Genomic DNA, 56,967 nt, shown 5'->3' on the forward strand with positions numbered 1-56,967 from the left:
GCGGTTTGGTCCCACTCCTTCCCATCCCGAACAGGACAGTGAAACGAACCAGCGCCGATGATAGTACGGTCTCCCGTGTGAAAGTAGGTCACCGCCAAACCCTTATTCATACCCCCTGCCTAATAAACCATAGGCAGGGGGTTTCCGTTTGCGGGGGAGGAAGGACGTGTGGATTCACTAAAAACAGCATGAAAAACTTTTCAGGCTGCTTTTTGATGTTGATCTAAAGTGCCGCTTCACAGCTTATAGGTGTGGCTCGCAGCAGTTAATCAATGGTATGGGCTGCTAAATAGATACCCGGTTTGTCGGTATTCTGCGTTATATAGGGGAGTAACAGTAAAGCAGCCTGAAACCTGGAAGACATCAATAATTATGGCCGGTTCCTAGATCCTTACCGTAAAATTTTACTCGGGCTTCCGTTTGGCGACGGAAGCCCGAGTTTGTTTTATCTTCAAGCGATGAGGATGCTGCGTTTGTGATAGGCAGCGAGTGTGCAGCGGTGGCCGATGCTGACTAAGGTGCTGTCGGGCAGGCGCTTGAGTAACAGCTGGTAGAGCGTTTCTTCGGTCGGCTCATCGAGGGCGGCGGTGGATTCATCCAGCAAAACCAGGCGGGGGCGGGCGAGCAGGATGCGGATAAAGGCGATGCGCTGCAGTTCGCCCGGGGAGAGACGGTGCTGCCAGTCGTCGGTAATATCCAAATACGGCAGCCATTTTTCCATGCAGCAGTCCCGCATGGCATTTTCCAAATCAGGGTGTTGCGGATCAATATCGGGATAGCACACCGCTTCGCGCAGGCTGCCTTGCGGAACATAGGACCGCTGCGGGACAAACATAATGTCTTCTTGCGGCGGGGCGCTGATTTCGCCGCTGACGCCGAACGGCCACAAACCGGCTAGGGCGCGCAGCAGGGAAGTTTTGCCGCAGCCTGAAGCGCCTTGTATCAGCAGGCTGTCGCCGGGGGCGGCTTGTAGGTTGATGTTTTCGATTAGGGCATCGCCATTGCTGCGGTACAGAGAGAGTTTATCGACTTTCAGGCTGCCTTCGCTTACCTGCCGGCGGACTTCAGCCGGGCTGCTTTCAGGCTGCATGCTGTCGAAAAAGCCGCTCAAGCGCTCCAAGCGGGCGCGGTAGGCGGTGAATTTGCCGTAGAAATTGCGAAAGAAAGACAGGCTGCGCTGCAGGCGGGTAAAGGCCTGCACGGTTTGGTGCATATCGCCGATTTTGATTTGGCCAGCGAAAAAACGCGGCGCCTGCAGCATCAGAGGCAGCAGCTGCACGCCCTGGGTAAGCATGGTGTTGTAGCCGCCCAGTGCCACGCTTTGGCGGGCGATACGCCAGCGGTTGCGGATTACGGCACGGAAGCTGTCGCTGAGTTTGGCTTCTTCGCCGGCTTCGCCGTGGTAGAAGGCGATGCTTTCGGCATGGTCGCGCACGCGGATGAGGGCGTAACGGTAATCGCCGTTGAGTTTTTCGTTTTCAAAATTGTGGCGGATCAGCGGCCGGCCGACCCACATCGCGCCAACGGTGGAAAGCAGGGCGAAGATAAAGACGAAAAAGACGATGCCGCGCGGAATTTCGTAGCCCAAGATGCTGAGAATGCCGGAAAGCCCCCACAGCACGATGGTAAATTCGATGGCGGTTACCACCGATTCGATCATGCCGCGCACAAATTCGATGGATGAAGCGATAAAGTCCTGCGCATCCTGCTGGATACGCTGGTCGATATTGTCGGGCGCGGCGCGGCGCATATGCAGGCGGTAGTAGTTTTTATCGGCCATCCAGCGCGAAACCAGCACTTGGTTGAGCCGCTGCGACCATTTGATTGCCAGCGCCTGATCGAGAAAATCGTTGATGATGCCGTTGAGCGTGCGCAGGGTTACCACCGCGGCGTTAATCAGGGCGAAAAACCAAAAAGCCTGCGCTTTGGCATCCTGCAAAGCGCTGTAAAGGCCGTTGTAGAAAAACGTATTGAGCACGTTCAGGCGGATTTCGGTCAGCAGCAGCACCAGGATAAACAGCATAAGCAGCACGATTTTCAGGCTGCCGCTGCGGCTAAGACAGGGGCGGGTGATCTGCCAGAATTCGCGGCCGAAGCGGGTACGCGACACCAGCAGGACAACCACCGCCAGCGCAGCAATCACGCCGATCAGGCTTTGCAGCAGCCACATCGGGCTGGCATTCAGTTCGATTTGCCATTTCTGCATGGGGAAAACCAGTATAAAAAGGGGAAAAACGGTTTTCAGGCTGCCTATGGCGGATAGGCAGCCTGAAAAGGGAAAGCGGCAGGCGGCAGCGGACGGCTGCGGCCTGCCGACGCTTTAAAACGCGTATTCGGCTTTCAGCCAGAAGGTGCGCGGCATACCGACTACGGCGAAGCTGCGGTCAAAGCGACCACGCTGAATTTGCCAGTAGTGTTTGTTGAACAGATTTTCTACTGCAGTGCCGATAGTAAGAGTATTGCCACCCAGTGTGGTTTTGTAGCGTGCGCCAATATCAACTAATGTGTAGGATGGCAGTTTGTATTTCTGTTCGGCGTCCTGATAGGACTTGCCGTAGTGCTGGACGTTGGCGTTCAGTGTCAGACCTTTGGCAAACGGAGTGTCCCATTCCACGCCGACTTTGGCGATGAATTTCGGGCTGGTGACCTGATGGCCTTTGCGGACGATGTTGTCGTCCCATTTTGGGAAGTTAATCAGGTCGGAGCGGATGAAACTCATGCCGACGCTGGGACGCAGGGTTTTACCTAGCAGATTGGCGTAAGCGTTGAGTTCCAGGCCGCGATAACGCTCTTTGCCGCGCTCTTCACCGGCCATTGCCAAACCGTCTTTCTTGAGATCCGCATAATGAGTGCCGTTGGTGCTGTTACCATGCCAATAGCCGGGTCGGGTGATTTGGTAAATGTTGGCGGAGGTAACGATATCACCCCAGTTTTTACGCACACCCAATTCAATCTGTTTGCTCACGCGCGGCTTGGAAGCATTGCCGTCTTCGTCCACTTCTCCCGGTTCGAGGTCTTCCATGTAGTTGCTGTAGATGACGAAATCCGGCGAGGGCACCCACGAGGCGGCCAGCATCGGGCCGAAGCGTTTTTTGCTGTTTTTGTCGCCTGTGCGGTAGTCGTCCTGTTTCACCCACTGGTAGCGTCCGCCCAAAGTCAGACGGATGGTGTTGTTGTTGAAACCCAAAGTGTCGGATACGGCGATGCTCGGGGTGGTCTGTTTCATGTCAACGGTTTGGCGGGTAGCAGACACGATGTTAGGCGTGATGCCGGAGAAATCGGGTGCGTAAATGGTTTGGTTGCGTAATGGGTCGCCGTAGTTAAGCGGGCCGCTTTTGTGGTCGCGCGAACGGGAAACATAGTCAAACGAGGCTGCCCAGTTATGTACGACGGGGCCGGTGTCGAATTCGCCGCGTGCTTTGAGCGTGCCGCTGGTGGTGCGCGAGCGGATGTCCCACGGTGTGGCGGCGGCTGCGGAGTATTGGCCTGTGGCCGGGTTGACCATCCGAAGCTGGGTGAAGCCGCCTTCGTATTTCGATTCCATATAGCCGATACCGCCGGAGAGCTGCATGTTCCAGTCGGTGTCGTACTCGAAGGTGGCCATGTTGGTAACGGTGCGGGTGGTCTGCTCCTGCCAGCTCGGCACCAGATTGATTTTGCCGTCGGGTGCTGCGGGGAATGCAAACTTATAATTTTGCATATCTTGGAAACGTGCCCGGCTGCCTTCGGTATTGCGGTGGTTGTACATGAAATCATAGGACACGCGCAGTTTCTCGCCGCGATAATCGGCGTTCAGGCCGAATTCCTGGTTGTCTTCCTTATAGCCGTGGCGCGGTGTGTTGCCGTGGCGGTATTTGCCGGTTGCGCGCACGCCCCATTCTTTGTTCGTGCCGAAACGCTGTCCGAAATCAAACGAAGCCTGCGGACGGCTTTTGCCAAACCAGCCCAAGCCGATTTTGCGGTTGCCTTCGTCGGACGCTTTTTTGGTTTCGATATTGACGGAAGAGCCGGTTGCTCCTTCGGGATCCATGCCGGTGGTCGAACTGGATGCGCCTTTAATCAGCTGTGCGGAAGCCACGTTGGCGGTAGGCGTATGCCAGTAGGAATACAGACCGGGCAGACCGTTGATACTGAACTGCTTGGCGTCCAATTGCAGACCGCGCACATACAGCCCCTGCAAGGTATTGCTTTCACCGCCAAACTGCATAACTGACGCATCAGTTTTGGCAATGGTATCCACCAGTGTGCGAGACGCATTGTTCTCCAAAACTTTTTCATCATAGTTCACCACGGTAATCGGTGCGGTGAACGCATTGGCACGGCCGAGAAGCCCCAGATTCACGCGGTCGCGCAAGTCGCCGTCGCTGGCGATGGAATAAGACTTGGCGGCGCGCACGCGCTTGGGATCGGCTTTGATTTTGACTGTTTGCAGCTCTTGGCCGTCGCCGTTTGGCGCGGCATCGTCGGCAAAGGCGGCGGGCACCATGCCCAGCGCCATCATCACGGCAAGTGTGGGTGTTTTCAATTTCATAATAAATAAAAGGCATTTGCAAAAATAAAGGGACGCGGATTGTAGCGTATTTTTCAAAATACTCAAATGGATGGCATGGAGATCATGCAGGGTTTTCAGGCAGCCTGAAAAGGGCGGCAAACGCGCGCAAAAGCGGCATTGATATTGCTGTTCTTTTTACAAAACGGCGGTTTCAGGCTGCTTGGAATTTACGTAAAACCAACACAACCACTGATATTTTTAACAAAAATTTGTGAAGATTCAGGCAGCCTGAAAACATGATCCTGCGTTTTCAGGCTGCTTTTCGGGAGAAGGCAGCCTGAAAAAAGCCGGCGGACAGGTTTTTCAGGCTGCCCAAGCCGTTTTGGCGATTAAATAAATTCATGGCTGCGGCAGGCGAAAGGCGTATAATTCCGAGCGCTTTGACACTACAGATAACAGCTCTTTACAAAGAGCGGCATTTCAGGAAACAACCATGTCAGAAACACAGCATACACCTCAGGAAAACCAAGAAATCCCTGCGGCAAAAGCCGCTTCTGCCGCCGCAGAAGGCGCCGCCGCGCCCGAAGCGGCGTCTGTACCGGCGCCAACTGCCGAAGCCACCGAAACTGCGGTTCAGGCTGCCCCTGCCGCCGAAAAAAACACCGGCACCGAAGCTGCCGCCCCCGCCGCCAAAAAAGCCGCCCCCAAACCCAAGCCGAAAATGAAAGAGCAGGTGATCCAGGTGCACCAGGGCGCCAAACGGATCCACCCCAAGCTGGCCAAAGGGCGCTTTGCCAACCTGCGCATTGTGATGATCGTGCTCACCCAGCTGGTGTTCTACGGCATTCCGTGGCTGATGTGGAGCGGCCGGCAGGCGGTGCTGTTTGATATTCCCAGCCGTCATTTCTACATTTTCGGCGCCGTGCTGGTGCCAACCGATTTGCTGTATCTCACCGGTTTGCTGATGGTGTCGGCATTCGGCCTGTTTTGGTGGACGACCATCGCCGGCCGCCTGTGGTGCGGCTATGCCTGCCCGCAAACGGTTTACACCGAAATCATGCTGTGGATCGACCATTTTGTCGAAGGCGACCGCAACAAGCGGCTCAAGCTCGACAAAGAGCCGTGGAACTTCCGCAAAATCCGCATCAAAGCGCTCAAATACCTGCTGATATTTTTCGTTGCCGCCTGGACGGGCATTTCCTTTTCAGGCTGGTTTGTCCCCATCCGCCAATTCGTGCCCGCCATCTTTAACGGCACCGCCGGCGGCGCGGCAGTAGGCGCGGCGGTTTTCTACGGCTTTATGACCTGGCTGTTCGGCCATGTGATGCGGGAAAAAGTCTGCCAGCACATGTGCCCCTACGCCCGCTTCCAAAGCGCGATGTTTGACCACGACACGCTGGTGATTTCCTACGACACCGAACGCGGCGAACCGCGCGGCGCGCGCAAGAAAACCGCCGCCAAAGAAGAAACCAGCCTGGGCGACTGCATCAACTGCACCATGTGCGTGCAGGTGTGTCCGGTGGGCATCGACATCCGCGACGGCCTGCAGTACGAATGCATCGGCTGCGCCGCCTGCATCGACGCCTGCGACGACATCATGGACAAAATGGGCTACGAGCGCGGCCTGATCCGCTACACCACCGAAGCCGTCCTGAACCACGACTACACCGACAAAGACATCAAAAAACGCCTGTTGCGGCCAAAAGTCGTCGGCTACGGCAGCATACTGCTGGCCGCCGCCATCGGCCTGATTATCGGCGTTGCCACCCGTCAGACGCTGAACGTCGATATCGTCAAAGACCGCGGCGTGATGGTGCGCGAAAACAAACAGGGGCTGCTGGAAAACACCTACAGCCTGAAAATCACCAACGCCAGCGAAGAAACCCAAATCGTTACCGCCAGCGTCAGCGGTTTCCCCGAAATCTACCTGACCGGCCTGCCGGAAAAAGGCGTTGCCGTGAAAGGCGGCGACACCCTGTCGGTGCCGATCCGCGTATCCACCCAGCCCGAATACGCCGACAAAGGCAGCCACCCCATCCAGTTCACCTTCCGCTACCGCAACGAAAAAGCCCCCGCCGACCAGGCGCGCAACATCGTTGAAAACGCCAGCTTTATCGGAGAATAAGCATGCCAGCGCCGCAGCCGGACAAAAAACCGTGGTATCGCCATCCCATCCCGTGGCTGCTGTTTGCCGGTCCGCTGATTGTGGTGGCCGCCAGCTTCATCACCCTGAAAATTGCCCTGAACAACAACAGCGACGTTGTTAGCGACGACTACTACAAAGACGGCAAGCACATCAATCTGCAGCTTGACCGCGACCGCGAAGCCGCCCGCCGCGGCATCAGCGCCCATGTGCTGTTCGACAGCGAAGGCAGCGGCGCCAAAGTGTTTGTCGGCGGCCGCTTCGAGCGCAAAGTCCCGCTCAAGCTGCTGCTGCTGCACCCTGCACGCAAAGCAGACGACCAAAGCATCGAGCTTAAAATCAAGCCCGATGCCGGCCAAGACGGAATGACCGAATACAGCGCCCAGTTCAAACAAGCCCTGCCGTCTGCCGTGCACTGGTATGTGCGCATCGAAGATGGCGCCGGCCAATGGCGGGTGGAAAACAAATGGCTGCCCAATAAGGGGCCCAGCCTGAGCCTGAGCGCCGATATGTCGCTTTTGGACGACGAAGCATCCGCCGCATCGGCCGCTGCTGTTTCCGCTTCCGCGCCGGCTGAGTAGTCTGCCTGTTCAAATTTTCAGGCTGCTTTGCTGGGAACAAAAGCAAAGCAGCCTGAAAGCCTTTTTTCGCCGTCCCAAGCAGCCTGAAAGCAAAAAACGCCTTTCAGGTTGCTTTGCCGTATCGGCGCCGCCAAAGGCAGCCTGAAAAGCGGAGCCGGTTTTTCAGGCTGCCTTCATCGCTCAGCGTGGCGGGCGGCAAGCCGGAAGATACAAACGGCTGCGGTTGGGCATTGCGGCAAGCGGCGAGCTAAGGGCAGCCTGAAAAAAACCGCCTGCGAATGGATAACAAACCAAGCAAAAGGCAGCCTGAAAAGCACCAATCTGCTTTTCAGGCTGCCTTTTGCTGCGGCGGGCGGCGGGTTCAGGCTGCTGCCGCCTGCGCCGCGCCGCGGTTGGCCAATTCGTCGGCGCGCTCGTTTTCGGGATGGCCGGTATGGCCGCGCACCCACTGCCATTCGATTTGGTGTTGCGCGGCCAGCTCATCGAGCCGCTGCCACAGCTCGGCGTTTTTCACCGGCTGTTTGGCGGCGGTTTTCCAGCCGTTGCGCTTCCAGCCGTGTATCCATTTTTCCATGCCGTTTTTCACATATTGCGAGTCGGTACAGATCACCACGCGGCAGGGGCGCGTGAGCGCGGCCAGCCCTTCGATTACCGCCGAGAGTTCCATGCGATTGTTGGTGGTTTGCGCTTCGCCGCCGAACAGTTCTTTTTCGTGGCGGCCGTAGCGCATCAGCACCCCCCAGCCGCCGGGGCCGGGATTGCCTTTGCAGGCGCCGTCGGTGTAAAGGTAAACGCTGGGTGCGGACATGGCCGGCCTTTCGTTGCAATGCTGCCGCAGCAGGCGTTTCAGGCAGCCTGAAAACGCTGCGGGCAGATGTTAAAAAACGGCAAATTCGGGTAAACTGCCGCCCGTTTCAGCCTTTCTCGCGGAAGAACGCGTAAGCCGCATCTTGGAACAGCTCGGCGTGTAGGCTGTTGCCGTAGGAAAGCTCGGCCACTTCGTCTTCAAAAGCAGCCTGAATCGACTCGGCCGCATCCTGCGCGGTTTCGGGCGGCAGCACCCGCAGCAGCCCTTTGAATGCCGCCGCCAGCACGCGGTTTTGCATATTCAGCGCGTCTATCGACTGCTCGAGATAGTCTAAACGCTGTTCCAACTGTTCCACGGTATCGCCTTTCAAAAAAACGCGCATTGTAAAACCGCCCAGCCGAACCATCAAACGGAATCCGATTTATGACCATGCCCACCAACGACAACAAGGACAATATGATTTTCACTCTGGAAGACGGCCAGAGCAGCGGCAGCGCCGAGCATTACAGCGATTGGGAACACTCGCTCGACCAGCTGCGCCACATCCGCGGCAGCGATGCCGGCGCCGATTCCGCGCTGACCCGTCCGGTGGCGCGCACCGCCGAAGAGCTGCAGCGCGACGAAGTGAAGCTTTTCGGCGATGCCGAACTGGAAAGCGCCTACCGCGAATTTCTGCGCCAGAACGAAGCCGAGCACAATGCGCGGGTAGAGCAGCAGGGCGCCGAAGAAGACGTCGGCATCCTGATTCAGGAAGACTGGCTCAACGCCCAAAGCGCGCTGCAGAGCGAATACAACCGCCGCCATCAGGAACATATCCAAACGCTGGTGCTCAATCCCGATTATGTCGGCCGCGAAAACGACGCCCTGCCCGAAGCCGATGCCGACAATCTGCCCAACCGCTTTGTTCCCGCCCGCAGCGGCGAAGCGCTGCCCGCTGCTGCGGTTTATGTTTACGCCCTGCCGGAGCTGCCGTCCACCCGCCGCATCCGCGTGCTGTCCGAGCAGGAATTGGTTGCGTCGCTGGAAGAGCGGCTGAAAGTGCATCTGAGCAACGCCGTCGCCGGCATGGTGCGCCATGTGCTGCAGAAAAAACTCGCCACCCTGGCCTACGATCTGCAGATGGTGCTCAACGCCGAAACCCCGCAGCTGGTGGAAGAAGTGCTGTCGCACAATATGGCGTCGATTATGCGCGCGGTGAAAGACAGTCTGCCCAAAGAATAGGGCGCCACGGCGATACGGCAAAAAGCAGCCTGAAAACCGGATAACCGGTTTTCAGGCTGCTTTTTTTGTGCTTTCAGGCTGCCTGCAAGATGCCGGCAGCGGTTTACGGCCTGCCCAGCATCAGGCCGGCGGCGACGGCGGTCAGGCCGAGTATCAGGCTGGCGGCCAAGTAGAGCGCCAGCGTGGCAAACTGCTGCGCCTGCCACAGCTGCACGCATTCGAGTGACAGGGTGGAAAAGGTGGTGAAGCCGCCGCAGAAGCCGGCAATCAGCAGCCAGCGCCAGGCGCTGTCGTGGGCAAGGCTGTGGGCAAGCAGGCCGATCAGCAGGCAGCCGGCGAGATTGGCGAACAGGGTAGCCCACGGAAAGCCCGGCTGCACTTGCGGCAGCATCCGGCTTAAGGCGTAGCGGCACACGCTGCCCAGCCCGCCGCCGAGAAACACCAGCAGCCAGTTCATGCGAACAGGTCTCCGGTGGGTGCGGTGTGGCGGCGCTCGTGCGCCAGCAGCCAGGCTTTGCGCTCCAGCCCGCCGGCGTAGCCGGTCAGGGTGCCGCTGCTGCCGATGACGCGGTGGCAGGGAATGATGACGGAGATTTTGTTCTGGCCGTTGGCCGCGGCCACGGCACGCACGGCTTTGGCGTTCCCCAGTGATTCGGCCTGCTGCAGGTAGCTGTGGGTTTCGCCGTAGGGAATGCGCTGCAGCGCCACCCACACCTGCTGCTGGAACGGGGTGCCGACGGGATCGAGCGGCAGCGAAAAGTCTTTCAGGCTGCCTGAAAAATAGGCTGCAAGCTGCTGCAGGGTGTCGCGCACCAGCGGGCTGTCGCCGGCCTGCAGACGCCCCGGCCGCGCGGCCAGCACCGCCAGCAGTTCGCGCTCGGTGCCGGCGCTTTCGGGAAATTCGAGCAGGCACAGGCCGCGTTCGGAAAACACCGCCAGCATGGAGCCGAGCGGGCTGTCGGCCGCCGTCCACAGCAGTTTGCCGCTGCCGCCGGCGGGCGGGTGCCGCAGCAGGTGGGACAGCCGTTTGAGCCGCACATAGTCGGCAATACTGGTGCCGGTGCAGCGGGCAAAATCGGCAGCCAGCGCCGCCTGCTGCGCGGTGCCCTGCAGCGGGTGGCCGTCAGGGAAGGGCGGCGGGTTTTCCTGCGCATCCAGCCAGCTGGCGTAGTTTTGCCAGCGCTCGGGCAGCAGGCCGGATACTGGCGGCGGGGTAAAGGGATTCATGGCGGTTTGGGCTTGGAATGGGAAAAGGGGAACAGGGTTTCAGGCTGCCTGAAAGGTCGGGCGGGCTTGGTTTGGCTGCTTGGGCTGCGGTTAGTATCCGGTGGGAGTCGGTTGGCGGTTGGTGCGCGGTGCGCGGTGCGCAACCCTACGCGGCTTGTAATCGGCGGCGCGGTGTTTGCTTTACGCGCTTTTGCAGGCGCCGGTGCGTCCGGTTCAGGCAGCCTGAAACAAAAAAAGGCAGCCTGAAACGGGTTTTCAGGCTGCCTGACGGGCTTATTTCGCGTCTTCGCTGTCCAAGAAGCTTTTGAGCTTGTCGCTGCGGGTGGGGTGGCGCAGCTTGCGCAGGGCTTTGGCTTCGATTTGGCGGATGCGCTCGCGGGTTACGTCGAACTGCTTGCCGACTTCTTCCAGCGTGTGGTCGGTGTTCATGTCGATGCCAAAACGCATGCGCAGCACTTTGGCTTCGCGCGGGGTCAGGCTCTCGAGCACGTCGGCGGTGACTTCGCGCAGGCTGGAATACATGGCGGCATCGGCCGGCGCGATGTTGTTCGCGTCTTCGATAAAGTCGCCCAAGTGGCTGTCGTCGTCGTCGCCGATGGGGGTTTCCATGGAAATCGGCTCTTTGGCGATTTTCATGATTTTGCGGATTTTGTCTTCCGGCATTTCCATCAGCTCGGCGAGTTTGGCCGGATCCGGCTCTTCGCCGGTTTCCTGCAGGTGTTGGCGCGAGATGCGGTTCATTTTGTTGATGGTTTCGATCATGTGCACCGGAATGCGGATGGTGCGTGCCTGGTCGGCAATCGAGCGGGTGATGGCCTGGCGGATCCACCAGGTGGCATAGGTGGAGAATTTGTAGCCGCGGCGGTATTCGAATTTGTCCACCGCCTTCATCAGGCCGATATTGCCTTCCTGAATCAGATCAAGGAACTGCAGGCCGCGATTGGTGTATTTCTTGGCGATGGAAATCACCAGACGCAGGTTGGCCTGAATCATTTTCTGCTTGGCGGCCGCGGTTTCTTTCTCGCTGGCGACCATGTTTTTGCTGATTTCTTTCAGTTCGGCAATGGAAATGCGGGCGTGCTGTTCGAGTTCGGACATCACGGTCTGCTTTTCCAAAATGGCGTGGCGGAAGCGGTCGAGCGCGTCGCCCCACACGCGGTTTTTGCCGATTTCGTCTTCCAGCCATTCGAGATTGGTCATATTGGGCAGGAAGTTTTGCAGGAAGTAGTCGCGGTCCATGCGCACGCGGTCGAGACAGATGTCGCGGATTTCGCGCTCGAGCTTGCGGATTTGGTCGACGCGGTTGCGCATGCTCTGGCTCAGGCTTTCGATCTGGCGGGTGGAGAAGCGCACTTCCAGCAGTTTGGAAGCGATGGCGTTGCGGTGCTCGATGTATTTGGCGTTGCTGCTGCCGTAGCGGTTGAGCGCGGTGTTCATTTTGGTATAGCTTTTTTCAATCTGCTTGAAGTGCTCGATTACCTGCGCTTTAAGCTCTTCCAGATTGGCGCTTTCGATGCTGCCGGTATCTTCGCCGTCTTCTTCGTCTTCCGAATCGGCGTCGGCATCGGCATCGTCGTCGCTTTGGCTTGGTTTTTGCGCGGCGGGCACCGGCGGGCTTTCCAGATGGCTCAAGCCCAGTTCGTTGAGCAGCACTTCGTTGGGATCGATGATGGCTTCGACCACTTCGTCCACACGGATTTCGTCTTTTTTAATCTGGTCGATCAGCGCCAGAATTTCGGCTACCGAGCCGGGGCAGGCGGAAATTGCCTGAATCATGTTTTTCAGCGCGTGTTCGATTTCTTTGGCGATAACGATTTCGTCTTCGCGGGTCAGCAGATCGACCTGGCCCATTTCGCGCATATACATGCGCACGGGGTCGGTGGTGCGGCCGAACTCGGAATCAGCCTGCGAGAGCGCGGCTTCGGCTTCGGCAACCGCGTCTTCGTCGGTCATGCCGGCGCTGTTGTCGCTCATCAGCAGGGTTTCGGCGTCGGGCGCTTCTTCGGTAACCTGGATGCCCAGACCCTGAATCATATTGACGATGTTGTCGATCTGTTCGGCATCCGACATATCGTCGGGCAGGGCGTCGTTGATTTCGGCGTAGGTGATGTAGCCGCGGTCTTTGCCCTGAATCACCAGTTGGCGCAGGCGGACGCGCTGCTCTTCCAGTGTGAGCGGACGGTTGTCGGTGGTTTGGAGTTCTTCGTTTTCGGCGGTTTCGCCGTTTTGGATTTCGGCTTCTGTCTGAGACATAGTGAAAACTCTTCGAGTGGGGCGGTTGCTCCGACGCGGTTGCGTTTGATCAACATTCTGCATGGGCGGCAGCGTAAGGGGCAGCGGTCGGATAGATGGCCTGCGATAGCCGCATCGGGCTTTCAGGCTGCTTGGCTGTGAGCGGGCAATATAGTGGCTGCCCGTGAATTTGCAAGGCAGCCTGAAAAATAAAGGCGCGGATTGTAACAAAAACAGCGCGCTGTGGCGACGGCGCGCATGGGTTTTCAGGCTGTTTTGCGGTTTTTCAGGCAGCCTGCGGCGTATCATTACGGGCAGGCAGCCTGAAAAGGGAAACGGCGCCGGCATCAAACCAGCTGTTCGCCCCAGTGCAGTTTCTGGCGCAGGGTTTTGTAATACTGGTAGCCGGTGGGCTGGAGCACACGCAGGTTGTGGCGGTAGCGGTGGATGGTGATCATGTCCATGCTTTGGATATCGACGAAGGACTGGCCGTCGTAATGCACGCGCGCGTCGCCGGATTTGGTGATCAGGATTTTGATTTCGCAGGTATCGGAAATCACGATCGGGCGGTTGGTCATCGACTGCGGGCACACCGGCACCAGCGTAACCGCGCGCAGTGAGTTTTGCAGAATCGGCCCGCCGGCGGCCAGCGAATAGGCGGTGGAGCCGGTGGGGGTGGAAACGATCAGGCCGTCGGAGCGCTGGGTGAAGACGAATTCGCCGTTGATAAACACTTCAAACTCGATCATCTGGCCGGTACCGCCGCGCGAGAGCACCACATCGTTGAGCGCCAACCCGTGATAGATTTCCTGCCCCTGCCGCGCGATGGACGTTTCCAGCAGCAGGCATTCGCCGACCAGATATTTGCCGGTGAGCATGCCGGCGAGCTCTTCAAGCATGTTTTCGCGGGCGACTTGGGTGAGAAAGCCCAGATGCCCCTGGTTGATGCCGATCAGCGGCACGCGGTAGGGCGCGGCGGCGCGGGCGGCGGAAAGAAAAGTGCCGTCGCCGCCGAGCACCAAAATCAGGTCGCACAAACGCCCCAAATCGCCGGTGCCGATCTGGCAGCGCTCCAAATCGTGGATGCCGGCCCAGCCTTCGGCCATGCAGGCTTCGTCGAAAAAGACGTTCAGGCCGTTGGCGCACAGAAATTCGATCATTTCGTGCAGGGTCTGGCCGATGTCCGGCGTGTTCGGCCTGGTCAGGATACCGATATTGCGAAATTGGCTTTTTATCATGGCGGCAGCGGCGCGGGTGCGGAAAAAACGCCATTATATAGAGTGGGCGCGGCGGCGCAAACCACAGGCAGCCTGAAACGGGAAAAGCCGTTTCAGGCTGCCTGTTTGCCGGATTCGGGCATCCGGCCTGCGGTGTTTCAGGCTGCTTTGGTTTGGTCGGATTCGAGAATCCGATTTACGAATTTTCAGACTGCCTGTGTTTTTGGATTCGAAAATCTGACCTACAAATTTTCAGGCTGCTTTCGCGCCGGTGCGGACGATGTGTTCCACCGCGGCCTGCGCGCAAAACAGGCCGAAAGGGGCGGTAACCAGCATGCTGGCGCCGTAGCCCGCGCAGGAAAGTCCCTGCGGTGCGGCGTCGCAGGTGGCGGTGTCGGGCATGAGCGGCTGTTCGGTGGAATAGACGCAGGGCACGCCGAGCTTGCGTTTGGGGTCGCGGCTGAAGCCGTAGCGGCGGCGCAGGGTGTAGCGCATATTCGACAGCAGCGCGTCGTGGGTAACCGCCGCCAGATCGGCGCGGCCGATAAGCGCTGGATTGCGCTGGCCGCCGGCGCCGCCGCTGACCACAAAGGGCTGGCCAAGGGCAACAAAACGCGCGGCCATCGCCGCTTTAACTCGCACCTGGTCGATGGCGTCGATCACAAAATCAAAAGGCAGCCTGAAAATTTCATCCAGATTGTCTTCGCTGACAAAATCTTCGATTTCGGTTACTGCGCATTCGGGATTGATGCCGGCAATCCGCTCGGACAGGGCGCGGACTTTGGGCTTGCCGAAATCCGCGCTTAAGGCGTGCAGCTGGCGGTTGGTGTTGGACGGGGCGACGTTGTCCAAGTCCACCAGCGTCAGCGCGCCCACGCCCGAGCGCGCCAGTGCTTCCACCGCCCACGAGCCGACGCCGCCGACGCCGACCACACACACGCGGGCGCGGCGCAGCGTCTCCAGGCCGGCCTCGCCGTACAGGCGGGCGATGCCGCCGAAGCGGCGTGAAAACTGGGATGTGGGTTCAGACATGGCGTGGGTTCCTCAAAGGGTGGCGGGAAAAAAATAGGGGTAGCGGCGCGATGCGGAAAATTGCCGTCGAAGCGGCCGCCGCCGGCGTTTTTGCATTATACTGAATGCGGCAGCGCCTGCTGTCAGCGTAACACTAACAACAACAGGAGAAAATCATGTACCAACATTTAGTCGTTGCTGTGGACGGCAGCAAAACTTCCCTTAATGCCCTGCAACACGCCGCCGAGCTGGCCAAAGCGGTTAAAGCCAGCCTGACGCTGGTTACCGTGGCCAATCCCGGCGAATATATGTCGCTGGCGCCCGAGTTTCTGCAGCACGAAAGCTACGAAGCGGCGGCGATTGCCGGCGGCAACGAAGTGCTGGCCGAAGCGTCTGACGCGGCCAAAGCGGCCGGTGTGGCCGACGTGCAGGCGCATCTGCTGGTAACATCCAAAGGCGCCAAGGAAATGGCGCAGGAGCTGGTCGATTACGCCGATTCGAAAAAAGCCGACCTGCTGGTGCTGGGCACCCACGGCCGCTCGGGGCTGATGCACCTGCTGATGGGCAGCTTTGCCGAAACGCTGATGCGCCAGAGCCACCTGCCGCTGCTGGTGATCCGCAGCACGCAGAGCGAAGAAGACGGTGAAGGCGAATAAACCTCTGCCCCAATATTCAAACAACAGCTTTTCAGGCTGCCTGCCATCTGCTGCAGGCAGCCTGAAAGTTTTTTGCAGTGCGGTTTTTCAGGCTGCATTGATGGTTTGAATGGCACGCCAAAGCCCGCTTTTACCTGTTTTTGCGCCGTAACCCCGCTTTCAGGCTGCCTGCAGGCGTACAATGAAAACAATAAAGATTTTCCACCCGCATAAAGGACAAGCCATGTATATCGGCGAACGATTCAACGCATACAGCCACCTGGCCGGCACCGCGCTGGCGGTTTTGGGCTTGGTGGTGCTGCTGGTGCAGGCCGTGCCCGGCGGCGACGGCTACAAAATCACCAGCGCCGCCGTGTACGGTAGCTGCCTGGTGCTGCTGTATCTGGGTTCGACCGTGTACCACAGCGTGCCCTTTCCCCGTGCCAAAGCGGTGTTGCAGAAGTTCGACCACTGCGCCATCTACCTGCTGATTGCCGGCAGCTACACCCCCTTTACGCTGGTAACGCTCAAAGGCGCGTGGGGCTGGTCGCTGTTCGGCACGGTGTGGGGGCTGTGCCTGTTCGGCATCGTGCAGGAGCTGACGCTGGGGCGGCGCACCCGCAAGCTGTCGCTGCTGCTGTATGTGGTGATGGGCTGGCTGATACTGGTGGCCGTCTATCCGCTGGTGCGCGCGCTGCCGACCGGCGGGCTGGCATGGCTGGTGGCGGGCGGACTGCTCTACAGCGTCGGCATTTATTGGTTTGTTAACGACGAAAAAATCCGCCACGGCCACGGCATCTGGCATCTGTTTGTGCTCGGCGGCAGCTTGGCGCAGTTTTTCTCAGTTTATTTTTATGTGATTTAAAGCGGGTTTGAATAAAGCAGCCTGAAAGCCGGATAGACGGCTTTCAGGCTGCTTTTACCGTGCCGCTCACAGATAACGGATCAGCGACAAATCGCTGCTTTCGATATCCGGCCGGGCGCCGGTGGCCAGGTCGGCGGCCAGTTTTCCCGAGCCCAGCCCCATCGTCCAGCCCAGCGTGCCGTGGCCGGTGTTGGTAAACAGGTTGGCGTAGCGGGTGGCGCCGATTAGCGGCGTGCTGTCGGGCGTCATCGGCCGCAGGCCGCTCCAAAATTCGGCGTTTTGCAGGCTGCCGCAGTCGGGAAACAGCTCGCGCACCACGGTTTCCAGCGTGTCGCGGCATTTGGGTTTGAGTTGCAGGCGGTAGCCGGAGAGTTCGGCCATGCCGCCCACCCGCAGGCGATTGTCGAAGCGGGTCAGCGCGACTTTGTAGGTTTCGTCGAGCACCGTCGAGCGCGGCGCTTTGTCGGCATTGCTCAGCGGCACGGTCAGCGAATAGCCTTTGACCGGATACACCGGCAGCCGGATGCCCAGCTGCGCCAGCTGCGGGCGGCTGAAACTGCCCAGCGCGCAGATGTAGGCGTCGGCGCTGAACATTTCGCCGCCGGCCGCCACGCCGCCGATGCGGTTGCCCGCCGCTTCGATGTGGCGGATTTCGCGCTGGTAGTGGAACACCACGCCCGCCTGTTCGCACATTTTCGCCAGATTGAGCGTAAACAGGCGGCAGTCGCCGGTGGCATCGTGCGGCAGATACAGGCCGCCGGCTATCCCCTGCAGCGCCAGCGCCGGCTCTTGGCGCAGGCAGCCTGAAGCGTCCAGCAATTCGAAAGGCACGCCGAAATCGGCCAGCACGCGCATGTCTTTGGCCGCCTGGTCGATTTCTTTTTGGCTGCGGAACAGCTGCAGCGTGCCCAGCCGGCGGTTTTCAAAGGCAATGCCGGTTTCGTCCTGCAGCTGCGCCAGCAGCGCGCGGCTGTATTCGGAAATCCGCACCATGCGCTCTTTGTTGCGGATATAGGCCGCTTCATTGCAGTTTTGCAGCATCTGCCACAGCCAGCGCAGCTGGAACAGGCTGCCGTCGGGGCGGAAAATCAGCGGCGAGTGGCGGCGGAACAGCCATTTGAACGCCTTAAACGGTATCCCCGGCGCCGCCCACGGCGTGGTGTAGCCGTAGGAAAGCTGGCCGGCGTTGGCAAAGCTGGTTTCCGCCGCCGCATCGGCCGCGCGCTCGATTACTTCCACTTCGTGTCCGGCACGGTTCAGATACCACGCCGTTGCCACGCCGGTAATGCCGGCGCCCATCACGATTACCTTCATCGCATTCTCCCGTTGCCTTTACAGATCTTTATTCTTTATCCCGCGCATTTCAGGCAGCCTGAAAGCGCGTGCCGCCTATCATAAACCGAAACCGCCGGCCGGAAAACGCCGCCATCAAAGCAGCCTGAAAAAAACCGCCGCGCCCCGCCGCCGCGTATTTTGCGATTGTATTTTTATGTTAAACTCAAACGCCCGTACCAAGCGTGCGGGCTTTTCAGAACAACATTCCAGGAGAACACCGTGAACATCAGAACCCACCTTCTTTCCGCTATCTGCGCCACCATGATGCTTGCCGGCTGCGGCGGCCAAGGCGGCAGCAGCGCCAACGACAGCGCCGCATCCGGCACCGCCGCCGGCAGCGGCGAAAAAGTTCTGCGCGTGGCAACCAACGCCGAATTCGCGCCCTTTGAATCTTTGGACGAAAACAAAAACATCCAGGGCTTCGATATCGACCTGATGAACGCGCTGGCCAAAGAAGGGGGGTTTAAAGTCGAATTCACCCACCAGCCCTGGGAGAGCCTGTTCCCCGCGCTGGCCAACGGCGACGTCGATGTGCTCGCTTCGGCCGTTACCATTACCGACGACCGCAAAAAAACCATGCTCTTTTCCGATCCCTACTACCAGATCAGCCAAGTGGTGCTGGTGCCCAAAGGCAAAGACGTCAAAAGCGTGGACGATTTGAAAAAGCTCAATAAAGTCGGCGTGGTAACCGGACAGACCGGCGATTTGGCGGTGCAGAAAATTCTCGGCAACACCAGCGACAAAATCGCCCGCTTCAAAACCGTAACCCTGCTGATGGAAGAAATCGGCAACGGCGGCGTCGATGCCGCAGTCAGCGACAGCGCGGTAGTCGCCCACTACGCCAAAAACAACAGCGACAAAGGCTACAAACTGATCAAACTCGACGGCTTCGACGTTGAAAACTACGGTCTCGTCCTTCGCAAAGGCGACGATGCAACCGCCGCCAAACTCAACGACGCGCTGAAGAAAATCAAAGAAAACGGCGAATACGCCAAAATCGAAAGCAAATACTTCGCCCAATAAGCCGCGCGTTTAACACCCAAAAGGCAGCCTGAAAACACCGATTCGGTTTTCAGGCTGCCTTGCCGCTCCAGCAAACGGGTTGTGCACCTTTATTCAGAGATGCTTATCCAAAGGGAAAGATAGTTATGGGTTACCATATCAGGATCATCAACACCGGCAAAGAAATGCCGGAAGAAAACAAAATCATCAGAAACAAAGAGAAACTGTCCAAGCATCTAAAAACGAAATTTAATTTTCACGAAGATCGGGATGAAGCGGGCGAAGTATATTTTTATGACACGAGCAATGAAGAGAACGTGCTTTTTTACGACGGGGAAGAGCTGCTGGCAATTACCACAAGCGACCATCTCTTATCCGTGATGATTAAAATCGCAGAATCGTTTGGCGACGGCTCCAGAGTGGTCGGCGACGAGAATGAAACCTACAAGGATATCAACACAGTATATTTACATGAAGATGATTTGGATGAAGATGGCTGCCGTCAGGCTCAGAAGAAAAATAAGGTTTCTTATATTATTGAAAAGATAAAAGATATTATTCTGCCCGTCATCTTTCCCATCATACTGGGAATAACTGTGTTGATATTAAAGTACTTTAATATCCTAAAGTAAAACCGATGCAGCCTGAAAGCGCCAAACGGACTTTCAGGCTGCCTTGCCAAGTAACAAGTAAACAGATGCGTGAGTGAGACATGAAACGCCAATACCGCCTTTATTCAAACGTCGCCATACTGTGCGCCGCTGCAGCGGCAAGTTTTTGGCTGCTGCTGCCCGATGCCGCAGCCCGCTGCGCAAGCGGCGGCGAAAAAGCCGGCGTATCACGCGAAGAATGTCTGAGCGTGCGTCCCGGCGACAAATTGGATAAAGCATGGTTTGTGCTCGGCGAACCGCAACAGTCCGAAGCCGGCTGTTTCCTGTGGCAGAGCAAAGGCAGCGGCGGGGAAACCGCCCGCATCAGCGCCGACGGCGAGCGGGTAGGCAGCATTGTTTGCGCGCCCTGATGCCTGATGGTCGGCAACAGTTGGCGTAGGCTGGGTCTAGGCCCAGCTTTCAGGCAGTCTGAAAATCTCGGTCAGCAGTAGGTCGGGCATTTATGCCCGAATTTTGCGAATGGGATTCGTCGGGCATAAATGCCCGACCTACAAACTGATGGTCGGCAACAGATCCAAAGGCAGCCTGAAAGCGGGAAAACCGGTTTCAGGCTGCCTTTGCTTTGGGCGTATGGTTAATGGTCAGCAGTCAAAAAAGCGCTGCAGCGCGTCGGCTGCGGCTGCGGTGGGCGGGGCGGCATAGGGGTCGAGCGCGGTGTCAGCACTCAGGCTGCGCAGCCAGGTGAGCTGGCGTTTGGCGAGCTGGCGGGTGGCGGCGGCGCCTTTTTCCGGCAGCTCTGCCCACGGCGCACCGTGAAATAGGCAGTCCCAAGTCTGGCGGTAGCCGACGCAGCGCATCGCCGGATAAGTGCCGTCCAGTTCGGGATAGCGCTGCGCCAGTGCGCGCACTTCGTCGGCGAGACCTTGTTCGAGCATGGCGGCGAAGCGGCGGCCGATAACACGGTGCAGGCGGCTGCGCTCGGCGGGGATAAGTGCCAGGGCGTGCAGCGTGAGCGCGCTTTTATTGCCGGCAGCCTGAAAATGCTCGCTCAACGGTCGGCCGGTAAGCGCGAGCACTTCCAGCGCCCGTTCGATGCGCTGGCTGTCGTTGGCGTTCAGGCGAGCGGCGGTGGCGGGGTCGAGCGTTTGCAGGCGCTGGTAGAGATGGGCGAGACCGTGGCGGTTTTTTTCGTCCTGCAACTGTGCGCGCACGGCGGCATCGGCGGCGGGCAGCTCGTTCAGGCCGCTGCTGAGGGCGCGGTAGTACATCATGGTGCCGCCGACAATCAGCGGCAGGCGGCCGCGGGCGTGGATTTCGCCGGCCAGCCGCGTGCAGTCGGCGACAAAATCGGCGGCGCTGTAGCTTGCCGGCGGGTCGATGATGTCGATCAGGTGGTGCGGCGCGGCGGCCAGCTCAGCGGTGCTGGGTTTGGCGGTGCCGATGTCCATGCCGCGATACACCAGCGCGCTGTCGAGACTGATGATCTCGCAGGGAAAACGGGCGGCCAATTCCAGCGCCAGCGCGGTTTTGCCGCTGGCGGTGGGGCCGAGTAGGGCGAAGGCTTTGGGGGCGTTGTTCACGGCGGGGCTTTCACTCACGGGTAGCAGGCAGCCTGAAAAACGGGGCGGTTTGGGTTTCAGGCTGCTTTGGGGTGAAGTTTGATTGGGGTGGACGAGGTATTGGCGAAGGCTGCTGTTTCACTATGGCTGTGGGCGGCGCCAACTAGTTGCCGCTCGATTCCCTCTCCCGCAAGCAGGGGAGGGGGCTGTCGGGGCGAAAGTTACTGCAAGGGCATTGGCCGCTGTTTCTGAGTACGCGGTGCGCCCTGCGGATGGCTTTCAGGCTGTCTTTGCGCTGCGGGCGGCAACAGTTTCAGGCTGTAACGGCGGATATGTTTTCAGGCTGCTTGGCAAACGCAGGCAGCCTGAAAGGGCAGTAAAGCGGTAAAAGGCAGCCTGAAAGCGCCAAACGGGTTTTAGCTTCGCAACTTTGCTACGCTACGCAGGCTGCCTGCGGGTTTAGCCGTGGCTGCGGCGCTCGGGTTTGCCCTCGCGCGTTTTGCGGCTGCCGTCGCGGGCGCCGTAGGCGGGTTTGCCGCTGCGGGGTTTGCCGTCGCGGCCGTAGCCTTTGTTGTCGCGGGCATAACCGCCTTTGCCCCAGCCGCCTTTGCCTTTGGGCTTGCTCGGGGCGGCTTTGCTGCGTTTGCGAGTGGGTTCCATGCCGGGGATGGCAGTTTCGGGCAGTTTGCGGCCGAGATAGCGCTCGATTTTGTGCACCAGCATGTATTCGCGGGCGTCGGCAAAGCTGATGGCGATGCCGGTGCGGCCGGCGCGGCCGGTGCGGCCGATGCGGTGGACGTAGTCTTCGGCCTGTTTGGGCAGGTCGTAGTTGATGACGTGGGTGATGGTGGGCACGTCGATGCCGCGGGCGGCAACGTCGGTGGCGACGAGGATTTTGGTGCGGCCGCGGCGCAGGTCGTTGAGGGTGCGGTTGCGCCAGCCCTGCGGCATGTCGCCGTGCAGGCAGTTGGCGGCGAAGCCTTTTTCGTAGAGCTCGTCGGCCAGCTGCTCGCTCATGGCTTTGGTGGCGGTGAAGATGACGCACTGGTCGATGTTGGCGTCGCGCAGGATGTGGTCGAGCAGGCGGTTTTTGTGGTTTTTGTCGTCGCAGTACAGCAGTTGCTCTTCGATTTTGCCCTGTTCGTCCACGCGCTCGATTTCGATGACTTCGGGGTTTTTGGTGAGATTGCGGGCGAGTTTGCCGACTTCGCCGTCCCAAGTGGCGGAAAACAGCAGGGTTTGGCGGCTGTCGGGGGTGGCGGCGACGATGGTTTTGATGTCGTCGATAAAGCCCATGTCGAGCATGCGGTCGGCTTCATCGAGCACCAGCATTTCGAGGCGGTCGAAGTCGATGCGGCCGGCGCGCATGTGGTCCATCAGGCGGCCGGGGGTGGCGACGATCAAATCAATCGGGCGGGAGAGCGCTTTGATTTGGAAGCCGAAGCCGGCGCCGCCCACCAAAGTGGCGCTGCGCAGCCATTTCATGTTTTGCGCGTAAAGCTGGGCGTTTTTTTCCACCTGCATCGCCAGCTCGCGGGTGGGGGTGAGCACCAGCACGCGCGGGCCTTTGCCGGGTTTGTCGCTGCGGCGGATCATTTTTTGCAGCGCAGGCAGCAAAAAGGCGGCGGTTTTGCCGGAGCCGGTTTGCGCCGAGGCCATCAGGTCGCGGCCGGCCAGCGCGGCGGGCACGGCCTGCGCCTGCACCGGCGTGGGGCTGTCGTAACCGGCAGACTGCAGGGCGCGCAAAATGGCGGGATCGAGTTGGAGGGCGTCGAATTTCAAAGACATGGTTTTCCTAAAACGGCACAACAACATTCCGCCCGCAAACGCGGCTGGGCGTTTTCAGGCAGCCTTAGAAGCATGGGAACACATAGAAGACGCGCGGTTTGACGCAGCCTGAAAGCTGCAAAACGGCGGATTACGGCAAGGTTGTCGCCGGCACTTTGGGCCGGGGGTTTCATCGCGACAACCTGCAAGATTCGTTTGAATGCGGTTTGGAAAACGGCTCAAACAGAGAAAACAAACCCCGGCAGCGGCCGAGGCATCAGATGGTTGAAGACGATGGCTTCATAAAAGAGCGGCGGATTATAGCGGCAGGAGGGCGGCGGCGCAAGGCAAACCGTACGGCGGGGCGGTTGGATATTGGGAGCAATCGGGCAGCCAGACGAATGACGAGGCAGCCTGAAAGCCGGCAAAGGCAGCCTGAAAAGGCCGAAACGTTTTTCAGGCTGCCTTTGCAGCGGCGGCCGATGCTGCTATATTGCCCGCCGTTTTTATCCGCCGCCATACCGTCTGCCGCCATGAATCCTGCCGCATCTTCCGACCCCGTCCGCCTTTCCAAACGCATGGCCGAACTCGGGCTGTGCTCGCGCCGCGAAGCCGATGCCTATATCGAAAAAGGCTGGGTGAAAGTCAACGGCCGCACCGCCGTGCTCGGCGAAAAAGTTACTGCTGCCGACCGCATCGAACTGCAACGGCAGGCGCACGAGCAGCAGGCGGCGCGGGTAACGGTGCTGCTGAACAAGCCCGTCGGTTTCGTCAGCGCGCAGCCGGAAAAAGGCTACCGCGCCGCCGTCGAACTGATCCGCGAAGAAAACCGCTGGGAGGGCGACGACAGCGGCATCGCCTTTCAGGCTGCCCACTGCCGCTCCCTGGCGCCGGCGGGCCGGCTCGACATTGACTCGGTCGGCCTGCTGGTGCTCACGCAGGACGGCCGCATCGCCAAGCAGCTGATCGGCGAAAACAGCGACAGCGAAAAAGAATATCTGGTGCGCGTATCCGGCCGGCTCGACGAACGCGGCCTGGCGCTGCTCAACCACGGCTTAAGTCTCGACGGCAAAAAACTGCGGCCGGCCAAAGTGTCGTGGCAAAACCAAGACCAGCTGCGCTTTATTCTGCGCGAAGGCAAAAAACGCCAAATCCGCCGCATGTGCGAGCTGGTCGGCCTGCGCGTAACCGGCTTAAAACGCATCCGCATCGGCCGCGTCAAACTCGGCGCGCTGCCGCCGGGCAAATGGCGTTACCTGCGGCCGGACGAGCGCTTCTGAGCCCGTACAATATTTTTCAGGCTGCCTGAGATTTTCAGGCAGCCTGAAAGCGTTTTGGGGAGTGTGGTTTGTATTGGGGCGGTGAAAATGTAGTTGGAACCGTTTTTCAGGTTGGAATCTTCACAAAACGCCCAATCCGCCCGCCAAGGTTATCAGTTTATGCAAGTCTGCTCCGCTAACTGCGCAGAAACAGCGGCGCGGAAACCGCCCCTTTCTTCATGCAAAGTCTGCCGAATGCCCGCTGCACGGAAGAAAAGCAGCCTGAAAAATAAAAACCGCTGCGGCCTTAGAACTGATAGCGCAGGCTGAGCAACACTTCGTTTTGCCGGTAGCGGTAGTACACCGAGTTGCTGCGGGCAACGGTACGGCGGAAGCGCAGCTCGGGTGTGATGCCCTTGGGGCGGCGCCAGCCGGCGGCGGCGATGGCAACGGCTTGTTTATCCTGCCGCCGTTCGCCGTCGCTGAGAAAGCCTGCGGCGTCGTACAGGCTGCGGCGGTGCAGCAGCAGGCCGTTGAGATAGATGCCGTTGCCGAATAATTTGTAGGCGCCCAGTCGGGCGGCGTATTCGTAGCTGCTGCTCACGTCGGAGGGGTATTTGCGGCGGGTGGCGTCCAGGTTGGCAAACAGCCCGGCAGAAGGGGTGAGGGAAAACTCGGCGCCGGCGCCCAGCTCGTATTGGCTGTAGTCGGCATAGTAGGTTTTGCTGCCGCCGCTGTAATGGTAGCGCTTGGCACCGGCGCGGGCGTTGATGCGCCAGCGCGGCGTGATGGTGCGCGACCAGTCGGCATCGGCGCCCCAGGCACGGTATTGGGTGTGGCCGTTGCGGAAGTCGTATTCGAAATAGGGCAGCAGCGAGAAATGGTTGCGGGCGTCGGCGTAGTCGTAGCCTGCCGAGAGGGTGCCGTTGTAGTAGCTGTAGTCCCGCTGGATACTGCTTTGCGGGTCTTTGTGCCGGTAGTGGGTGCCGTAGGCAAGGCCGCGCAGGTGCAGGCCGTGGTGGCCGGATAAGGGGAGGGTTTTGGCGGCGGAGGCGCTGAAATTGGCCAGCGGTGAGGAAACGGCTTTGGGCAGCTGCCGCTCCATCATGCACATGCCGCCTATCTGCCACACGCATTCGGTGCTGCCGTTGGCTTGGTTGATGTTGCTGTTGTAGCCGTAACCGAGGCTGATTTGGCCGTGCCAGCGGCTGCGTTTGCCGACTTCTTCCAAGTAGCGGGCAACCACGGCTTTGGTTTCTTCGGGAATGCCGCTGCCGAACACGCGGGAGAATTGGGCGGCGGCTTCGCGGTTTTGGTTGTCTTCGGCGTAGGCGCGGCCAAGCTCAAGCGCGATGCGGGTGTTGGCGGGGTCTTCATCTGCGGCAGTTTGCAGCGAGCGCACGGCTTGGGCAAGATTGCCCTGTTCACGGGCCTGCAGGCCTTCGGCCAGATGCAGCAGCGCGGGTTTGTGGCCGGGCAGGGCGGCATAGCGGGCGGCAAACTGCTTGACTTTGTGCCACTGGCGCAGATTGAGCGCGTAATAAAGGGCGGTTTCCAGCTCCTGCACGCTGCCGCCCACCTGGTATATCTGCCCGTTGACACTGATATAGCCGTCGTTTTCCTGCACTTGCTGATCAGTGGGTGCGGTATCGTCCAGCCAGCTGCTGTCGCGGTATTGGCGCATTTGACGGCTGCCCTCTTCAAGCAGACGGCGGCGGCTGTCGTCATCGTCGTCGGCACAGCATACTGCGGGCAGGAGCAGCAGCGGCAGCAGGGCAAGGCGAAGTTTGTCCATCGGGGTCTTTCTGTTCGGGTTTGGTTTTTCAGGCAGCTTTTAAGTTGGAGAGACTGCCTGAAAATACAAAGCCGCAGCCATAAAGCTGCGGCCGTGCGGGAAAATCAGGCAGAGGCTGCCTGAAAAGCGGGATTACTGTTTGCGGCCGCCGAAGGCAACGCCGTTACCTTTTTCAGATGTGCCGTAACCTGCCAACGCTTCTGCGCCCGGGCCGTAGAATTGGCCGCTCACATTGCCTGCCCCTCCGGAGAAAGTGCCTTTGTCGTTGCGAATCTGCGCACCGTCAAAGTTCAGGCGGTCTGCGGTAATTCTCACGCCGTTAAACGTCTGTTCGCGGCGATTGATGCTGCCGTCCAAACGACCTGTTTCTTTTGTGCCGAAGGTAGCTTTAACCGAGCCGGTATAGAAATCGTTCAGCCCGGGCGTATGGCCGCTGACGCCGACTAGGTTATAGGTGGCATCGGCCAGGCCTGTAGTGTTTTTGGTCGGGTTTTCGCCCACATACCAAGTGGTGCGGTTTTTCGCGTTACGCAGGAAGTCGTCGGAATTGGCGCCCGGAGCGTGTTCGCGCGGCGCCCATTCGCCGAAGTAAACCGAAGTGCCTGCGGGCAGGTTCGGCACTTTGGCAATCACCAGTCCGCCGAATTTAGGCGCCAGCGGGAGCTTGGGCTCGGTAATCTGGCGTACGCTGAATACTTCGGTTCCGTGAGCACGCTTCTCAAGCCATACCTGACCGAGCTTCGGGTTGTAGAACCAGCCGAGTACGGGTGCGACGTCTTTAATGGTGAGATAGTGCGGATTGCTGGTGCCGATTACGTTTAGGTCGGGATTATTGCCGTTGATCGGCCTGTTGCCGTATTTGTTGCGGATGCGGGTAACTGGGCCGTTTTCCAAGTTGATGGAATTGGAATAGGATTTGCCACCGTCAGTTGAAAAGCGCAAACCCGGGGCGTCTGCACCAAACGGTAAGGCATCGGATTTCCGAGGATAAACTTGATTTTTATCGGAAGAGTCGCCTTTTATCTCTCCGGCAGAAGCCACACCGAAGCCGCCTGCCAACAGAACGGCCAACAACAATTTAGAGGTTTTCATAATTTCGTCTCCTTATAAACGGATTGATAAACAGTTGCCTGTTTACTGCTACATGCCCTGCTTTTGCCAAAGCTGCCGGAAAAACAGGAAAAGCCTTGGGCAGTATGGTTGGTGTTCTTTGGGGTTTGTTATTGTGGAGTGGATAATACCGAATAAGCAAACAAGAATCAATAATATTTAAATATAGTTTTATTTATACCATTGCGTTATGCGCAAGGATATCCGGCCGCCTGCCCTTATGCAGTCGGATATTGAAGCCGTTGCACACTGTCCTTCCCTGCAGATGTTCCCGCAAAGGCAGCCTGAAAAACCGAAGCGGCTCGGGTTTGGATGCCGACGCCCTAAAACCTGCCCTGCAGGCCGAAGGTAACGGTGCGGCCAGGAGCAGGGGTGGGCACGTTGGACATCGGGTCGAGGTAGTAGCGGTCGGTAAGGTTGGTGATGCCGAGATTGATGCTTATCTGTTTGCTTAACTGATAGCGGCCGTAAAGATCCCAAGTGAGCGAAGAGCGCCAGTGGTAAGGTTTGCCTGTAGCAATGAAGATGTAGCTCAATCCTTTTTGAACCAGTTCGTCGTATTGGGCAGTTTTTGGCGTGCTGTGGTAGATGCCGCGTACGCCCAGTTCCAGCTTTTCGCCCAGCAGGCGGGTACCGAGATCGAGATTTACCGAATAGTGCGGCTGCAAGGCCTGATAGCCTCGGGTGGTACCGTAGCCGCCTTCGATGCAGTCGGGCAGGCCTTTGTTGCGATAGGGATCGTACATCAGAGTCATGTCGCGGTCGCACATTTCCTGTTTCAGGCGGTAGGTGCCGCCGAGTGTGGCGAAAAATACGCCCGTATCGGCGCGCGCCTGCAGCTCTACCCCGGTGGTGGTTTTGCGGTCGAACTGGCTGAGACGGAAATGATCGGCGGTTTCGAGTACGTTTTTAATATTGTTGCGGTAGTAGGTAAGGCGCAGATCACCCGAACGAAGCTTGTGCCAATAAGGGGAAAAATCGAAATTCCAGCCGATTTCCCAGCTGCGGCTGCGCTCGGGCTTAAGGCTGAAATTAGGTGCAGTAGGCATATCGTTATAAGCCATCTCGTTATACAGGCCGCCCATTTCGTAGATGCTGGGGAAGCGGGTCATCTGAGCATAGCGGGCAAACAGACGGTGCTTATCAGTCAGGTCGTAGCTGATTGCGATAGTAGGCGCCCAAGCATGGCTGTGCAGCTCTTTGGGCTGTGCCCAGCGCTCTGCTTCAGTATACTTTCTTATAATCGGTCCTCGACTGTCACCATTGATATCGCCATCATAAAGTGTATCCAGGTATAGCAATTTGCCGGGTACATCGGCACAGCCCGCGTTTTTGCACGGCCCCCTTGATTCGTCTAACACCATTCGCGCCAAATATCGGTTATAGCTGCCGGTCAATCCCTGCGGGTTTTGCACTTTGGCATGAAAATCTACATTGCGGTATGCGGCATCAAACACGCTGCTGTCTAACTTGCCGTTACGGAAAGGTATAAATACCGGACGTACACGGTAAAGTGCATCATCTGGATTAGGATTAATTGTGCCGGAAGCCCTGTTTGTAGAGCCGTTGCTGCCGTCGGCAGAAGCAAAGGCATATTGGCGAAGCCGATACTTGTTAAACCCTGTCTGATCCTCAGGCAGCCCGTATTTGGCACCAAACTCATTCAAAATACGCCGGTACTCTTGATTATTGCCCGCATTGCTGGCCGCTTCGGCAGCTGCCCGGGCGGCAATGTAATCCTTTCTTTCCTGATCGCCCACCAGCTCCCAATACGGCAGATACACCCCGGCATAATAGTCATTGCTTACTCCTCCCGCCTGATAGCGCGGATCGCGGCGGGCGCGGCCTTCGGCCAGCCCGGTGTCTTTGGCGCGGAAGCCGTGATAACGCACGCCGGCGGAGATTTTCAGTCGGTCGGTAGGCTGCCAGTCGAATACGGCATTGCTGCCCCATTCGGTGCGCCAACCGCTGCGCGGGCCGGCCAGCTTGGTCATGCTGCTTACCATGCCGGTGATGTCGAACAGGCTGTCGGAATGGGCGATTTCGCTGGTTTCGCCGAGTTTTTCGTGCTGGTAGTCGGCGCTGAGGGTGAGGCTGAGGCGGTCGTTGAAGCGGAAGCGGTTACTGATGTCGAAGCCGGTGCGGGTTACGCGGGTTTTCTGCAGGGCGCCGGGGATAACGGTGTATTTGCCGTCGTTGTCGCCGAAGCTCTGGCGGCTCAGCTCGATGATTTCGTCGCGGGTGGTGTTGCGGTCGAAGCCGTACATGTCGTACACGTCTTGGCAGCTTGCCGCCCATTGCTCGTCGCTGGGCGAGAGCATGCCGCGGCGGTTGCACCAGTGCCATGAGTTGTAAATAGGGTCTTCTTTGCTTACGGCGAGACTGGGGCCGCCTGCCTGATGGCGGGTGCTGGAGGTGCGGATGCGCCAGAGATTGGCGGCAAGGTCTATCCAGCGGCTGCCTTCGGGCTTCCAGCCGTAGCTGATTTTGTAGGTGTCGGTGCGGATTTTGGAATCGACGTTTTGAATCTGCTGGGGCTTGGGCTTGCCTTTCAGATAGGGGTTGCCTTCGTCGAAATCGAGCTCCCAGGTCATTTGAAAGGGGTTGATTTCGCCAAACTCGATATCGCTGCGCATGTATTGCAGGCCGATTTTCTGGTTGGCGGGCAGGTGCCAGTTGTTTTTCAGCAGCAGGGTTTTGGTTTCGGTGCGGCTGTTGAATACTTCGTCGCCCGGGGAATAGATTTTGGCCATATTGGGAATGAAGGTGGCGGAACCTGTGCAGTCGCGGCTGTTGGTGCAGTTGTTGTCCCATTGGATGGGGTTTTTCAGATAGCCTTGCGCGCCGCGTTTGCCGGCAAAGTAGTTGCCTTTGCGGCGGTAGCTGTAGGCGGCTAGGGCATCCACCATACTGTTTTTGAAGGCGAAGGCGGCCATGCCGGAATAGTCGCCGGAAAAACGGGCGCCGCGCCCGCTTTTGTTGCGCGGTGGGATGTAGTCGTCGAACACGAGGCCGGTGGGGGTTTGCTGGCCGGTGGAGGGATCAACGCCGCCGCCTGCGCCGTCGGCGGTGGCGCCGCCGCCGGGCAGCAGGCGGTAGTCGTGGAAGCCGAGCCAGCGGTTGAGATCGTTGGCGGGTGCGGCGGCGTTATTGGCGGTTTCGGCTTTAAGCTGCACGCCCCAGCTCTTTCCTTCGGGAATAATGTCGGCCGCTTCGATGGTGCGGATGGCCACGGCACCGCCCACACCGGATTTCACGCCTCGGGTGAGCGCGGGGCTTTTTTCCACCATGATGCTGCGGAAAATGGCGGGGTCGAGATAGTTGCGCTCGCCCACGCCGTAGTTGTTCATCCAGACATCCACGGTCTGCTCGGTGCCGTCGAGCGTAACGGGGATGCGGCCTTTGCCGGAAATGCCGCGGATATTGGGCGCGATGGCGCCGCCTGCGGTTCGGGTGTTCATGTTGTATACGCCGTTGAGGCCTTTGAGCACGTCGCCTGCGGCGTTTACGCGGTAGCGCTCCAGATATTCTTTGCCGACATACGCGTTGGAGACGTTTTTGTGGTGCATGGCGTCGCTGCCGCTTTTATCGGCATTGCCGCGCACGATAACTTTCTGCAGCTCGGTGCCCTCGCCGGGTTCGGATGCGGCTTTCGATTCGGTTTCCGCAGCAGCGCAGCAGCTAATGCCGGCCACCAGTACGGCCAGAAGTTTGGGATGGAAGGCTTGTTTTTTGGGACTCATCTGCGTCTCTCTTTATAAAAACAAAATTCGTTATCGCTTGTGATTATAGTATTGTTAATAATCCTTAACAATATTTTTTAAATCCATTCAGAATATAAGGATATTGATGCGGCGTTTTTTCTGCTGAAACATACAAAACTTTAAACTTTGCGGCGGGCGAATTTAAAGACGCGGTTTGGCCGGTGGCAAAGCATTGCTCCGCTTTTCGGCCGTCTGTTTTTTCAGGCTGCCTGAATGCGCTGTTTTGGCGGCTCAAAAGCAGCCTGAAAAGCATGGCAACGGGCGGGTTCGGGCGGCGGTGGGCAAAAAATGCTATGATGCGTCCTTTTCAACGCCACCGGAAAACCGTATGAAAACCGCCCGTTTCGCCGCCTGCGGCCTGCTGGTCGCCCTTGCCGCCCTGAGCGCCTGCTCGTCCGACAAACACGACGACGAGGGCGGCCAGCCGATTGCCGCCGTCCCCGGCACCGAGAGCGCGGATACCGCGTTTGCTCTGCCGCCGGCGCGCGCGCTGGAAAATCCGAGCCAGACGCTCAACGATTTTGCCCGGCTGGAGAGCGTGCTGGCGGCGGTTAAAAACGGCGACGATATGGCGGCGCAGCAGTTTCTGGCGCAGCAGAACCAAAGCGCGATGGGTGAGAGCGTGCGCAACGAATGGCTGAAAAGTCTCGGCCGCCGCGGCATGGTGCAGGAATTTCAAACGCAGCTGAAGCTACTGCCGGCCGACGGCCGCAGTCAGGAAGTGCAATGCTACGCCAAGCTGACTTCCGGCCAGTTGGGCGATGATACCGCCGTCCGCGACTGGCAGCAGGATACCGGCAAGCTGCCGGCCGGCTGTAATGCGCTGCTGGAAACGCAGGCTGCCCGCGGCGCCTATCCGGCTGCGGCTGCATGGCGGCGGGTACGCGGTCTGCTGGCGGCGGGGCAGACTGCCAATGCCGGCAAGCTGGCGGCCGCGCTCGGCAGTCCGCTTGATGGCGGCAGCGGGCAGGGTGCGCAGGAAAACCTGCTGCGCGATGTGATTAGTCCCAACGCCCAGAAAAATCCGACCGCCGCCGCCGCCCGTTTGGAAGCCCTGGCAGGCAGCCTGAATGCCGAGCAGCAGTCGTTTGCTTGGGGCATACTCGGCACCGTGCAGGCGAAAAACCAGAATATGGCGGCGGCGCTGGCCTACTACCAAAAAGCCGCGCAGCCGGCGCAGTTTGGCCAAGAGCAGGCCGAATGGGCGGTGCGCGCCGCGCTGCGCCTGCAGCGTTGGGACGAAGTCGCCCGCTTTATCGGCCATATGCCGCAGAGTCTGCAGAACGATCCGGCGTGGCGCTACTGGCTCGGCCGCAGTCTGGCGGCGCAGGGCAATGCCGCGCAGGCGCAAAACCATTACCGCGCCGCCGCTGCCAGCGGCCGAAATTTCTACGCGCTGCTGGCGGCCGAAGAGCTGGGGCAGCGTGCCGACGCCCGCAACAATGTGGCCGACGCCCAGCCGGCGCAGGTGGCGGCAGTCGGCAAAGACGGCGCCATCCAGCGCGCGCTGACGCTATTTCGCAGCAGCCAGCAGGGCGGCAACTGGAAAATGCGCCGGCAGGCACAAAACGAATGGCGCTACGCCGTGCGCAGTTTCGACGAACCGGCGCAGCTGGCGGCAGCGCAGCTGGCTTTTGACAACCAGTTTTACGAAATGGCGGTGTACAGCGCCGACCGCACCAACCGCCTGCTCAACTACAAGCTGCGCTACATCTCGCCCTTCAGCGATCTGGTGCGGCCGCACGCCGCCGCTGTCGGTCTGGATCCGGCCTGGGTCTATGGCCTGATCCGGCAGGAGAGCCGTTTTGTAATCGGCGCGCAGTCGGGCGTCGGCGCGCAGGGGCTGATGCAGGTGATGCCGGCCACCGCGCAGGTCATCGCCCGCCAAACCAGCATGTCCGACAGCGAGCTGTACACCATGTCCGGCAACATCCGTATGGGCACCTGGTATCTGTCCGACATCCGCGGCAAGCTGCAAAACAGCGACGTGCTCGCCACCGCCGGCTACAACGCCGGCCCCGGCCGCGCCCGCAAATGGCAGGCCGCCGGCAGCTTGGAAGGTGCGGTTTACGCCGAAACCATCCCCTTTAACGAAACCCGCGACTACGTGAAAAAAGTGATGGCCAACGCCGTTTATTACGCCGCGCTCTTTGGCAGCGGCAATACATCGCTCAAACAGCGCATGGGGCGCGTACCCGGCCGCCAATAGCCGCCGCAAAAGCAGCCTGAAAACCATAAAACGGCTTTCAGGCTGCTTTTTTGCGGGTGGTGTTTTCAGGCAGCCTGAAAATCGGCTGCTGCGCGCAAGCGCCGCACAGCGGCGGCGATGTCATCGGCTTGGGTAATGGCGGAAATTACGGCGATGCCGTCGGCGCCGGCGCGGTAAACCTCTGCCGCGTTGGCGGTATCGATGCCGCCGATGGCAACCAGCGGGCGGTCGATGCCGGCGGCACGCGCCGCGCGGATGGCGGAGGTGCCCAGCGGCGCGGCGGCGTCGGCTTTGGAACGGGTGGCGAAAATCGGGCCGAGGGCGAGATAGGCCAGGCCGTCTTCCTGCCGGCTGCGTTCGAGTTCGGCCGGGCTGTGGTGCGAGAGACCGAGATGCAGGCGGCCGCGGCACAGGGTGAGCGCCTGCGCCAGCGGCATATCGCCCTGGCCGATGTGTACGCCGTCCGCGCTGGTTTCGAGGGCAAGCGGCACATCGTCGTTGATAAAAAACGGCACACCGTGGTATCGGCAGAGGTCGCGGCAGCGGACGGCAAGCTGCGTGCGCCGCACCGTATCCTGCAGGGCGCCGGCGCCTTTTTCGCGGAACTGGTAGCAGGTAATGCCCGCCTGCAGCGCGCTTGTCAGCACGGCGAGCAGACGCGCTTCCGGGCTTGTCTGTGGCAGATGCTGGCAATCCTGCGTGCCGGCGACAAGGTAGAGGCGAAGGCTGTGGCGCTCAAACATCATCGCCTCCGCCCGCCCAATGGTTCACCGGGCCGTGGCCATGCCCGATATTAAGCGGGCTGGCGATGGCGGCGCTGATATAGGCCTTGCTGCTGCGGATGGCGTCTGCCATTGCCGCGCCTTTTGCCAGTTCGGCGGTGATGCAGGCAGAGAAGGTGCAGCCGGTGCCGTGCGTGTGCGGCGTCGCGCAGCGCGGGCTGTCGAGGGTAAAGGTCTCGTCTGCGAGGAAAACCCAGTCGCGGCAGATGGCGCTGCCGCTCTCCTGCCAGTGGCCGCCCTTGATGACCACGCCTTTGGCGCCGAGCGCAAGCAGGCTGGCGGCAGCGCGGGCGACGTCCGCCTCGCTGCGGATGGCTTGTCCGCTGAGCAGTTCCGCTTCGGGCAGGTTGGGGGTAACAAGGTCGGCGCGCGGCAACAAATGTGTTTTCAGCGCGGCAATGGCGTCGTTTTGCAAGAGCGGCGCGCCGCCTTTGGCGACCATCACCGGGTCAAGCACCAGCGCGCCGAAGCGGCAGGTGCGCAGGCAGTCGGCGACGCAGGCAATCATTTCCGTCGTGCCGAGCATGCCGATTTTGTGGGCGGCGATGTCAAAGTCTGCGGCAATGGCGGCGAGTTGCGCGCGCACGCTGGCAACACTTGCCATTTCGATATGGGCGACGCCGCGCGTGTTTTGCGCGGTGATGGCGGTTAAGACGCTGGTGGCGAAAACGCCGCGCATTTGCATGGTTTTGATGTCGGCCTGGATGCCGGCGCCACCGCCGCTGTCTGAACCGGCAATGGTTAAGGCTTGCGGGAAAGGCATGGCTATTCTCCCGTTTCGATACGGATGGCGGCGGCGACCTCTGCCGCGCTGATGGCAGCGAGAGCGTCGATGAATCTCGCGGCGAAACTGCCGCTTTGGCTGGGCGCAAGACCGGCGGCGGCTTGCTCACCGGCGATGGCGTAGCTGGCGCAGGCTTCGCAGGCAGCCTGAAAACGTTCATTTGCCGACGTGACGGCGAGGAAGGCGGCGAGTACCGCGCTGAGCAGGCAACCGCTGGCGGTGATGCGCAGCAACAGCGGCGTGCCGTTGGCAAGCACGGCGAGGCGCTTGCCGTCGCTAATGTAATCGCGCGCGCCGCTCAAAACGGCAAGGCAGCGGTAGCGCGTAGCCACTTGCCGCGCGATGGCGGCAAGGTCGCCACTGCCCTCGCCTGCATCGACGCCGCTTGCCTGCCACGGCACATCGGCGAGATACGCCAGCTCTGCAGCGTTGCCACGAATGGCAGCAAATTGCAGACGCGCCAACAGCTTGGCAACAATCTCCCGCCGGTAGGCGCTTGCGCTGACCGCAACCGGGTCCAGCACGACCGGCACAGCGGCGCGGTTCGCCGCCTCGCCGGCAAGCAGCATCGCCTCAACCTGCGCATCGGTCGGCATGCCGATGTTCAGCACCAGCGCCGCGCTGTGAGCGGCAAGCTCTGCCACTTCCGCCGGGCTGTTGGCCATGAGCGGCGAAGCGCCCAGCGCAAGCAGGCCGTTGGCAGAAAAATGGGCGGCTACGGTGCTGGTGATGCTGTGCACCAGCGGGCGTTTTGCGCGGACGGCGTCCAGATAGTGAATGTGCATAAGATTCTCCGTTTGCCGTGAACCGCTGGCGGCAAACGAAAACGCACCACAAGCGCCCGAAGGCGGCTATTGCGGTGCGTGTTTCTGCGTTCGTTCATTAGTTTCCTACGCCAGTGCTAACTGAATCAGGTTCACGGGTATGTTCTCAGCCGCATGATGCGGCACCCCGACTAAAAGTCGCGCGCAGTTTAGCGCAGGGCGCTGCGGCCGGCAAGCCGCAGGAGCGGAAAGATTTTCAGGCTGCCTTTGGGTTTTAGGGCAGCCTGAAAACGAAATAATGCGGTTTGTTTGAAAAAAGGCGGATATCCGCTTTCAGGCAGCCTGAAAGCGGCCTTGGGGACTTTCAGGCTGCTTATGCAAGCAGCCTGAAAGGGGTTTACGCACCTTTGCCCAGCCGTTGCAGGCGGTAGCTGCCGTTGAGGACGTTTTGCCACCAGTCGCGGTTTTCCAGATACCAGGCGACGGTTTTGCGGATGCCGGTGTCGAAGGTTTCCTGCGGCTGCCAGCCGAGTTCGCGGCCGATTTTGGCGGCGTCGATGGCGTAACGGGCGTCGTGGCCGGGGCGGTCTTTGACGAAGGTGATGAGATCTTCGTATTTCGCCACGCCGGCGGGTTTTTCGGGCGCGAGTTCTTCGAGCAGGGCGCAGACGGTGCGTACGACTTCGAGATTGGTTTTTTCGTTGTGACCGCCGATGTTGTAGGTTTCGCCAACTTTTCCTTGGGTAACAACCTGATACAGGGCGCGGGCATGGTCTTCGACATACAGCCAGTCACGGATTTGGCTGCCGTCGCCGTACACGGGCAGGGGTTTGCCGGAGAGGGCGTTGAGGATGATGTGGGGGATGAGTTTTTCGGGGAAGTGGCAGGGGCCGTAGTTGTTGGAGCAGTTGGTGATGAGAGTGGGCAGGCCGTAGGTGCGCTGCCAGGCGCGCACGAGATGGTCGCTGGACGCTTTGCTGGCGGAGTAGGGGCTGGACGGGGCGTAGGGGGTGGTTTCGGTGAAGAGGTCGCTTGTGCCGTGCAGGTCGCCATAGACTTCGTCGGTGGAGATGTGGTGGAAGCGGAAGGCGGCTTTTTGCGCGTCGTTCAGGCTGCCCCAATAGGCGCGGGCGGCTTCGAGCAGGGTGAAGGTGCCGACGATATTGGTGTGGATAAATTCGCCTGCGCTGTCGATGCTGCGGTCAACATGGCTTTCGGCGGCCAGGTGCATCACGGCGCGGGGTTGGTGTTTGGCGAAGATGCGCTCGAGCGCGGCGCGGTCGCAGATATCGGCCTGCTCGAAGGTGTAGCGCGGGTTGCTGACCACGGCGGCAAGCGATTGCAGGTTGCCGGCGTAGGTGAGTTTGTCGAGATTAACGACGCGCTCGTCGGTGTTTTGGATCAGGTGGCGGATAAGGGCGGAGCCGATAAAGCCGGCGCCGCCGGTGATGAGAAGGGTCATGGGGATTTCCTGTGTTTTCGGGTAGATGGGCTTTCAGACGGCCTAGCGGTAGTTTGTGTAGTGGACGGCGTTTTCGCTCGGGCGGGGTTTGGACTTTTTGCGGTAGCTGAATTTCAGGCTGCTAAAGAACACGAGGGTGCGTTTGTCGCCGTCTTTGATGCGTTTGAACAGCAGGTGTTTGCAGCGTTTATACCAAGAGATACGCTTGTTTTTTTCGGTGGCGGCCTGCTTTAAGGCAGTCTGAACTTTTTCGTGCAGCAGTGTGGAGGCGGCAACCGGATTCATCGCCAGTATGTCGATGCTTTTTTCGATGCCGAGCAGGCCGATGGCGTTTACCATCCAGTCGATCAGCATATCGGGCAGGGGGCGTTCGGGCCAGTATTTGCCCAGATATTCGGTAACGATTTTGATTTGTCGGCCGAGATTTTTGTGCACGTTGTTGTCGTGCAGGCGGTAAAAGCAGGCGTTTTCTTTGGTCAGGACGAAATCTTCGCTGCGCTCTGCGAGCATATGGCGGAATATTTTGGTGCGCAGCACAAGGTCGTCGCCGGTTTGGTTTTCGTCAAAACCGCCGACTGCGTCGAGCAGGCTTTTGCGAAAGAGGCAGCCTTGGATGTAGAAACCGCCGAAGTGGCTGTATTCCAAGTCCAGCAGCGCGGCAACGGTGGGGGCTTCCATATCGTGTGCGGGCGGGCTGGTGAAATTGCCGCTGATAAAGCCCTGGTCGTTGATGCTGACCATTTTGGTGGCGGCGTTGAACAGCAGCTTGGGATTATCGGCCATGGACTGTATCTGCTTTAAGACGACGGGCGGATTGAAAACGTCGTCCATGGCGATAAAGGCGATCAGCTCGCCTTGTGCCTGACGCAGGGCGGTATTGAAGTTTTTGCCGACATTGCCGGTATTTTCCTGGCCGATAACGGTCATTTTCAGCGGAATTTCCGCTGCCAGCCGGTTTAATAATTCAACGCTGTTATCTTGCGAGCCGTCGTCCACGGCGATGATTTCGATGTTCGGGTAGTCGATGGCGCAGATGGAGCGGACGTTTTCTTCGAGAAAACGGGCGTGTTTGTAGCCCAGACAGCAGACGGAGAGCAGGGGCAGGGTGGGGTTATTTCCAGTCATTGAGGGCTCGGATAACGGTATCGGTTTCGGCATCGGTCAGTACGGGGCTCATCGGCAGGGACAAGACGCGCTCGTGCAGGGATTCGGTAATCGGCAGGGAAAGATGGTTCAAGTGCCGGTAGGCCTGTTGTTTGTGCGGCGCAATCGGGTAGTGCACCAGGGTTTGGATGCCGTTTTGCTGCAGATATTCCTGCAATGCGGTGCGCCGGTCGCTTTGGATAACAAACAGATGCCAGACGTGCGTTTGGGGTGCGGATACCTGCGGCAGCACGATACGCGGGTTGCGGATTTCGGAAAGATAGCGGGTGGCGATTTGCCGGCGCCGTTCGGTTTCCCGATCGAGATAAGCAAGTTTGACCGACAAGATGGCAGCCTGAATTTCGTCCAAGCGGCTGTTGGTGCCGCTGTAGAGGTTTTCGTATTTGCGGTGCGAGCCGTAATTACGCAGGGCGCGCAGCATTTGTGCCAGTTGGTCGTCGTTGGTGGTGATGGCGCCGCCGTCGCCCAGCGCACCGAGATTTTTGCCGGGATAAAAACTAAAACCCGCCGCATCGCCCCAAGCACCAGCTTTTTTGTCGTTTGACTCCGCGCCGTGTGCTTGGGCGGCGTCTTCCAGCACCAGCAGGCCGTGTTGCTTGGCAAAGGCGCAGATGGCGGGCATATCGGCCAACTGGCCGTAGAGATGAACGGGCAGGACGGCTTTGGTTTTGTCTGTCAGTACAGCCTGCATTTTGGCGGGATCAAGATTGAAGGTTTCGGGATTCGGCTCAACCAGCACCGGCGTTAGCCGGTTGGCGGTAATGGCGAGTATCGAAGCGATATAGGTGTTTGCCGGAACAATGACTTCGTCGCCGTCTTTCAGGCTGCCTGCTTCTTTCCACGCCCGCAAAACCAAAATCAGTGCATCCAGGCCGTTGGCCACGCCGACAGCGTGCTTCACGCCGCAATAGGTGGCGAATTTCCGTTCAAATTCCGCCAATTCGCTGCCGCAGATATACCAGCCGCTGTCAATCACGCGGCTGCAGGCTGCTTTGATCTCATCGGCGTATTGCGCGTTGATTTTCTGCAAATCCAAAAACGGAATCACTTGCTATCTCCTAGTAAAAAATTTCTATACTTTTCTTTGTTTTTTAAGTGAGATTCTTTGCTAAGCTTATAGTATATATTTAGATTATCTTCCCTAGTTTTTACAGCTCCCATTTTTATATGGAAAGAATTAACTTTCACATTGTTTTTTCGTACGTCAAAGTGACTTTGTTCAAAATTTAAGTAATCAAACCCTATATTATATATTAATAATGCGCTTTCTAATGCTGAGCTTGCTGTTTTATTTTCATTCAAAATCCAACTTCCCCAACAGAAAGAAGAAGGTTTTTGAAAATCGTAAATTCTAATTGTACCAATAGGTTGGTTGTTATCTTTTCTACTGATAATAAAATAAAACTCTTGATTTTGTGCTTCTCGATATTTGTATTGCTCTAACCATTCCAGTTGCGATTCTATGCTGTTTTCTGATTTAGATAAAAAGAGATTTAGTTTTTTTTTGTTACGTAATCCACAGATAAACGCCGCATCATTAATTTCGACCAGTCTTAGAAACACTGTACGCGCAGGTAAAATAGTTGGGAAGTTTGTCATATCAATTTTTCACTCGTTTAATGAATTCGTCGTAATCGCGGATGTAGTCTTCTTCATCGTAGAGGCTGTCTGCCAGCACCATCAGCACGCAGTCTTCTGAAAAATCGTACATTTCCCGCCATACGAAAGATTCTATTAACAAACCTTGCGCCGGATTGTCCAGTAATACGCTGACTTTTTCTTTGCCGTCGTCCAACAGAAAACGGCACGAACCGCGTACGGCCACCACCACCTGCTTGAGCTTTTTATGAGCATGAAAGCCGCGGCGTACGCCTGTTTTGGTGTCGAACAGGTAGTAAACCCGTTTGATTTCAAACGGAATGTTTTTGCCCTCTTCAAGGGCAATCAGCGAACCGCGCTCGTCGCCGTGGGTTTGCAGGTGTATAAGATTTGTTTTCATAGTCGGACAGTTAATCATTGCGGGATTGTTGGGGCGGAAGATGCGGCAGACCGATTGCCTGATGCGGCTCGATATCAAACGCCCAGCGTATCCAGTTGCCGAAGCTGTATTTCTGCTTCAATGCTTCGGGCGGCGGCGAGTAGGGGTGTTGTAAAAAGGCTTTGAGTTCTTCGGTGTTACCGCCACTCCAGACAAAAATGTTGTCGGGATGGTAGAAGTCGTAGTGGACGACGGTGGGGTTGGTGGTAATCAGTTTTTTACCGTAGCCCAGCGCTTCGAAAACGCGCAGGGAGAGGCCGTGGTGTTTGGTGTGGAGAAAATCGACGAGAACGCCGGCTTTGCGTGCGGCCAGCAGGTTGTCGCGGTAGGGCAGCGCGTCGGCGGAAGAGAGATAGCGTACGCCGGGCAAAGCCAGTTCCTGTTCGGCCTCTTGGGGGTTTTTCGATACGATGCGAAAGTCGGTCGGCAGGCCGATTGATTCGGCGGCAAGGTAAAACGCGCGGATGTCGGCGATGCGCTCTTTATGGTGCGAGCCGATAAAAAACAGGCTGCCGTCGTTTTGTTCCTCCTGCAGGTAGCAGTCGAACCAGAAGCTGGTGGCGGGGATGAGTTTGTCAGCGTATTCGGGGCGGCGGCCGATATCGTAGGGGTCGAAAAACATGAATTTGTCGAAGAATTTGATTTTGTAGAACTCGTGTTCGAGAAATTCCAATGTTTCCCAGTTGTAGTGCACCATCAGGCGGCTTTTGTCGCGCAGGGTCTGCATAAAGCTGCTGGGGAAAACGCCCGGCCAGATCATAAAGCAGTAGTCGGCCTGTCCTTCGATTTGGTCGAGTTTGGCGGTGAAATCGGCAAGATAGGGCTGGAACAGCTGCTCTTTTTTGTATTCGCGTTGGCGCAATAGATTGCGGTAAAACAGTTTTTTCAGCCGCTGCCAGATATTGGCGTAGGTGAATTTTCCTTCTTCGTAGATCAGCTCGGTCACTTCAAAACCGTGAAAACGCAGGTTTTCGGCAATAACTTGGTGGATGCCGAAAATGGGCGGCATGGCAAGGATGACGGTTTTGGCTTTCATGGCGGTGTCGGCGTGATGGAAGGGCGGCATTGTATGTGATTCGTTGTCTGCGGGGTAGGGTTGATAATTACCGTTTTGGCAGCCTTGCCAAACTCACGCGGCGGGCAGACTGATTTTGATGTGCGGTTCAATGTCCAACACATAGCGCACCCAGTTGCCGAAGCTGTATTTTTGGTAGATTTCCTGCGGCAGTTCGTGATACGGCCGCGCGATGAACGCTTGCAGGCCGTCGAGGCTGCCGCCGCGCCAGATAAAAATGTTGTCGGGGTGGTAGAAATCGTATTTTTCGATTTCGGCGTTGGTGGTAATCAGTTTTTTGCGGTAGCCGAGGGCTTCAAAGGTGCGCAGCGACAGGCCGCTGTGGGTGCTGATAACGAAATCGACCAACACGCTGCTGCGGCGGGCGCGCTCAAGGTTGTCGGCAAAGGGGACATCGTCGGCAAAGTAAACGCCGTCAAAGGGGTAATCCTGCGCGGCTTCGGGCTGGTTTGGGTTGACGATGTGAAAATCGAGCTGCCAGCCGGCCTGCTGCGTGTATCGGCAAAAGCGGCGGATGTCGTCGAGGCGGTCGGCGCGGTGCGAGCCGACAAAGTAAAACCGTGGCGCGGCGGGATTGTAGGGCGCAAGGCCGCTTAGGTCGTGGTCGAAATAAAAACTGGTGGCGGGCAGCAGGCGGGAATCGGCGCGGATGTCGGCGGGGTCAAACGCATAATAGCGGTCAAACAGGCCGATTTGCGCTTGGGCGGCGGCAAAGCGTGCCACGCCGTCCCATTGGTAGTTCACCATCACGCGGCTGCGGCGGCGTACTTCGCGCAAAAAGCTGTCGGGGTAAATATCGGAGCGGATAAACAGCGCGTAATCAAACTGCGGATGCGCGTTCCATGCCGTCTGAACTTGGCGGCGTTTGAGTTCGATCATCAGCTCTTTTTTGGCTTGGCGGTTGCCCAGCGTTTTTTTGAGCAACACGGCCAGACGCGAGCGCAGGTTCGGATAGCGGAAATCGAGCGAATCAAGGGCGAAGTTGACCACCTCGAAGCCGTGGTATTCGAGGCAGGCGGCCACGGTGCGCGACATGGCGGCATCATTAATCATGCCCAGCAATACGGTGGGTTTGCCCATTCAGACGGCCTCCTGCGCGGTAAAACGTGCCAGCGGCGCGGCCAGCATTTCGGGCGCGATTTCGTCGATATGCGCTTCAAAGCGCACAATCTCGGCGCGCGGCGAATTGGGATGCCAGTTGGCGAAATTCTGCGCGTCGTTTTGATACAGGCCGATGATGTTTTTATCCAAACCGGCGGCGATGTGAATCAGCGCGGTATCGGGCGAAATCACGGTGTGCGCGTGGCGGATGAGTTCGGCGGAATCCTGCACCGACGCGGTGTCGGCGTAGAGAAAACAGTTGCCCCGCCCTTCAATCAGGCGCGACAGCAGCGGAGTGGCATCAGGATAAGTAAGCAGTACAAAGCGCGTATCGGGAAAATGCGCGGCAAAATAATCGAGCATTTCGCGGATACGCGCTTCGCTGAAACGGCGGCGGTTGGCCGCGCCGAAAAAATTTACCGCCACATAATTGCCCAGCACGTTTTGCCGCAAAAACGCGCCCACGGCGGCGGCGCTTTCAGGCTGCTCGGGCAAATCGTAGCGCGTATCCGCATCGTGAAAGCCGCAAAGCTGCAAAGCCTCGCGGTAGATTTCGCTGAAATGCTGGCTGCGGTTGGCGATATTCAGGTTGAAGATTTTGTAGCCGGCTTTGTCAAAACCGATGTTGTAAGGCGCATTGATGCTGCGGATGAGCACCAAATCGCGGTTGCGCACCAATACGGTGGGATCGATAACGACATCATATTGCCCTGCAATCGAGCGGCCGGTTTCCCGATACGAGCGACTGCTTTTGGCTTGGACAATATGCACCGCGTCGATATGCGGATTGGCGTCAAACAGGCTGCGGTTGGCCTCGGTGCAGACCACGCCGATGTGGATGTGCGGCGCGGCTTTTTTGATTTCGCGAAAGGCAAACGAGCTGACGATGTAGTCGCCGATTTTGCCGTCTTGGCGCAAAAACAGAATACCGCCGATATTCTCCGGTGCAAGCGGCTTTTCAGACGGCACCGGCGCACGGTCGAGCCACGCCTTGCCCGCACGGATGCGCAGCGTTTGCAGGCGTTTTTTGATGGCTTTGAACAGGGTTTTTGCGCTCATTGTTTGGGGGTCTTTTTCGGGTGGACGGCCTGTGTACTCCGTCATTCCCGCGCAGGCGGGAATCTTTTTCGGCTGCTGCGAGTGGTTTTATCCGCCGTTGCCCGTGGTTCGGAGCAGATTTCCACCTGCGCGGGAATGACGGCGGTTGGGGTTTCAGGCTGCCTTGAGGCCGTCTGAAAAGGCAGCCTGAAACGCGTTCATACCCATTTCAATAGGTAGGTTGGGTTGCCAAACCCAACATTTGGCAAGAGATTTAATCATGTTGTTGGGTCGCACCCCAACCTACCCGCTGGATTTACTGTTTCAGACGGCCTTTTACCGAATCGTTTTGCTGTAAATATATTGCAGCCCCTTTGTGCCCATAAAGGTTCGCCCCGTATCGGCAAATCCGCAGCTTTGGTACAGGTCGATGGCGGCGCGGTTGGCGTGGTGTACGCCGAACACGATTTCGTCGCAGTCGGGCAATATGCTGCGGATGAGCGGCGCCAATTTATCGTCAGCCAGCGCCGCGCGGGCGCAGCCTTGACCCTGATATGCGGGGTTGACCGACATCGAGCGCAGCAATACGGCGCGGGGGTTGGCGCTGTAAGTAAGGCGGTCGCTGCCTTTATCAAGGATGAAAAATCCGATGGGGCGGTTTTGGCACAAAATGGTTACGGCCAAACAGTCGGGCGCGGCGAACCGGCCGTTTTGCAGCCGCTCTTGGGGCGAAACCGAGTATTGTGCTTGCTCTCCGTGCAGACGGTAGTCCAAATCGGCGGCGTGTGCGGGGTCGTACGGCACAAGGGTAACGGTTTGGGGCATGGCGTGTTTTTCTGTTTAACGGGCACTTGGCTTGTTTCAGGCTGCTTTTTTACTTTTCAGACGACCTTTTAGGCTTTCAGGCTGCTTTGAGGCCGTCTGAAAGCAAGGTGTCGGATACAAGTATCCGACCTACGGCTGTTGCAATAAAGGCAGCCTGAAAACCGCAAAAGCCGTTTTCAGGCTGCTTTTGTTTACTCGCCCAGCAGCGCGATGTCCGCCACGGCGTTCATCTGTTGCGACAACTGGTTGAGCAGGTTCAGGCGGTTTTGTTTTACCGCAGCATCGGCGGCCATCACCATCACGCCGTCGAAGAAGGCATCGACCTGCGGTTTGACGGCGGCCAGTTCCGACAAGGCCGTCTGAAAGTCCTGATGCGCCAGCGCGGCTTCGATTTTGGGCTGCATCGCCTGCGCGGCGGCATAAAGGGCGCGTTCTTCGTCTTGCTGCAACAGGGCTTCGTTTACCGCGCCCAATTCGGCATCGGCCTTTTTGAGCAGGTTTTGCACGCGCTTGTTGGCGGCGGCGAGCGCGGCGGCTTCGGGCAGGGCTTTGAAGGCGGCGACGGCGTCGAGCCTGGCGGCTAAATCGTTCAGACGGCCGGGGCGTTTGGCCAGTACGGCGGCCACAATATCCTGCGGATAATCGTTTTGCAGCAATACGGCCAGCCGCGCCTGCATAAAGTCGGCCACTTCGGCGGGGGTTTTGTCGTTTAACAAGCCTTGCGGGAAGCTCGCAAAGGCCGTCTGAATCAGGTCGTTTACGTCCAAGCCGTGCTGCATCAGCATGCGCAAAATGCCCAGCGCGGCGCGGCGCAGGGCGTAGGGGTCTTTGTCGCCGGTGGGAATCAGGCCGATGCCCCAGATGCCGACCAGGGTTTCGAGTTTGTCGGCCAGCGCAACGGCGGTGGCAACAGGGCTTTCGGGCAGCGCGTCGCCGGCAAAACGCGGGCGGTAGTGCTGCTCGATGGCATCGGCGATGGCGGCGTTTTCGCCATCGAGGCGGGCGTAGTATTTGCCCATCGTGCCTTGCAGCTCGGGGAACTCGCCCACCATTTCGGTAACGAGGTCGGCTTTGGCCAAGCGGGCGGCGCGTTCGGCTTGGGCGCGGTCTGCCCCCAGCGCGGCGGCGGTGTGGGCGGCGATGCTTTGCAGCCGCTCGATGCGTTCGGCCTGCGAGCCGATTTTGTTGTGGTACACCACGTTTGCCAGCTTGGGCAGGCGGCTTTCCAGCGTGTTTTTCTGGTCTTGTTTGTAGAAAAATTCGGCGTCAGACAGGCGCGCGCGCAAAACGCGTTCGTTGCCGTGGATGATGTGCGAAGGGTCAGCGGCTTCAAGGTTGGATACCAGCAAAAAGCGGTTCATCAAGCGGCCGTTTGCGTCCAAAAGCGGGAAGTATTTTTGGTTTTGCTGCATGGTGAGAATCAGGCATTCTTGCGGCACTTCCAAAAAATGCGCTTCAAAACCGGCTTCGAGTACCACCGGCCATTCCACCAGCGCGGCCACTTCGTCCAGTAGGGCTTCGTCGGCGGCCACTGTGGCATTCAGACGGCCTGCGTGTTGGTTTAAGGCCGTCTGAATCGCGGCTTTGCGGGTAGTGAATGAGGCGATGACCTTGCCCTGCTCGCGCATTTGCTCGGCGTAGGAATCGGCGTTTTCAATGGTAATCAGGCCGTCTGAAAGGAAGCGGTGTCCCAAAGTGGTATTGCCGCTTTGCAAACCCAATACATTGGCGGGCACGACGTTTGCGCCGTGCAGAATCACCAGGCCGTGTACGGGGCGCACGAAAGTGTGCGTGCTGCTGCCCCAGCGCATTACTTTGGGAATCGGCAGCTTTTTCACCGCCTGATTGATGATGTCTTCGAGCAATTCGGAGAGCGGCTTGCCTGCTTGGGTGAACTCGTGGGCGTATACGTCCTGCTTGCCGTCGTGGATGATTTTCAGGCTGCCGATGTCGGCGCCGAAGGAGCGGGCGAAGCCTTCGAGCGCTTTGGTGGGCGCACCGTCTTTCATCGCGTTGGCGACGGCTGGGCCTTTTTTGACAACGTGCTGGTCATTCTGCACGGCTTTGACGTTTGACACCTGCACGGCCAAACGGCGCGGCGAAGCGTAGGCGGTGTATTGTGCATCACCCTGAATCAGCTGCGCTTTTTCCAAGCTTTCGGCCACAGCGGCGGCAAAATGGTTGCCCAGATTGTTGAGGGCTTTGGGCGGGAGTTCTTCGGTGAGGAGTTCGATTAAGAGGGTTTGGGTCATGGGGAATTTCCGAATGGTGGCGGCAGCCTGAAAGCCGGTAGGCGGGCGTTTTGCCGTTTCAGGCTGCCTGAAAAACAGCGGCGGATTATAGCAAAAGACGGCCGCCGGCTGGGCGCTGTTGCGCCGTCGTTTGATTTGCCTGCGCCGGCGGCGAAAGTGTGCGCCTGCGCGGGGTTAAAACTGATATAATCCGCCGCTTTTAACGAGCGCGAAAATCTTTTGCAACAACTTTAAGGAGTGTGCGATGGCAGTGAATCTGCAAAAAGGCCAGAAAATCTCTCTGGACAAAGAAGTAGGCGGCCAGCTGAGCAGCGTGGTGATGGGTTTGGGCTGGGACGTTGCCAAGAAAAAAGGCCTGTTCGGCCTGTTTGGCGGCAGCGAGGAAATCGATTTGGACGCTTCGTGCTTTATGTTTGACGAAGACAAAGAATTGGTTGATTTGGTGTTCTTCAACCACCTGAACAGCGAAGACGGCTCGGTGCAGCACAGCGGCGACAACCGCACCGGCGAGGGCGACGGCGACGACGAACAAATCGCCGTGTTTCTGCCGGCGGTGCCGCAGCATGTGAAAACGCTGGTGTTTACTGTGAGCAACTACACCGGCCAGGACTTCAGCCGCGTTGAAAACGCCTACTGCCGCCTGGTAAACGGCCAAACCGGCGAAGAAATCGCGCGCTACAACCTTTCCGCGCAGGGCAACCACACCGCGCAGATTATGGCCAAAGTGTACCGCCACAACGGCGAATGGAAGATGCACGCCATCGGCGAAAACAGCCAGGGCGCCACGCCCGACCGCATCATCCCGCGCATCCTGCCGCATCTGTAAAACGGCAGCGGCTTGCACCGTCAGCCGTCAGCCGATAAAAGCAGCCTGAAAACCGCCAAACGGGGTTTTCAGGCTGCTTGTTGCCGTGCCCAATCAAAAACCGCCCCGAATATGTTTCGGAGCGGTTTGCCGTTTCAGGCTGCTTATTTCTGGTTGGCTTCGATGGCTTCCTGCAGGTGCGGCATCGGCGCGTAGCCGCTTTGCACTTTGCCGTTGGGGAAGACCAGCGTCGGTGTGCCGTTGAAGCCGAAGCGGTTGCCCAGCGCGGTGGTTTCGGCTACCGGATTCGGGCAGTCGGCGACCTGTGCCGGCTGTTTGCCCTGGCGCATCCATGCCAGCCAAGCCGAGGTGCGGTCTTTCTGGCACCAGATTTGCACCGCCTTGCGTTCGGCATCGGGGTGCAGCGAAGGAATCGGCATCATAAAGTTGTAGATGGTGATGTTATTGATTTTCGGGAACTCGTGTTCCAGCTTTTTGCAGAAAGGGCAGTCGGGGTCGGAGAACACCGCCACTTTCAACTTGCCGTTGCCGCGCACTTCGGTGATGGCTTTGTCGAAAGGCAGGCTGTTGAAATCGACGGCGTTGAGCACTTCCTTGCGCTCGTCGGTCAGGCTGCGGCCGGCTTTGGTTTCGATTAAATCGCCCACCAGCATATAGGCGCCGGTTTCGTCGGTGTAGGCCACGGTTTTGCCGGCGGCGCTCGGAATCACCACTTCGTAAATGCCCTTAATCGGCGTGGTGGCAACGCTTTCGATTTTCAGGTTCTGGTCGGCATAGTTTTTTTCCAGCGTGGCGCGGATGGTGTTGCCGACTTCGGCCGGTACGCCCGCGCCGATTTTGGCGGCAGCCGATTCCTCGGCGGGCGCGGTGCCGTTTTTCTGGGCGACGGCGGCCGGCTGGCCGTTGGCCGCGGGTGCTTCGCCGCAGGCGGCCAGCGCCAGCATCACGGCAGGAATGGCGATGCGCAGGGAGAAAGAGCGTTTCATGGTAATGGCTTTCCGTGTGATAAAAAAACGGCGCATTATGCCCAATCGGATGCCCTTTTGCTAATCGAATTTGACTATTAGCCCGTAAAGGCAGCCTGAAAGCCGCGCGCCGCCCTTTCAGGCTGCCCGATACCTTTTGCCGGCGCCGGCAGCCTGAAAAAAGCCCGTCCGCCCGAGTATCGCCCGTTGTAAAGCGCCCCCGCGCGTGCCACAATCCGCGCTTTCCCTTTTCAGGCTGCCTGCCATGATTCCCATCCTCGCCTTCGACATCGAAACCGTGCCCGACACCGCCGGCATCCGCCTGCTGAACGGCCTGCCCGACAGCCTGACCGACGCCGAAGTCGCCGAATACGCCTTTCGCGAACGCCGCGCCAAAACCGGCGGCGACTTTATGCCCCACCACCTGCACCGCGTCGTCGCCATTTCCTGCTGCCTGCGCTGGGGCGACAAAATCCACGTCGGCACGCTCGGCAGCCCCGAAGACAGCGAAGCGGAAATGGTGGCCGAATTTTTCAGGCTGCTGGAAAAATACACCCCGCAGCTGGTGAGCTGGAACGGCGGCGGCTTCGATCTGCCCGTGCTGCACTACCGCGCCCTGGTTCACGGCATCGCCGCCCCACGCTACTGGGACATGGGCGAAGGCGATTTTGCCGACAGCCAAAGCTTCAAATGGAACAACTACATCAGCCGCTACCACCAGCGCCACTGCGACCTGATGGACCTGCTCTCGCTCTACCAGCCCCGCGCCGCCGTACCGCTGGACGACATCGCCAAACTCTGCGGCTTCCCCGGCAAAATGGGCATGGACGGCAGCAAAGTATGGCAGGCCGTTCAAGAGAACCAAATCCAAGCCGTGCGCGACTACTGCGAAACCGACGCCGCCAACACCTATCTCGTTTACCAGCGCTTCCGCCTGATGAACGGCGCCGCCGACGCCGACCAATACCGCTTTGAAACCGAAAAACTGCGCAGCTACCTGCAAACCCTTGCCCCCGAAAAACCGCACTGGGCAGAGTTTCTCGCCGGCTGGCAGGCAGCCTGAAACCGCCGTTTTGCCCTTTCAGGCTGCTTTGACCTTTCAGGCTGCCTGAAACGGCAGCCTGAAAACACCCAAAACCGCTTTCAGGCTGCCTGAAAAGCACCGGAAACTGCACCATGAGACTCTGGCACCAAACCCTGATTCCCCACCTGCCGCGCGCCCAGCTGCTCGGCCAGCACCGCGAATGCGCCGCCCTGCGCGGCGCCGGCTGGGGCAGGCCGCATGCCACCGTTGATTACGTTTTCCGCCATCCGCCGCACCTGCTTTACCGCTACCACCTGCTGGTGATGGCCGAAATGCGCGCACGCGGCTACCGTCCCGCCGAAGTATGGAACGACCCCGCCTACCGCGGCCAAAAACTGCCGCCGCACGACAAGCTCGCTCCCGCCGCCGACGCCTTCCCGCTGTACCCCGAACACAACGCCGCCTACCTGCGCGAATGTCTGGACAACCTGGCCGCCAAAGGCATCCGCATTGTTTTGGAATAGGCTTAAGCAGTTTTCAGGCTGCCTGAATTTGAAAGCGCAAACCGCCATGTCTTTTTCCCTATCCCAAATCACCCTGATCGGCGTCGGTCTGATCGGCGGCTCGCTGGTGCTCGATTTGAAGCGGCAGCAGCGGGTGCAGACCGTAACCGGCATCGACATCCATGCCGACAATCTGGCGCGGGCGCTGGAGCGGCAGGTGATCGACCGCGCGTTTGCGCGTATCGAAGCGGCGGCGGTGCGCGGTGCCGATCTGGTGCTGGTGGCCACGCCGGTGGCCACGCTGCCGGCGATCTGCCGCGAGCTGGCGCCGTTGTTGGATGCGCATACGGTTGTCAGCGACGTCGGTAGCACCAAGCGCTCGGCGCTCGCGGCTTTCCGCCGCCATCTGCCCGCGCATCTGCCGCGCTGCGTGGCGGCGCACCCGATTGCCGGTTCTGACCGCAGCGGTGCCGCCGCCGCGCGTTTCGGGCTGTTTAAAGGCAAAAAACTGGTGATCTGCCCGCACGAAACGCAGGACGAAAGCAGCCTGAAAACGGTGGAAGCGCTGTGGCAGGCGGTCGGCGCCGAAACCCACCGCATGGACGCCGCCGGCCACGATGCGGTGTTTGCCGCCGTGTCGCACCTGCCGCACCTGCTGGCGTTTTCCTATGTGCAGCAGCTGCTGGGCGATGCACGCTGCGCCGAGTATTTCCGCTTTGCCGGCAGCGGCTTTCGCGACTTCACCCGCATTGCCGCCAGCCATCCGCAGATGTGGGCGGACATCGCGCTGGAAAACCGCGAGCCGCTGCTGGCGCTGATCGACAGCCAGCAGCAGGAACTCGCGGCGCTGCGGCAGGCGCTGGCGGCGTCTGACGGCGACGCGCTCTACCGCCGTTTCGCCGCCGCCGCAGACGCCCGCCGCCGCTGGGATGAAGAAGAATAGTTTTCAGGCTGCCGCCCAGGCAGCCTGAAAGTTTTTCGGCGATTAAAACCATGATTTGCAGCGGTTTGAATAAGGGTACGGCTGCGGCGCACCGCGCACCGAAATATCGGCCGGCGCGGCCAATGGTGCCTATCCTGCGGCTAGCGGAAAAAACGCCGGCATTGGGTGGTTTGCCCGTTATCCGGCCGCCGTAAAACTTTCAGGCTGCCGCCAAGCTCGGCTACAATGCGGCGCGCCTGCTTGGGAAAGGCTTCCCAAGCCGCATCGTTTTTTAACGGGAGAGTTTATGTACGACACAAAGATAAAGTGTTTGAAGCAGGCCGATTGGACGTCCGTCCTGCATTGCGGCGTCAATGCGCTGAGCGAGCCGCTGTGGAACTGGCTGATATGGATTTTGATCGGGGTGGGGGTGTTTTTCACCCTGAGCACCGGCTTTGTGCAGTTCCGCCTGCTCGGGCGCAGCATCCGCGAGATGACCGGCAGCCGCCGCAGCCATGACGGCGGCGAGCAGGGTATTACCGCGTTTCAGGCTTTTGTAACCGGCTTGGCCAGCCGCGTGGGTACCGGCAATATCGCCGGCGTGGCGATTGCCATCGGCAGCGGCGGCCCGGGCGCGGTGTTTTGGATGTGGCTGACGGCCTTAATCGGCATGAGTTCGGCCTTTGCCGAATCAACGCTGGCGCAGCTGTTTAAGGTGCGCGACGAGAAAACCGGCCAGTTTCGCGGCGGCCCGGCCTATTACATCGGCAAGGGTTTGGGACAGAAGTGGCTGGGCGTGCTGTTTGCGCTGTGCCTGATTGTCTGCTTCGGGCTGGTCTATAACGCGATTCAGGCCAATACCATTGTGCTGGCGGTGCAGTCGGCTGCCGGCTGGACGGCGGACAAGGGCACGTCCGAAGCGCAATGGGCGCAGTATCAGCAGTTTCTGGCCGCCGGCCTGGTGCTGATGTCGGCGCCGATTATTTTCGGCGGCATCCGCCGCGTGGCCAAAGTGTCGGAAAGTTTCGTGCCGCTGATGGCGGTGCTCTATCTCTTGATGGCGCTGTATGTGATGGCGGTTCATGCCGAGCGTATTCCCGAGATGTTCGCGCTGATTTTCCGCGACGCCTTTACCTTCAAGGCGGCCGGTGGCGGGCTGCTGGGTGGTTTGGTGTCGCAGTCCATGATGCTGGGCATCAAGCGTGGCCTGTATTCCAACGAAGCCGGCCAGGGTTCGGCACCGAACGCGGCGGCGGCGGCCGATGTCAAACATCCGGTGTCGCAGGGCATGATTCAGATGCTCGGCGTGTTTGTCGATACCATTATCGTCTGCTCGTGCACCGCCTTTATCGTGCTCTTGGCGCAGCTGCCCGCCAAGGAAGGGCTGGACGGCATCCAGCTGACCCAGGCGGCGCTGGAGAGCCATGTCGGCGCGTGGGGGCAGCACTTTTTGGCGGTGGTGCTGTTTATGTTTGCTTTTTCGTCGATTATCGGCAACTACGCCTATGCCGAGTCCAATATCCAGTTTTTAAACAATAATAAAACGGTATTAAACCTGTTTCGGCTGGCGGTGCTCGGTTTTGTGTATTTCGGCTCGGTCAGCCATGCGCAGATTGTGTGGGACATGGGCGATCTGACCATGGGCGTGATGGCGCTGATCAACCTGGTTGCCATCACCCTGCTGGCCAAATGGGTGCGCCTGCTGCTGAAGGACTACACCGTCAAAGTGAAGCTGGGCAAAGAGCCGGAGTTCAAATTGTCCGAGCATCCGGTGCTCAAGCGCAAACTCAAAACCGATATTTGGTAAACCCTTGCCCAAAAAGCAGCCTGAAAAGCTTTTCAGGCTGCTTTTTTGCCGTTTGCCGCTATAATGCCGCCTTTTTGCGACTGCGGGGCAGCGATGGAAAAACGGCGTTTGCGATTTACCAAAATGCACGGTTTGGGCAACGATTTTATGGTGGTGGACGGCATCAGCCAGCGTTTTGTGCCGGAAGAAGCGCCGCTGGCGGCATGGTCCGAGCGCCATACCGGCGTCGGCTTCGACCAGCTGCTGCTGGTGGAAAAAAGCGGCCGCGCAGACGTCGATTTCCGCTACCGCATTTTCAATGCCGACGGCAGCGAAGTCGAACAATGCGGCAACGGCGCCCGCTGCTTCGCCCGCTTTGTGGCCGACAGTGGCTTGAGCGATAAAAGCGAAATCGTCGTCGAAACCACCAAAGGCATTATTCGCCCGCGCCTGAACGATGACGGCACCGTGCGCGTCAATATGGGGCAGCCGCGTTTTGCCGCCGCCGAAGTGCCCTTTGCGCTGGAAGCGGGGGAAGACGACGAAGCGCTGCGCTATCCGGTGGCCGCCGCCGGCATCCGCGCCGAAGTGGCGATGGTCGGCATGGGCAATCCGCACGCGGTGATGCTGGTGGACGATGTTGCCGCCGCGCCGGTGGCCGAATGGGGCGCGGCGCTGCAGGCGCACCCGCGTTTTCCGCAGCGGGTAAACGCCGGCTTTATGCAGATTGTCGATCCGCGGCACATCCTCCTGCGCGTGTTTGAGCGCGGCGTCGGCGAAACCCAGGCCTGCGGCACCGGCGCCTGCGCGGCGGTGGCAGCCGGCGTGCGGCTCGGCCTGCTGGCGGCGGGCGAAGACGTGGCGGTAGAACTGCCCGGCGGCACGCTGTCGATCAACTGGCAAAGCGGCCAAGACCTGATGATGAGCGGCCCCGCCGTCGAAGTCTTTGCCGGCGAACTGGTTTATTGAACGCCCAAAGCAGCCTGAAACGCGCCAAAACGGCTTTCAGGCTGCCTTCTTTATGCCGCCGTGCGGCAACAACGATTAAGGAAACCCCATGAATCCGCAACGGAGCCCGAACCGATGGAAGCGCTGACCAGTCCCAATCTGGCGGCGGTGCTGCTGACCGCGCTGGTGTTCGCCTGGCAGGCGCTGCGCTACCGGCGCATCGGCTGGCTGCTGGTGTCGCTGCTGCTGTGGTTGGCGGCGGCGCTGCTCTCGGCGCTGCTGCTGCCCGATGTGGCGCAGATTATGGAAAACCTGTATCTCAAGCATCAGGGGCATTATTCGTGGCCGGTGTGGCTGGCGCCCGCGCTGCAGCGGTTGGTGCATCCGTCCACGCTGTATCTCATGCACGGCTATCTGTTTGCCGGCAGCCTGTTTTTCTGGCTCGGCGGCGTGGAAAAAGTGCGCGGCGGCGGGCTGGCCGGCCGGCGCAGCGGCACCCTGCTGCCGCTGTATGCCTTCAGCTTGCTGGTCATGCATCTGGCAATCGCGCTGGTGGTGCTGGCGCAATGGCTGGTGCTCTCCGGCAGCGGTTTGGAAAAAATGATGCCGGTGGTGCTGGCGCGCGCCGCCGCGGCCTACTGGCTGGAGCCTGCCAAATGGCTCTATTGGCAGATTTTCCTGATGGTGTTTTTTTACCTGCACAACCGCCTGCGGCAGCGGCGCGGCGATGAAATGGACTCGCTGCAGTTTGTGATCGCCCTGCTTGCGAGCACGGTTTATTTCCAAGACCGCATGCTCGGCTGGCTCAGCCGCCTGCTGCTGACATTGTTCTGAAGCACTGCCATACAAAAGCAGCCTGAAAACCGCAAATCCAGTTTTCAGGCTGCTTTTTGCTTTGCGCGGCGGTTGGCTGCCGGCGGCAATGATGTCGGGGGAGACTTAGGCTGGAGGGCGCAAAGTTTTCAGGCTGCCTTCGGATTGGGGCAGCCTGAAAAAGATGGTGGCAGGGCAGGGCGGCAGGATTTATTCCTGCCGGTAGTCGTCTTCGCTGTCGGCCAGAAAGCCGCGCAGCTTTTGGATGGCTTTGGCTTCGATTTGGCGGATGCGTTCGGCGGAAACGCCGTATTCGTCGGCAAGCTGGTGCAGGGTCAGGCCGCCGTCGTCCTGCAGCCAGCGGGTTTCGACGATGCGCCGGCTGCGGTCGTCCAGGCGGCTTAAGGCATTTTGCAGGCCTTCGGTCTGCAGCGCGTAGTGCGCCTGCTTGGCCAGCTGGTTGTCGGGCGTGCTGTCGTTGTCGGAGAGCCAGTCGATGGGGGCGAAAGCGTTGTCGTCGTCGTCGTCGCTGTTGTCGGGCAAAAGGGCGATGTCGCGGCCGGTCATGCGCTGTTCCATTTCCAGCACTTCGGAGAGTTTCACCCCCAAATCGTCGGCGATTTCCTGCGCTTCTTTGGGCGAGAGCGCGGCCAGGCTTTTGCGCATGCTGCGCAGGTTGAAAAACAGCTTGCGCTGCGGCTTGGTGGTGGCCACCCGCACCAGGCGCCAGTTTCTCAGGATAAATTCGTGGATTTCGGCCTTAATCCAATGCACGGCAAAGGAAAACAGCCGCGCGCCGCGCGAGGGCTCGAAGCGTTTGACCGCTTTCATCAGGCCGATATTGCCTTCTTGGATCAGGTCGGCCTGGTTGAGGCCGTAGCCGTCGTAGCCGCGGGCGATGGAAACCACCACGCGCAGATGCGAGAGAATCAGTTTTTTCGCCGCTTCCAAATCGCCGTTTTGCTGGCGCTCGGCCAGCGCGGTTTCTTCTTCGGGGCTGAGCATCGGGATGCTGTTTACGGTGTGGATGTACTGATCCAGACTGCCGTGGCCGCTGGGGACGGGCAGGTTGATGGGTTCGCTCATGCTGGTTTCCTTGTGTGGGACGGCCTGTTTTCCGCGGCTGCGCGGGCAGCCTGAAAAATGCCGTCGCGGCAGGGTGTTGCCGCAAGCGGGCGATTATAACGGCAATCGGCTGCCGGCCGCGGCGCGGCTGCGTTAAAGTTTGTATGGCCGGCTACAAATCGGCGGGCGCGAGCATCAGCCGCAGCCGCACGGCGGCGCCGTCGCTGCCAATGCCGCCGCGGCATTCAAACCACCAGAAAGCGGATTTTTTAACCGACCAATAGCTGTTGCCCAGCCAGTTTTGGTTGAGCAAAAAGGCGCACAGGCTGCCGATCCACGGCTGGTGGCCGACGATGACCAGCGCCGGCACGCCCTGCGCTTCGGCCTGCTGCAGCAGACGCGGCAGCAGGCGCGGGTCGGCATCGGGATTGAGCGCGGGCAGGATGCTGTCCGGCTCGCGCAATGCGGCGGCGGTTTGCCGGCTGCGCTCGGCCTGCGACGCCCACAGCAGATAGCCCGCGGGCAGTTTTGCCGCCAGCGCCGCCGCGCTTTTTTGCGCCTGCCGTCGGCCTTTGGCGGTGAGTTCGCGTGCCAGATCGCCGCCGCCGTTTTCCGGCTCGGCTTCGGCGTGGCGCCATAAAATCAGATCCATTGCCGTCCTTTCCGTTTTTGGTTTCGCTTTATTCGCTGCAACTGCCGCCGTTTTGCCGGCGCAGCCTGAAAAAGTCCTGCAGCATCTGCCGTGCCTGCCCGGCGAGAATGCCGCCGCGCACCGCGGTGTGGCTGTTGAGCCGTTTGTCGGCGAATAGGTTTAACAGGCTGCGGGCGCCGGTTTTCGGCTCGTCGGCGGCGTACACCAGCCGGCGGATGCGCGATTGGAGGATGGCGCCGGCGCACATCACGCAGGGCTCGAGGCTGACGTAAAGGTCACATTCGGCCAGCCGGTAGTTGCCGAGCACTTGGCCGGCGGCGGCCAGCGCGGCGATTTCAGCGTGGCGGCTGACATCGCGGCTGGCGATGCAGCGGTTGTGCGCGGCGGCGATGATTTCGCCGTCTTTCACCACCACTGCGCCGACGGGGATTTCGCCGGCATCCGCCGCCTTTTGCGCTTCGGCCAGCGCGGCAGACATCAGGCGCTCCATTTCCGGCAGCGGCGGAAACAGCGCGGCCGGCGGGTGGCTGTCGAGCCGCTGCTGCCAGTATTGCCGCTGCGCCGGCGACAGCTGCGCCGGCGTGCAGCCTTCGCACAGCGCCGCCAACTGCCAAAACACGCTGCGGGTGGCGCTCAGGCCGCCGGCCTTGAGCAGCAGAAAGGCGGTGTCGGCGCCGGTTTGGCGCAGCGCCGCCACGCTGCCGATGCCGAGCGCGGACAGCGCGGCAACAACGGACGGAGCAAGCGGCGGGGTGGTAAGCGGGGCGGAATCGGACATGGCGCAAGGCAGCCTGAACAGGCTTGGGGTGGGGTTTGGGGGTTTCAGGCTGCCTTTGGGGCGGCAGCTGCCGTTTTCAGGCTGCTTTGTCCATTAAATGGGTCTGGCGCGGCGGCAAATGGTGCGCGGTGCGCACCCTACGGCAGACAATGGGGGGCAGGCAGCCTGAAACAAGCGGAAACGGCATCGGGACGGCAGCCTGAAACGGCGGCGGCAGGATGCACACCGCGCACCAAAACAGCTTTTGCCGCTTTCAGGCTGCCTTGGTTATCCGGCGCGGCTGTTTTCAGATATGGTGGACAATCAGTTTTTTGCCCTGGTAGTCGAGCACGTCCACTTCCATATCGAAAAGGTCGCGGATATTGTCGCGGGTGAACACTTCGTTCGGCGTGCCGGTGAGGGCGACGCGGCCGTTTTTCATCGCCACCACATAATCGGCGTAGGCGGCGGCCTGGTTGATGTCGTGCAGCACGACGACGGTGGTGCGCTGGTGTTCGTGGGTCAGGCGGCACAGAAGCTGCATCAGGTTTTTAGCGTGGTGCATATCGAGATTGTTC

At 59.3% G+C, this 56,967-nt stretch carries 51 protein-coding genes, 1 rRNA gene and 1 riboswitch (1 of these 53 only partly in view); of the genes, 18 read left to right on the top strand and 34 right to left on the bottom strand.

Going from position 1 to position 56,967, the window contains the following annotated elements:
* Positions 1–100 (top strand): 5S ribosomal RNA (gene rrf / locus OP500_RS07800); the annotation flags it as partial.
* Between the two features lie 351 nt (positions 101–451).
* On the opposite strand, the gene OP500_RS07805 is transcribed toward rrf, so the two are convergent.
* Positions 452–2,206 carry an ABC transporter ATP-binding protein/permease gene (locus OP500_RS07805; protein WP_274070627.1) on the bottom strand — a complete coding sequence of 585 codons (1,755 nt, stop codon included), beginning with the start codon at positions 2,204–2,206 and terminating at the stop codon, positions 452–454.
* A 114-nt stretch (positions 2,207–2,320) separates the two neighbouring features.
* Positions 2,321–4,531, bottom strand: a complete 2,211-nt coding sequence (locus OP500_RS07810) for a TonB-dependent receptor (protein WP_274070628.1) — start codon at positions 4,529–4,531, stop codon at positions 2,321–2,323.
* A gap of 682 nt (positions 4,532–5,213) precedes the next feature.
* Between OP500_RS07810 and ccoG the strand changes: the two genes are divergently transcribed.
* Together ccoG and OP500_RS07820 are read left to right on the top strand one after the other, a co-directional pair.
* Positions 5,214–6,617: a cytochrome c oxidase accessory protein CcoG gene (gene ccoG / locus OP500_RS07815; RefSeq protein ID WP_274070671.1), complete on the top strand. Its 1,404-nt coding sequence runs from the start codon at positions 5,214–5,216 to the stop codon at positions 6,615–6,617.
* 2 nt (positions 6,618–6,619) lie between these two features.
* Positions 6,620–7,216: a FixH family protein gene (locus OP500_RS07820; RefSeq protein WP_274070629.1), complete on the top strand. Its 597-nt coding sequence runs from the start codon at positions 6,620–6,622 to the stop codon at positions 7,214–7,216.
* A 361-nt stretch (positions 7,217–7,577) separates the two neighbouring features.
* On the opposite strand, the gene rnhA is transcribed toward OP500_RS07820, so the two are convergent.
* Together rnhA and OP500_RS07830 are read right to left on the bottom strand one after the other, a co-directional pair.
* Positions 7,578–8,024, bottom strand: a complete 447-nt coding sequence (gene rnhA, locus OP500_RS07825) for a ribonuclease HI (RefSeq protein ID WP_274070630.1) — start codon at positions 8,022–8,024, stop codon at positions 7,578–7,580.
* A gap of 106 nt (positions 8,025–8,130) precedes the next feature.
* Entirely contained in the window at positions 8,131–8,379 is a 249-nt protein-coding gene (locus tag OP500_RS07830; RefSeq protein WP_274070631.1) for an NGO1151 family protein, read from the bottom strand.
* 68 nt (positions 8,380–8,447) lie between these two features.
* On the opposite strand from OP500_RS07830, the gene OP500_RS07835 reads away from it, so the two are divergent.
* Positions 8,448–9,245 carry a hypothetical protein gene (locus OP500_RS07835; protein ID WP_238748587.1) on the top strand — a complete coding sequence of 266 codons (798 nt, stop codon included), beginning with the start codon at positions 8,448–8,450 and terminating at the stop codon, positions 9,243–9,245.
* Between the two features lie 103 nt (positions 9,246–9,348).
* Here OP500_RS07835 and crcB read toward each other — a convergent pair whose 3' ends face one another.
* The 5 genes from crcB to OP500_RS07860 all read right to left on the bottom strand — a co-directional run bounded on the left by crcB (position 9,349) and on the right by OP500_RS07860 (position 14,953).
* On the bottom strand, positions 9,349–9,702 hold the full coding sequence (gene crcB / locus OP500_RS07840; protein ID WP_238748588.1) for a fluoride efflux transporter CrcB: 354 nt from the start codon (positions 9,700–9,702) through the stop codon (positions 9,349–9,351).
* Positions 9,699–10,472 carry a methylated-DNA--[protein]-cysteine S-methyltransferase gene (locus OP500_RS07845; RefSeq protein WP_238748589.1) on the bottom strand — a complete coding sequence of 258 codons (774 nt, stop codon included), beginning with the start codon at positions 10,470–10,472 and terminating at the stop codon, positions 9,699–9,701. The genes crcB and OP500_RS07845 overlap by 4 nt, the downstream gene beginning before the upstream one ends.
* Positions 10,473–10,745: 273 nt before the next feature.
* On the bottom strand, positions 10,746–12,725 hold the full coding sequence (gene rpoD / locus OP500_RS07850) for an RNA polymerase sigma factor RpoD (protein WP_238748591.1): 1,980 nt from the start codon (positions 12,723–12,725) through the stop codon (positions 10,746–10,748).
* Between the two features lie 326 nt (positions 12,726–13,051).
* Positions 13,052–13,939 (bottom strand): NAD(+) kinase, encoded by an 888-nt coding sequence (locus OP500_RS07855; protein WP_274070672.1) that lies wholly within the window; start codon positions 13,937–13,939, stop codon positions 13,052–13,054.
* Positions 13,940–14,173: 234 nt separating this feature from the next.
* Positions 14,174–14,953: a tRNA threonylcarbamoyladenosine dehydratase gene (locus tag OP500_RS07860; protein WP_274070632.1), complete on the bottom strand. Its 780-nt coding sequence runs from the start codon at positions 14,951–14,953 to the stop codon at positions 14,174–14,176.
* 155 nt (positions 14,954–15,108) lie between these two features.
* On the opposite strand from OP500_RS07860, the gene OP500_RS07865 reads away from it, so the two are divergent.
* Together OP500_RS07865 and trhA are read left to right on the top strand one after the other, a co-directional pair.
* The gene (locus OP500_RS07865; RefSeq protein ID WP_274070633.1) at positions 15,109–15,588 is read left to right on the top strand and encodes a universal stress protein; all 480 of its coding nucleotides are present in this window, start codon (positions 15,109–15,111) and stop codon (positions 15,586–15,588) included.
* Between the two features lie 223 nt (positions 15,589–15,811).
* Positions 15,812–16,432, top strand: a complete 621-nt coding sequence (gene trhA, locus OP500_RS07870; RefSeq protein ID WP_274070673.1) for a PAQR family membrane homeostasis protein TrhA — start codon at positions 15,812–15,814, stop codon at positions 16,430–16,432.
* 66 nt (positions 16,433–16,498) lie between these two features.
* Here trhA and OP500_RS07875 read toward each other — a convergent pair whose 3' ends face one another.
* A complete protein-coding gene (locus tag OP500_RS07875) occupies positions 16,499–17,746 on the bottom strand; it encodes a D-amino acid dehydrogenase (protein ID WP_274070634.1) in 1,248 nt (415 codons plus the stop codon).
* Positions 17,747–17,986: 240 nt separating this feature from the next.
* On the opposite strand from OP500_RS07875, the gene OP500_RS07880 reads away from it, so the two are divergent.
* The 3 genes from OP500_RS07880 to OP500_RS07890 all read left to right on the top strand — a co-directional run bounded on the left by OP500_RS07880 (position 17,987) and on the right by OP500_RS07890 (position 19,790).
* Positions 17,987–18,790, top strand: a complete 804-nt coding sequence (locus OP500_RS07880) for a basic amino acid ABC transporter substrate-binding protein (RefSeq protein ID WP_274070635.1) — start codon at positions 17,987–17,989, stop codon at positions 18,788–18,790.
* Between the two features lie 125 nt (positions 18,791–18,915).
* Entirely contained in the window at positions 18,916–19,401 is a 486-nt protein-coding gene (locus tag OP500_RS07885; protein WP_238744970.1) for a hypothetical protein, read from the top strand.
* Positions 19,402–19,481: 80 nt separating this feature from the next.
* Positions 19,482–19,790: a hypothetical protein gene (locus OP500_RS07890; RefSeq protein ID WP_274070636.1), complete on the top strand. Its 309-nt coding sequence runs from the start codon at positions 19,482–19,484 to the stop codon at positions 19,788–19,790.
* 231 nt (positions 19,791–20,021) lie between these two features.
* Here the strand turns inward: OP500_RS07890 and miaA are convergent, their stop codons facing one another.
* Positions 20,022–20,978, bottom strand: a complete 957-nt coding sequence (gene miaA, locus OP500_RS07895) for a tRNA (adenosine(37)-N6)-dimethylallyltransferase MiaA (protein ID WP_238744966.1) — start codon at positions 20,976–20,978, stop codon at positions 20,022–20,024.
* A gap of 420 nt (positions 20,979–21,398) precedes the next feature.
* A complete protein-coding gene (locus OP500_RS07900; protein WP_238744964.1) occupies positions 21,399–22,727 on the bottom strand; it encodes a DEAD/DEAH box helicase in 1,329 nt (442 codons plus the stop codon).
* Positions 22,728–23,239: 512 nt separating this feature from the next.
* Between OP500_RS07900 and OP500_RS07905 the strand changes: the two genes are divergently transcribed.
* Positions 23,240–23,986: a pseudouridine synthase gene (locus tag OP500_RS07905; RefSeq protein WP_238744960.1), complete on the top strand. Its 747-nt coding sequence runs from the start codon at positions 23,240–23,242 to the stop codon at positions 23,984–23,986.
* Positions 23,987–24,272: 286 nt separating this feature from the next.
* On the opposite strand, the gene OP500_RS07910 is transcribed toward OP500_RS07905, so the two are convergent.
* The 4 genes from OP500_RS07910 to OP500_RS07925 all read right to left on the bottom strand — a co-directional run bounded on the left by OP500_RS07910 (position 24,273) and on the right by OP500_RS07925 (position 30,869).
* Complete coding sequence (locus OP500_RS07910; RefSeq protein WP_274070637.1) at positions 24,273–25,760, bottom strand: porin family protein; 1,488 nt, start codon at positions 25,758–25,760, stop codon at positions 24,273–24,275.
* Between the two features lie 132 nt (positions 25,761–25,892).
* Positions 25,893–26,852, bottom strand: a complete 960-nt coding sequence (locus tag OP500_RS07915; protein ID WP_274070638.1) for a Slam-dependent surface lipoprotein — start codon at positions 26,850–26,852, stop codon at positions 25,893–25,895.
* Between the two features lie 341 nt (positions 26,853–27,193).
* Positions 27,194–30,613, bottom strand: a complete 3,420-nt coding sequence (locus tag OP500_RS07920) for a TonB-dependent receptor domain-containing protein (RefSeq protein WP_274070639.1) — start codon at positions 30,611–30,613, stop codon at positions 27,194–27,196.
* 64 nt (positions 30,614–30,677) lie between these two features.
* Entirely contained in the window at positions 30,678–30,869 is a 192-nt protein-coding gene (locus OP500_RS07925; RefSeq protein WP_274070640.1) for a hypothetical protein, read from the bottom strand.
* A 93-nt stretch (positions 30,870–30,962) separates the two neighbouring features.
* On the opposite strand from OP500_RS07925, the gene OP500_RS07930 reads away from it, so the two are divergent.
* Positions 30,963–32,843 (top strand): lytic transglycosylase domain-containing protein, encoded by a 1,881-nt coding sequence (locus OP500_RS07930; protein WP_274070641.1) that lies wholly within the window; start codon positions 30,963–30,965, stop codon positions 32,841–32,843.
* A gap of 65 nt (positions 32,844–32,908) precedes the next feature.
* Here the strand turns inward: OP500_RS07930 and thiE are convergent, their stop codons facing one another.
* From thiE to glyS, 13 genes are all read right to left on the bottom strand, one after another.
* Entirely contained in the window at positions 32,909–33,586 is a 678-nt protein-coding gene (gene thiE, locus OP500_RS07935; RefSeq protein ID WP_238744948.1) for a thiamine phosphate synthase, read from the bottom strand.
* Positions 33,579–34,394: a bifunctional hydroxymethylpyrimidine kinase/phosphomethylpyrimidine kinase gene (gene thiD / locus OP500_RS07940; RefSeq protein ID WP_238744994.1), complete on the bottom strand. Its 816-nt coding sequence runs from the start codon at positions 34,392–34,394 to the stop codon at positions 33,579–33,581. Before thiD ends, thiE begins: the two co-directional genes overlap by 8 nt.
* Entirely contained in the window at positions 34,391–35,194 is an 804-nt protein-coding gene (thiM, locus tag OP500_RS07945; RefSeq protein ID WP_238744945.1) for a hydroxyethylthiazole kinase, read from the bottom strand. The genes thiD and thiM overlap by 4 nt, the downstream gene beginning before the upstream one ends.
* Positions 35,195–35,279: 85 nt before the next feature.
* A riboswitch (TPP riboswitch) is annotated at positions 35,280–35,373 on the bottom strand.
* A gap of 197 nt (positions 35,374–35,570) precedes the next feature.
* Complete coding sequence (rfbB, locus tag OP500_RS07950; RefSeq protein WP_238744943.1) at positions 35,571–36,635, bottom strand: dTDP-glucose 4,6-dehydratase; 1,065 nt, start codon at positions 36,633–36,635, stop codon at positions 35,571–35,573.
* Positions 36,636–36,677: 42 nt separating this feature from the next.
* Positions 36,678–37,760: a glycosyltransferase family 2 protein gene (locus OP500_RS07955; protein ID WP_238744941.1), complete on the bottom strand. Its 1,083-nt coding sequence runs from the start codon at positions 37,758–37,760 to the stop codon at positions 36,678–36,680.
* Entirely contained in the window at positions 37,747–38,847 is a 1,101-nt protein-coding gene (locus OP500_RS07960) for a DegT/DnrJ/EryC1/StrS family aminotransferase (protein WP_238744939.1), read from the bottom strand. Before OP500_RS07960 ends, OP500_RS07955 begins: the two co-directional genes overlap by 14 nt.
* Positions 38,844–39,398, bottom strand: coding sequence for a GNAT family N-acetyltransferase (locus OP500_RS07965; protein WP_238744936.1), 555 nt, complete (start codon positions 39,396–39,398; stop codon positions 38,844–38,846). The genes OP500_RS07960 and OP500_RS07965 overlap by 4 nt, the downstream gene beginning before the upstream one ends.
* Before the next feature lies 1 nt (position 39,399).
* Positions 39,400–39,798 (bottom strand): sugar 3,4-ketoisomerase, encoded by a 399-nt coding sequence (locus OP500_RS07970; RefSeq protein WP_238744934.1) that lies wholly within the window; start codon positions 39,796–39,798, stop codon positions 39,400–39,402.
* A gap of 10 nt (positions 39,799–39,808) precedes the next feature.
* Complete coding sequence (locus OP500_RS07975; protein WP_238744932.1) at positions 39,809–40,903, bottom strand: hypothetical protein; 1,095 nt, start codon at positions 40,901–40,903, stop codon at positions 39,809–39,811.
* 63 nt (positions 40,904–40,966) lie between these two features.
* Positions 40,967–41,992 (bottom strand): hypothetical protein, encoded by a 1,026-nt coding sequence (locus OP500_RS07980; protein ID WP_238744930.1) that lies wholly within the window; start codon positions 41,990–41,992, stop codon positions 40,967–40,969.
* Complete coding sequence (locus OP500_RS07985; protein ID WP_238744927.1) at positions 41,993–43,072, bottom strand: glycosyltransferase family 9 protein; 1,080 nt, start codon at positions 43,070–43,072, stop codon at positions 41,993–41,995.
* A 315-nt stretch (positions 43,073–43,387) separates the two neighbouring features.
* Complete coding sequence (locus OP500_RS07990; protein WP_009426857.1) at positions 43,388–43,876, bottom strand: GNAT family N-acetyltransferase; 489 nt, start codon at positions 43,874–43,876, stop codon at positions 43,388–43,390.
* Between the two features lie 191 nt (positions 43,877–44,067).
* Positions 44,068–46,128 carry a glycine--tRNA ligase subunit beta gene (glyS, locus tag OP500_RS07995; RefSeq protein ID WP_274070642.1) on the bottom strand — a complete coding sequence of 687 codons (2,061 nt, stop codon included), beginning with the start codon at positions 46,126–46,128 and terminating at the stop codon, positions 44,068–44,070.
* Positions 46,129–46,372: 244 nt separating this feature from the next.
* Here glyS and OP500_RS08000 point away from each other — a divergent pair, with 244 nt between their 5' ends.
* Positions 46,373–46,954 carry a TerD family protein gene (locus OP500_RS08000; protein ID WP_238744921.1) on the top strand — a complete coding sequence of 194 codons (582 nt, stop codon included), beginning with the start codon at positions 46,373–46,375 and terminating at the stop codon, positions 46,952–46,954.
* Positions 46,955–47,097: 143 nt separating this feature from the next.
* Here the strand turns inward: OP500_RS08000 and OP500_RS08005 are convergent, their stop codons facing one another.
* Positions 47,098–47,940: a DsbC family protein gene (locus OP500_RS08005; protein ID WP_274070643.1), complete on the bottom strand. Its 843-nt coding sequence runs from the start codon at positions 47,938–47,940 to the stop codon at positions 47,098–47,100.
* 244 nt (positions 47,941–48,184) lie between these two features.
* On the opposite strand from OP500_RS08005, the gene OP500_RS08010 reads away from it, so the two are divergent.
* From OP500_RS08010 to OP500_RS08035, 6 genes are all read left to right on the top strand, one after another.
* Positions 48,185–48,982, top strand: a complete 798-nt coding sequence (locus OP500_RS08010) for a 3'-5' exonuclease (protein ID WP_274070644.1) — start codon at positions 48,185–48,187, stop codon at positions 48,980–48,982.
* A 113-nt stretch (positions 48,983–49,095) separates the two neighbouring features.
* A complete protein-coding gene (locus tag OP500_RS08015) occupies positions 49,096–49,467 on the top strand; it encodes a TIGR02328 family protein (RefSeq protein WP_274070645.1) in 372 nt (123 codons plus the stop codon).
* Between the two features lie 46 nt (positions 49,468–49,513).
* Positions 49,514–50,389 carry a prephenate dehydrogenase gene (locus OP500_RS08020; protein ID WP_274070646.1) on the top strand — a complete coding sequence of 292 codons (876 nt, stop codon included), beginning with the start codon at positions 49,514–49,516 and terminating at the stop codon, positions 50,387–50,389.
* Positions 50,390–50,675: 286 nt separating this feature from the next.
* The gene (locus OP500_RS08025; protein ID WP_274070647.1) at positions 50,676–52,175 is read left to right on the top strand and encodes an alanine/glycine:cation symporter family protein; all 1,500 of its coding nucleotides are present in this window, start codon (positions 50,676–50,678) and stop codon (positions 52,173–52,175) included.
* Between the two features lie 93 nt (positions 52,176–52,268).
* Positions 52,269–53,123, top strand: a complete 855-nt coding sequence (gene dapF, locus OP500_RS08030; protein ID WP_274070674.1) for a diaminopimelate epimerase — start codon at positions 52,269–52,271, stop codon at positions 53,121–53,123.
* A 114-nt stretch (positions 53,124–53,237) separates the two neighbouring features.
* The gene (locus OP500_RS08035) at positions 53,238–53,936 is read left to right on the top strand and encodes a hypothetical protein (RefSeq protein ID WP_238744910.1); all 699 of its coding nucleotides are present in this window, start codon (positions 53,238–53,240) and stop codon (positions 53,934–53,936) included.
* A gap of 189 nt (positions 53,937–54,125) precedes the next feature.
* Here OP500_RS08035 and rpoH read toward each other — a convergent pair whose 3' ends face one another.
* The 4 genes from rpoH to OP500_RS08055 all read right to left on the bottom strand — a co-directional run.
* Positions 54,126–55,001 carry an RNA polymerase sigma factor RpoH gene (gene rpoH / locus OP500_RS08040; protein ID WP_238744908.1) on the bottom strand — a complete coding sequence of 292 codons (876 nt, stop codon included), beginning with the start codon at positions 54,999–55,001 and terminating at the stop codon, positions 54,126–54,128.
* A gap of 151 nt (positions 55,002–55,152) precedes the next feature.
* Complete coding sequence (locus tag OP500_RS08045) at positions 55,153–55,632, bottom strand: SixA phosphatase family protein (RefSeq protein ID WP_238744906.1); 480 nt, start codon at positions 55,630–55,632, stop codon at positions 55,153–55,155.
* A gap of 28 nt (positions 55,633–55,660) precedes the next feature.
* Positions 55,661–56,410, bottom strand: coding sequence for a tRNA adenosine(34) deaminase TadA (gene tadA, locus OP500_RS08050; protein WP_274070648.1), 750 nt, complete (start codon positions 56,408–56,410; stop codon positions 55,661–55,663).
* A 286-nt stretch (positions 56,411–56,696) separates the two neighbouring features.
* A protein-coding gene (locus tag OP500_RS08055) for an iron ABC transporter ATP-binding protein (RefSeq protein ID WP_274070649.1) crosses the window boundary here: on the bottom strand, positions 56,697–56,967 show its final stretch. 491 nt of this gene lie beyond the right edge of the window; the window shows 271 of its 762 coding nt (coding positions 492–762); its start codon lies beyond the right edge, outside the window; the stop codon is at positions 56,697–56,699.

Source organism: Kingella sp. SNUBH-2017 (assembly GCF_028680565.1).
GTDB lineage: Bacteria > Pseudomonadota > Gammaproteobacteria > Burkholderiales > Neisseriaceae > Kingella_D > Kingella_D pumchi.

Coding starts and splice junctions, on each gene's coding strand:
- OP500_RS07900 (WP_238744964.1), bottom strand. CDS start 22,727: ATGTCTTTGAAATTCGACGCCCTCCAACTCGATCCCGCCATTTTGCGC.
- OP500_RS07865 (WP_274070633.1), top strand. CDS start 15,109: ATGTACCAACATTTAGTCGTTGCTGTGGACGGCAGCAAAACTTCCCTT.
- OP500_RS07845 (WP_238748589.1), bottom strand. CDS start 10,472: ATGAATCCCTTTACCCCGCCGCCAGTATCCGGCCTGCTGCCCGAGCGC.
- OP500_RS07890 (WP_274070636.1), top strand. CDS start 19,482: ATGAAACGCCAATACCGCCTTTATTCAAACGTCGCCATACTGTGCGCC.
- OP500_RS07875 (WP_274070634.1), bottom strand. CDS start 17,746: ATGAAGGTAATCGTGATGGGCGCCGGCATTACCGGCGTGGCAACGGCG.
- OP500_RS07885 (WP_238744970.1), top strand. CDS start 18,916: ATGGGTTACCATATCAGGATCATCAACACCGGCAAAGAAATGCCGGAA.
- rnhA (WP_274070630.1), bottom strand. CDS start 8,024: ATGTCCGCACCCAGCGTTTACCTTTACACCGACGGCGCCTGCAAAGGC.
- OP500_RS07980 (WP_238744930.1), bottom strand. CDS start 41,992: ATGGGCAAACCCACCGTATTGCTGGGCATGATTAATGATGCCGCCATG.
- rpoH (WP_238744908.1), bottom strand. CDS start 55,001: ATGAGCGAACCCATCAACCTGCCCGTCCCCAGCGGCCACGGCAGTCTG.
- OP500_RS07915 (WP_274070638.1), bottom strand. CDS start 26,852: ATGAAAACCTCTAAATTGTTGTTGGCCGTTCTGTTGGCAGGCGGCTTC.
- OP500_RS08010 (WP_274070644.1), top strand. CDS start 48,185: ATGATTCCCATCCTCGCCTTCGACATCGAAACCGTGCCCGACACCGCC.
- OP500_RS07965 (WP_238744936.1), bottom strand. CDS start 39,398: ATGACAAACTTCCCAACTATTTTACCTGCGCGTACAGTGTTTCTAAGA.
- OP500_RS07955 (WP_238744941.1), bottom strand. CDS start 37,760: ATGACTGGAAATAACCCCACCCTGCCCCTGCTCTCCGTCTGCTGTCTG.
- OP500_RS08035 (WP_238744910.1), top strand. CDS start 53,238: ATGGAAGCGCTGACCAGTCCCAATCTGGCGGCGGTGCTGCTGACCGCG.
- OP500_RS07810 (WP_274070628.1), bottom strand. CDS start 4,531: ATGAAATTGAAAACACCCACACTTGCCGTGATGATGGCGCTGGGCATG.
- rpoD (WP_238748591.1), bottom strand. CDS start 12,725: ATGTCTCAGACAGAAGCCGAAATCCAAAACGGCGAAACCGCCGAAAAC.
- OP500_RS07835 (WP_238748587.1), top strand. CDS start 8,448: ATGACCATGCCCACCAACGACAACAAGGACAATATGATTTTCACTCTG.
- OP500_RS08025 (WP_274070647.1), top strand. CDS start 50,676: ATGTACGACACAAAGATAAAGTGTTTGAAGCAGGCCGATTGGACGTCC.
- tadA (WP_274070648.1), bottom strand. CDS start 56,410: ATGTCCGATTCCGCCCCGCTTACCACCCCGCCGCTTGCTCCGTCCGTT.
- OP500_RS07820 (WP_274070629.1), top strand. CDS start 6,620: ATGCCAGCGCCGCAGCCGGACAAAAAACCGTGGTATCGCCATCCCATC.
- dapF (WP_274070674.1), top strand. CDS start 52,269: ATGGAAAAACGGCGTTTGCGATTTACCAAAATGCACGGTTTGGGCAAC.
- trhA (WP_274070673.1), top strand. CDS start 15,812: ATGTATATCGGCGAACGATTCAACGCATACAGCCACCTGGCCGGCACC.
- OP500_RS08045 (WP_238744906.1), bottom strand. CDS start 55,632: ATGGATCTGATTTTATGGCGCCACGCCGAAGCCGAGCCGGAAAACGGC.
- OP500_RS07860 (WP_274070632.1), bottom strand. CDS start 14,953: ATGTCTGAACCCACATCCCAGTTTTCACGCCGCTTCGGCGGCATCGCC.
- OP500_RS08000 (WP_238744921.1), top strand. CDS start 46,373: ATGGCAGTGAATCTGCAAAAAGGCCAGAAAATCTCTCTGGACAAAGAA.
- rfbB (WP_238744943.1), bottom strand. CDS start 36,635: ATGACCCTTCTCATCACCGGCGGCGCCGGCTTTATCGGCTCCGCCCTT.
- crcB (WP_238748588.1), bottom strand. CDS start 9,702: ATGAACTGGCTGCTGGTGTTTCTCGGCGGCGGGCTGGGCAGCGTGTGC.
- OP500_RS07985 (WP_238744927.1), bottom strand. CDS start 43,072: ATGAGCGCAAAAACCCTGTTCAAAGCCATCAAAAAACGCCTGCAAACG.
- OP500_RS08020 (WP_274070646.1), top strand. CDS start 49,514: ATGTCTTTTTCCCTATCCCAAATCACCCTGATCGGCGTCGGTCTGATC.
- OP500_RS07910 (WP_274070637.1), bottom strand. CDS start 25,760: ATGGACAAACTTCGCCTTGCCCTGCTGCCGCTGCTGCTCCTGCCCGCA.
- OP500_RS08005 (WP_274070643.1), bottom strand. CDS start 47,940: ATGAAACGCTCTTTCTCCCTGCGCATCGCCATTCCTGCCGTGATGCTG.
- glyS (WP_274070642.1), bottom strand. CDS start 46,128: ATGACCCAAACCCTCTTAATCGAACTCCTCACCGAAGAACTCCCGCCC.
- ccoG (WP_274070671.1), top strand. CDS start 5,214: ATGAAAGAGCAGGTGATCCAGGTGCACCAGGGCGCCAAACGGATCCAC.
- OP500_RS07930 (WP_274070641.1), top strand. CDS start 30,963: ATGAAAACCGCCCGTTTCGCCGCCTGCGGCCTGCTGGTCGCCCTTGCC.
- thiE (WP_238744948.1), bottom strand. CDS start 33,586: ATGTTTGAGCGCCACAGCCTTCGCCTCTACCTTGTCGCCGGCACGCAG.
- OP500_RS07975 (WP_238744932.1), bottom strand. CDS start 40,903: ATGCCGCCCTTCCATCACGCCGACACCGCCATGAAAGCCAAAACCGTC.
- OP500_RS07805 (WP_274070627.1), bottom strand. CDS start 2,206: ATGCAGAAATGGCAAATCGAACTGAATGCCAGCCCGATGTGGCTGCTG.
- thiM (WP_238744945.1), bottom strand. CDS start 35,194: ATGCACATTCACTATCTGGACGCCGTCCGCGCAAAACGCCCGCTGGTG.
- OP500_RS07920 (WP_274070639.1), bottom strand. CDS start 30,613: ATGAGTCCCAAAAAACAAGCCTTCCATCCCAAACTTCTGGCCGTACTG.
- OP500_RS07990 (WP_009426857.1), bottom strand. CDS start 43,876: ATGCCCCAAACCGTTACCCTTGTGCCGTACGACCCCGCACACGCCGCC.
- OP500_RS08015 (WP_274070645.1), top strand. CDS start 49,096: ATGAGACTCTGGCACCAAACCCTGATTCCCCACCTGCCGCGCGCCCAG.
- OP500_RS07970 (WP_238744934.1), bottom strand. CDS start 39,798: ATGAAAACAAATCTTATACACCTGCAAACCCACGGCGACGAGCGCGGT.
- OP500_RS07905 (WP_238744960.1), top strand. CDS start 23,240: ATGAATCCTGCCGCATCTTCCGACCCCGTCCGCCTTTCCAAACGCATG.